The sequence below is a fragment of the Paenibacillus sp. GbtcB18 genome (assembly GCF_019091125.1).
Classification (GTDB): Bacteria; Bacillota; Bacilli; order Paenibacillales; family NBRC-103111; genus Paenibacillus_F; species Paenibacillus_F chitinolyticus.
Genome location: NZ_JAGXJX010000011.1, coordinates 114,315 through 171,985, shown reverse-complemented (window position 1 = coordinate 171,985; position 57,671 = coordinate 114,315). Strand labels below are relative to the sequence as shown.

Sequence of the window (57,671 nt, the reverse complement as noted above, 5' to 3'; positions counted from 1 at the left end):
ACCTGGGGTCCCGCTGACGAAGCCTCCCGCACACGGAAATTCGAGGCTATGCCCCCAGCCCCGTCAAGGCGCCGCCGCCTGTTCCTCAGCATGTCCGCGTGTCTCACACAAGCCGGCGGCCGGCCTTTTTTTACCTAAAAAAAAGAGCACCGGGTTATCTCTCCCGATACTCTCGCGGCGTGCGGCCGGTGTACTTTTTAAACACTTTGGAAAAATATGTCCGGTCCGAATAACCGAGCTTGGCGGCGATCAGTTCCACCGGGTCTTCCGACATCTGAAGCGCTTTGCAGGCGATCTTCACCTTGTACCGGTGCGCGTAATCGGTGAAGCTCTCCCCCGTCAGGCGTTTGAAGTACCGGGAGAAATAGCTCGGATTCATGAACAGGTGCTCCGCCACGTCGATCGAGCTCACATTCTCTCCCAGGTGCCGGTAGATGTAATCGTCGATCACCTGCAGCTTCGGTTCTTTCACGGCCGGGGCGGCTCCCGTATCGGTTCCGATCATAAGCCGCTGAATCATCCAGCCGAAGACGGCGAGCGCATCATCGACGTGCATAGCCGTCTGCAAATACGGAATCCATTCGTCTTCTTCCGTGTCCGCGCCCGGCCGGGCCTGCTGAATAAACAGCTGACGGACCTTCCGGACGCACAACCGGTTCAGCTCCTCGGGATCGGCCAGCTTGCCGCACGCCGTCCGGCGGATGCGCTCGATCGCCTCCTCCAGCAGCGCATGGTCCCGATGGGCCGCGGCCGCCCCGATGTCTTCCAGCTCCTGCCCGAACAGCCCTTCCGCGGGCAAATAGTACACCTCCGACCCGTCGTCGAACTTCGGCGCCGCATACCCCGAGTCCGCGTAATAGAAACGGTACCGGTTCTTCGCCATGCTCCGGAAAGTCGGGCCGGCCGAAGACAGCTCAAGCCTCGCGGGGCTGGACAAAAACCGCAGGCCCACATGCAGAAACCGTTCGCACTTGTCCCGCAGATCGGCCGTGTAATCGTGCAGATACTGCTTTTCGTTAAACGTCAGCCCGGGCCGGTAATTGAGCAGAATGACGAGAAAATCGCCCGTGTTGAAAACCGTGACGCCTTCATACGTCTGGGCCACCTCGCACGCGATGTTGTACACGCCGTAGCGCAGAAGCGGCATGTCCCGGCTCGCGTATTTTTCGGGAAGCCCGGTGAGAGACAAGTGCCCCAGCAGCAGCGCATAAGCCGGATGCTTCCATTCCACTCCGAGACGCTCGGCGTATCCGAGCAGGCCGTCCGCCTCCGTTCCCTTGATCAGCCGCTGAAACAGGGATTCCTTCAGCAGATCCCGGTTGCGGTTCACGTCCTCCCGGTAGGACACCTGCTCCAGACTGACGACGGACTGCTGAATCCGTCCCACAGACTGCTTCAGGCTTCGGAGAAGCTGATCTTCCGTCAGCTCGTCCTTGATGAGATAATCGTCGGCGTTCAGCAGCAGCGCTTGTTTGGCATAATGAAAATCTTCGTGGCAGGTCAGAAAAATAATCCGGACTCCCGGCTTGATGCTCGAGAACTGGGCGGCAAGCTCCAGCCCGTTCATCTGCGGAAGGCCGATATCGGTCACGACAATGTCGGGCAGCAGCTCCTTGAACATCTGCAGCGCACGCACGCTGGAGTAAGTTTCCCCGGCTACGTGAAGACCGCACGCTTCCCAGTCAATCAGCTTGTGCAAATATTTCAGCATCGGCACATCGTCGTCGATCAGCATGACGTTATACATGGCTCTCCCCCTCCATAGGTTGAATCGGGAATGACAGCCGCACTGTCACGCCCCCGTTTTCACTGTGCTCCATTCCCATCTCCGCCGACATGCCGTAGGTCAGCCGCATACGCTGCAGCACGTTAAGCAGGCCGACACGGCGGTACGAGGACTGCTGGTCCGGGTCTTGGTTCAGCACGGCCTGCAGCTCGCGGAGCTGCCCGTCCGTCATCCCTCTGCCGTTGTCGGAGATGCGGATCACGACCCGGTCTTCCGCGCGCTCTGCCGTGAGCTCAAGGAGACCGCCCTCCTCCTTGTCGACGAAACCGTGCACCACCGCATTCTCGACGATCGGCTGGAGCAGCAGCATCGGCATCGGCTGCCTCTCAAGTTCGGCCGGAATTCGGACGGAAAGCTCAAGCGCGAGATCGTTTCTCATGTTCATGATCTCCAGGTAATGCTTCAAGAGCGCGCTCTCGCTGCGCAGCGTGGACGGCTCGTTCACTCGCATATAAGCGCGGAGCAGACTGCTCAGCGAATCGATCATCCGCCCGTGCAGTTTATCCTCCGACACGTACAGACTGCATTTGATCGAATTCAGCGTATTGAGAAGAAAATGCGGCCGGATCTGGGCAAACAAGGCCTGCAGCTCCAGCACGCGCTTCTGCTCCTGCTCGGTTTCGATGCCGGCGATAAGCCCGTTGATCTCGTCGAGCATCGAGTTAAAGGAGCGGCCGAGATCGCTGATTTCGTCCCTGCCTTTATCCGGGAAGCGGATGCTGCGGTTCCCTTCCCCGAACTGGTGGGCAATCCGCTGAAGCTTGCGGATCGGGCGGTGGAGGCTGCGCGCCAGGAAGAAGGACAGCATCAGGAACATGATGATAAACACCGCTAGAGCCATGCCGCTGACAAAGAATGTTTTCGTAATTTGTCCCGTTGCCGTTTTCTCCGGCGTCTCGTACACCAGCTTCCAGTTGCCTTGGGCGATAATCGCCTCGCTGCGGATATTCCGCTCTCCCTGTTTCTGCGGGAGCTCCGGCTCCGTAAAAGCGATGGAGGCATTGCCCGCGATGCGCTGCCCGTTTTTCTCGAAAAGCGTAAACTGGCCGGAAGTCGACGACGAAAAGTACGGATCGAAGTACGTGCTGGAAATGCCGATCATCAGCGTTCCGAGCAGGCCTCCGGTATCCGTGTCCCGGATGACCCGCGACAAGTAATAGTACGTGTCCTTGTCCGGACCCGATCCCGCGACCGTTCCGAGCCATTGGATACTGGTCGGGTTGTCCAGCACAATCCGCGGCTTGACCGTCTTCCAGTCGTTCTCCATCTGCGGCAGCGTCTGCCCGCTCCCCACGTCCATATATGGCACGATAAAGCCCGTATCGTTAACCAGGAACAGCCGCACATACTTGTTCAGGGCGTTAATCGACACCTGATCGTAGCTGTTGCGGATTTTGGTGTACTTGTTGAAATCGTCAAAGGTATGAATACCGGTCATGCCTTGAATTTCGCGGAGATTGTCCCGGATCTCCTCGTTTTGCACGTAGAAATGCGAAGCGAATGAGATGTCGTCCAGCAGCTTCTCGATATCCTTGGTCATGAGCTGCAAAATCGACTGGTTCGCCGCTTCCATTTTATCCATGGTGGTCCGTTTGATCGTGATGTAGGCAAGCGAGGACACGGTCACGATCGGCAGCAGGATGAAGATCAGGAACGAGAATTGAATTTTGCGGTAAAACGAGCTCTGAAGCATGACGTTCCTCCTCTGTCCGGACCTTCGCAAACGCTTTCGAACCGGTTGTTTTCTCACTATACCAAGAATGGCCGAAAACGAGCTACGGCAAAAACCCCCAGTTCAGGAGGCCTTTGCCGCAGAATCGTCCTTCAATTACTTTTTATTCTTCTCGATGACCTTGTTCGCTTCGTCTACCATCCATTTCTGAACATCTTCCACTTTCTTGTTGTCCAGAATGAACATGCTGAATCCGTCGGTCAGGATTTTGTCCAAAGCAGCCGCGTAAGAGATGCTGTTCTTGGATGGCGGCAGGGCCTTAATGCCTGCATCGAATAGCGTGTAATTCAGGGAATCCACATCGTACAGGTTCTTGTTCTGGCCGATCAGGCGTTCCACAAGCGGCTTGGCATCGCCTTTCTTCCAGCCCGGAAGCTCGGCGCGTGCGTCTGTCAGGTTCGTGGACATGAAGCGCATGAATTGGTAAGCTTCCTGTTTATGCTCGGAGCTTGCACCTACGGACATGTAGTTGCCTCCCATGAACATATCGGTCGGATCGCCTTTCTTTTGAACCGGCACCGGCGCGATGGCCGTTTTGAACGTGTGCGGGAATTTTTGAGTATCCCCGATTTCGCTGATCATCCAGGAACCGGACAGCAGCATAGCCGCTTTCTGGTTAAAGAATTCCGCGCGGTAGTTCAGCTTCGCGCCGATTACGTCCGCGTAAGGCTTGGCCGTCTTGTCTTCCTTCTCCATCGCGCGGCGGAGATTGAAGAAGTACGTGTAGGTCGGGCTGTCGAAGTTCGTTTTGCCTTCTTCCGTCAGGAACGGATGCTGCATGTAAATTTGCGCGTCCGGGTTAGCGTACATCGGCCAGTTGTGGAAGTAGGCGCCGTAGCGTTTTTCCGTGCCTTCGCCTTTGTTCAGCTTCTTGGCGTATTCGCGGAACTCGTCCCACGTCCAGCCCAGTTTCGGAACCGGCAGACCCGCTTCGTCCAGAGCGTCTTTATTCAGAAGCACGAAGTTAGTCGTGATGTTGTTTTGAATGCCGTAATATTTGCCTTCAAACTTCGGATTGACGAAGTATTCTTCTTCGGGTTTAACGTTGTCTTTGGCGTAAAACTCATCCAGCGGAGCCAGCACCTTGTTGGCTACACGCGTATCCAGTTCGCTGATGCTCGGGAACATGACGACATCGACTTTCTCACCGGATGTCAGCAGGACGTCGAGCTTTTTAAGAGACTCCAGCGAGTTCCCCGGTACCAGAGAAATATGCTGAACTTTGATGTTCGGATATTTTTCCTGGAATTGGTCGATATATTTCTTGGTCGATTGCGCCTGGGTTTCGTTATCCCAGTTGTAATACTTGATGGTGACCTGTTTGCCGGAGCTGTCTTTGCCTGCGGAACCCTCTTCGGACTTGCCGCAGCCGCTGAGAACCGTAATGGCCAACATGACGCAGACGAGTACCCATGCCGTCGCCTTTTTCATTGTGTTGTTCCCCCTCAACCTGTATGTGTTTTCCTTTACAATCGGTATTATAGCCCCCGTGCGGGACAAACGTTGTGCAACAATTTGACTACTTTTGTGAACAATTTTGACTCTGTGCACGATTTTGCGTGTCCTGGCATTACCCTTTCACACCGCCGAGGGCGATGCCCTTGATCACTTGTTTTTGCAGGGCGATAAAAATAACCAGCAGCGGGATAATGGCAGATAAAGAAGCCATCATAAGCACCGCGAAGTTGTCCGCATAGTCGTCCTTGAAGAGCTGAATACCGAGCGTGATCGGATAAAGGTCTTTGTCCAGCAGGAAAATAAGCGGCATCTGGTAGTCGTTCCATGTCCAGATGAATTTGATGATCGCGACCGTGGCGAGAATCGGCTTACAGAGCGGCAGCATAATCTGCCAGTAAATGCGGAAGTAACCCGCGCCGTCGATTTTGGCGGCTTCGATGAAGTCGCTGTGTATGCTCATCATAAACTGTCGCAGCAAGAATGTGAAATAGATCGAGAACATCATCATCAGGATCAGCGCCAGATGCGTATCATACAGACCGAGCCAGCGGATCAGCAGGAAGCGCGGAATCAGCGTCGCCTGCTCCGGCACGATCATAAACGTCAGAAGCAGCGTAAACGCGATGTTGCGTCCGCGGAAGTTCAGCTTCGTGAACGAGAACGCGGCCATCGAGGAGATGATCAGCGTCAGAGCCGTAACGATTACGGACAGTTTGATCGAGTTAAAATAAAACAGGTGAAACGGGACATTGCCGGCCCAGACGGCTTTGAAGTTCCCAACCGCGTTCCATGCCTTCGGAATCCACTCGATCGGGAAGACCATGACGTCCTTCTCGTATTTCATGGCAGCCGAGGTCATCCACAGGAGCGGAATCAGAAAGCACAGGGAGAACAGGCCGATAATCACGGTGTTAAACAATTTCCAGAAGTCGAATTTGCGCAGACTCATAGGTGCTTCCTCCTATCCGTAGTGAACCTGGCGTTTCTGAATCTGCCAGGAAATCAGAGTGATAAGGCCGACAATGGCGAATAGCAGCCACGAAATCGAAGAAGCGTAGCCCATCCGGAAATTGCGGAAGCCTTCTTCGTAAATCCGGTACACCAGCACCGTGGAGGCGTTATTGGGACCGCCGCTCGTCAGGAAGGCGATCAGATCGAACACCTTGAACGAACCCATCAGCAGCGTGATAAACAAGAACGTATTCGTCGGGCCGAGCATCGGCATCGTGATTTTGTAAAACTTCTGCAGAGAGCTCGCGCCGTCAATGCTGGCGGCTTCGTACATATCGTCCGGAATTCCCGACAGGCCCGCCATATAAATAATGATCTGATAGCCCAGTCCCGCCCAGATGGCGATAATCGCGATGGACAGCAGGGCATATTTCGGATCTGCCAGCCACATCGGCGGATTGTCGATCCCCATGCTTTTCAGAAAGCCGTTAATCGGCCCCAGCGAAGGGTGGTACAAAGCGCTCCAGACCGCGCCGACCGCGATGATCGACGAAATGTACGGAATAAAAAACGCCACTTTAAAATAGCTCTGCGCATACACTTTCGTGTGAATCAGCACCGCAAGCACCAGGGACAGCGCCATGCCGACCGGTACCGTAAGGACGGTGTAGATCAAGTTGTTTTTGATCGCGGCAAGAACCTTATCGTCTTGGAACATTTCTACATAGTTTTGCAGACCGACGAATTTGACGGAAGACATCCCGCCCAGCAGGTTCCAGTCGCACAAGCTCATATAAAGGGAAAATAAGACCGGGAATAAATACAGCAGCACAATGCCGATCAGCTCCGGGGACAGAAACAGCCAGCCTATCGTAGCCTCTTTCCTCCGGTGGTTCCAAAACGGCTTCTTGGGAGCCGACGCGGCTGCCCTGCTCACATTCGAGCTGTCCTGTTTCATACTCAAGCACCTCTCTACCTTGATGGTACCTTCACTATACGATGACCGGACGAACGGGACCGATTCGGATTCTGACCAAAATGTGCACTATTTTGACTTTGCTTTCGGGGAACGCCTGCAGGAACTCAAGGAGAAAAATGTCTGCCGGACGATGACCGGAAGGAGATTGAGAAGAAGGCCCTGGAGCAGGTGACCGGCTCAAATTGGGCCGCAAAGCCCGTCTTGTCATCCTGACGGGTGAATTCCAAATCCACAGTAAATAACCACGGTCGCGGCGACCGTGGTTACTCCGGTTTATTACCTATCCTTGAGACAACTGCTCTGTCACACGGATGTTTGCTTGTCCGTGGGGAATACAAGCCCGATTTGCCTGCGGGCTTCGTCCATAATTTCCATCGCGGTCAGCGAAACCTCGTGGGAATTGACGGCGGATTCCGTCTTGCCTTCCCGGATCAGGTCGATAAATTCCTGAACCTCGTAATACATGTTCCGCGCGATCTGAGGCTGCGTAAGATCCTCCACGGAGCCGTCCCTGTAGCGGATTTCGACTTGTTCCGGCTGGCTGATCTTGTCGATCACCATCGTGCCGTTCTCGCCCTGAATCTCCGAGGACTGATAGGAATGCGTAATTTTCGAATGCATAATAACGGCGTCCATCTCCCCGTACTTGAGCAGCACGCTGCCCTCTCCGTCCACGCCCGATTCCAGCAGCATGCCGCCCGCCTTTACGGCGTCCGGTTTGCCGAACAGCTGAACGGCCGGATGCACGCAGTATACCCCGAGATCCATCATGGACCCGTTGGAAAAAACGGGGTTGAACGCGTTCAGGACGGTGCCCTGCTTGTACGCGTCATAGCGCGAAGAATACTGGCAGTAGCTGCCGAAATACCGGCGTACCGGACCGATTTTGTGAAGATTGTCCCGGATGGCCTTGAAGTTCGGAAGCAGCGTGGATTTCAAAGCTTCCATCAGCAGCACTTTGTTTTCCTTCGCCGCCTCGATCATCGCGCGGAGTTCCCGCGTATTGGAAGCGATAGGCTTCTCGCACAGCACGTGCTTGCCGCCCTTCATCAGCGCAATGGCCTGCTCGGCATGAAAAGAATTGGGGCTGGCGATATACACCGCGTCGAATTCGTCGCTCTGAGCCATGGCTTCCAGGTCCGTATATATGTGCGGGATATCGAATTTGTCCGCAAATTGCCGCGCCCGCTCCGCCGTGCGGGAATAAACCCCGGTGAGCCGGAAGTCTTTCGACTCCTTGCCGGCATGAATGAGCTCTTCCGTAATCCAATTCGTTCCTACGACTGCAAATCTGGTCATCCTCGTCTTCCTTTCTTTTCAACCGTTATGTATGAGTTCTAGTTTATCATGCCCGGTACTATCGGCAAAATAACGGCGGCATCGGGTAAATGCGGTCCTGGTCTTATGCGACTGGTGCCGTTGTGAGGCTTCACTGCCGCCGAACCAGGAAGAACGGACCGCCTCCCTCTACAGCTTTTTCGCGTCCTGCACCCTCAGCCGCCCGTCCTCCGTAAACCACAGAGGCGCGCTCAGCAAACCGAGCAGCATGGCGGTCAGCGCCGCGGCCGAGGACAGCACGAACATAATCAGAATCTGATAGCGCACCGCCTCCACCGGATCGGCTCCCGCCGCGATCATGCCGGTCATCATGCCCGGAAGCTGAACGAGTCCCGTCGTCTTCATGCCGTCGAGTGTCGGAATCATGCCGGAGCGGACCGACCGCTTGATCGACGCGTGAATCGCCTGCTTCGCCGTGGCGCCCAAAGCAAGCAGAGCTTCGATCTCTCCGCGGGCCGCCTCCATTTCCCTTTTCATCGCATTCAGAAAAAGACCCGCCACGATCATCGAACTTCCGATGGTAATCCCGCTGATCGGGATAATGAACTGCGGAATCGCTTCGATGATGCCGAACCCGAGCAGCAGCGCCATCGTCACGGCCTCGGTGCAAGCCAGAGCGAGGGCGATTCGGGCCTTGATGCCGGGAATCTCCTTAGCCCGTTTGCCCACGTTCCAGGTGGCGACCGCGATCATAGCCGCCACGATCAAGACCATAAACAACGGGTGCTTGGCATCGAACACCATATGCAGCACATACCCGACAAACAGGAGCTGTACGGCGGAACGTATCGTGCCGACGATAATTTCTTTCTCCAGTCCCAGCTTCTGTCTCATGGACAGCAAAATCGTCACGGCTACGAACACCAGCGTGCTGGCCAGCGCAAGATTGGACATCAGTACTCCTCCCTTTCCCGGTCCGGACGCGAGATAAAACGGCGCGCCTGCTCGGTCGAAGGCTCCCGGAAAAATTCCGCGGTCAGCGCCGATTCCATCAGCCGCCCTTCGTCCATAAACCATACGGAATCGCTCGTTTGAGCCGCCTGCTCCAGATCATGCGTAATCCAGACAAGCGACGCGCCGCCGCTTTGCGACCAATCGACGAGCAGACGCTCGGCCGCCCTCTTGCTGCCGGGATCGAGCGACGCCGTCACTTCGTCGAGCAGCATCACGTCCGGCTGAAGGAGCATGGCCCGGACGAGAGCCGTCCGCTGCTTTTCCCCGCCGGACAAATCTCCGCCCTGCTTCGACCAGTCCAGACCGTCCAGACCTAGCGCGGCCATATACCGTTCTGCGAGCCCGCGGTCGAACGGAGTTCCGTGCAGCCTGCTCACCGTCTGCAAATTTTCTTCCACGCTGCCCGGCAGCATAACCGGCTGCTGGGCGACGTAGCAGATTTTTTTGCGCCACTCCTGCGGTTTCCAACCGTCTGCGCTTTTGCCATATAGCCTGAGTTCCCCTTCATCCGGCCGGTCGAGACGAGCCAGTATGCGGAGCAGCGTCGTTTTCCCCTGCCCCGACGTCCCGATCACCGCAACGCGCTCACCCTCCCCAACCTCAGCCGAGATGTCCCGGAACAAGTAATCGGAGGGGCGGTCGTGCCTTTTTTTTGAAATGCCGTTCAGAATCAGCCTCGTACCCACTATGTAACACTCCCTGCCGCAAACGCCTCAAGCATCCGCTAGTCGTTATCCCCCATTATAGCCCGGGACGGACCCGACGAAAATACACGACGAGTACGGAATCGTTCCGGTGAAATCGCCGGAGGCGAGTTGAACTTGATTATCCGCCTCAATAAACATACGCTGTTAATGATGAAGTTCATCAACCAACGTTCGCGAAAGGAGCCAGAGCATGATCCTTTTACACTACAGGTTGCGTAACATCTCCCCTCTACGAGATCAGAGATGAATAAGATTAAGGAACTAGACCGCCTTTTCAGAGAGCGCCGGTTACCTCTTTCCTATTCCCTGGAAGCCGTGGAGCGTTTTCTTAAAGAAACTTACAGAGCCGTTCGGGTTAGCCGGGAGGAACGTGAAGCAAGCTTTATGAGCTTGCCGGGCGAGCCCGATCGAATCCTGGATCTGTACAAAATCGACGACCCAGATGTCCTGTCGGGATTGACAGACGAAGAAGAGAAGTCTCATCACCGGGAGTTTCAGACTTTGTATGAAACAATTCCCATGCACCCCGATGAAAATAAAAAAAGAGCGCAGGTTCAAAGAAGCATTCAGCAGGGTTCTCTCCTTTTTGTTTCTATCGAAGGCGACGACAACGGAAACTTGAAATCTTTCACCATCCATGGCGAGAGCCGAAAGCTGGTTACTCACCTCAGCATGTTTCTGGGGATAAAATCCGGTGAATGCAGCCTGGAGAACGAAGTATACACCAAATATCTGCTGCTCCTGGCGGAGTGCGGCATGTTGTAGACACGAGTATCTTTTTTTAAACAAATAAGCCCCATCCTATTGGACGGGGCTTTTATTTAGTACCTGATGTATGGAGCGCTGATCTAATTCTCTTCCGTTCCTCCAGCCGCCCAATACCCAGCCGGATAAGCAACCAAGAGTGTAGCAATAAATTGATAAGTCATGTCTGAATCATAATAAAGGTCAAGTCTTGTTGCAATCGTAATGACTGCAAGGACAAAAGGGACAGTCAGAATTATTCTCTGGGTGCGGGTTTTCACAGCATCACCACCCTTTTTTTAAAATCGTAGTAATTTTTCGCAGTTATCACCGTTAAATTTTACCAATAATTTACATGTTAGTCAAAGGTAAAAATATAGCTTCATTCGCAAAAAAACTACAAACAACGTGACAACTATTTTCATGAGTTGCTCGGTGAATCCATGAAAACGACCTTTCACCCCGAAGTAAATCCCGCGCAAAACAAAAGCTGCGGATCTTTCCGGTATTCCCGGAAAAGAGCGCAGCTCTTTACTTTTTCGATAACCTTTTCTCCGGTTGAGCGAAAGCCAGGCAGTCACCGCTAGCTATCGCCGCCCAATCTGCCGCCTCCGCTCACTCCGGCCGCTCCAGCGAGAAAATCTCGCCAAGCTTGCTGTAGCTGCTGCCGGCGAGCCGGCTGACCGGACGGAGCGCGATCGGATCGATGCGCCCTCCGCTGTACAGCTCGTCGGCGATGTGGAAGCGGACCACGCGGCCGATCAGCAGATCGCACGCCGGCGCGGATTCGATGCCGCCGAGCGGGATCGACCGCTCCAGCACGCATTCCATGCGGATCTTCGCTTCCGCTACGCCGGGCACGGCGATTTTGCCGCTCTCGACGAGCGTCAGTCCCGCAAGCTCGATCTCGCTCTCATCCGGCGGCAGGCCTGCCGCCGTGGCGTTGATCGCGTCGATGTACGACTCGTCGCTGATGTGAACGACGAACGCGCCCAGGTCCCGTGCGTTGCGAGCCGTATCCTTCGGCTCTCCGTTCTTCCGCTGGACGGAGACGGAAATCAACGGCGGGTTCGCCGTCACAATGTTGAAGTAACTGAACGGCGCCGCATTGACGACACCTTCTTTGGACAGCGTCGTCACGAACGCGACAGGCCGGGGAATGATACTCCCGATCAGCAGCTTATACGTTTCGCGTTCGCTCTGGCTTTCCGGGTCAATCTCAATCATATGTCTCTCCCCTTTCCCCTTCCCGTCTCCGCTTCCGCGGAACGGGGGATTGTGACGCCGGCGAGGCAGCTCCATCAGGCGGCGCTTCCTGTCCTGCAGGGTTACGCCGCGGCTCTGATTCCGTGCTTCGCACGCAGCCTCAGCCTCAGCCCTTAAAACGCTCCGCAAACCAGCGGGCCGCGGCGTCAACTTCCGAACCCGTCAGCTGGTGCCCGTAGTTCTCCCAGTGAAGGTCCACTTCGGCGCCCGCCGCTTCCAGCAGGCTCTTAAGCTCCTCCGTCTCCTCCGGCGTGCAGAGCGGATCGTTCTTGCCGGCGCCGATAAAGACGGGGAGACCCGCGGAATCAGGCAGCTCAATACCTCTACGGGGCACCATCGGATGATGAAGGATCGCCCCTTTCAACGCCTGCTTATAGTGGAAAAGCAGGCTTCCCGCAATGTTCGCTCCGTTTGAGTAGCCGACGGCAACGAGATTACCGCGGTCGAACCCGTACTTTTCCGCCGCCTCGTTCAGAAACCCGCCCAGCTCCTCCGTGCGGAATACGAGATCTTCCTCGTCGAATATGCCCTCCGCCAGTCTGCGGAAAAAGCGCGGCATCCCGTTTTCGAGCACATTGCCCCGAACGCTCAGCACCGAGGATTCCGGCGAGATACGCTCGGCCAGCGGAAGCAAATCGTGCTCGGTTCCTCCCGTCCCGTGAAAAAGAACCAGAACAGGCGCGGCCGGATTGCTTCCCTCACGGTATACATGCTTCATCGTCATTGTTTATCCGCCTCCAATACACGGACTTCGATAGGAGGAAGTCCTTTCTGGATCGTCGCCCGGTGAGGTTCGTACCACTCCGGCAGCACAAGCTCTTCGCCAAGCGCTTCGAACGGCTCGTCACGCGTGAAGCCCGGAGGATCCGTAGCGATTTCGAACAAGATTCCGCCCGCCTCGCGGAAGTAAATCGCGTTAAAATACTGACGGTCGATAACCGGCGTCGGCTCGAATCCGTTCGTCTGGACATGATCTCTCCAGTCCTCGTGGTCTTCGAAGTCTTTGGCCCTCCAAGCGATATGATGGACCGTACCCGATCCGCCCGAGCCGTGAGGCACTTCGTCTTTTTTGATATCCACCACATTGCCGATGTCGCCTTCCGATACGAAACGGACCAATCCGTTCTCCTCGGAGGTTCTTGTCAGCCCCATAACATGCTCAACGGTATGCATCGTGCTTTCCGGGTTCACGCTGTAGAGCACCGCGCCCCCGAAGCCCTTGATCGCTTTGTCCGCGGGCACGCCGCCGAACGACCATTTGCTGTCCGCGCCTTCCGCGCGTTCCACCAGCTCAAGCTCCAAGCCGTCGATATCCTGGAACTGGATGTACGTTTCCGAGAAACGCTCCGTCTCACGGTACGAAACATCCAGTTTCCGCAGCCGCTCTTTCCAGAAAGGCAGCGCTCCCTGCGGAACCGCAAAGGTGATAATGCCGACCTGCCCGCCGCCGATACGGCCTTTGCGCGACGTCGCCCAAGGGAAGAACGTGATGGCCGTGCCCGGGCTTCCCGATTCATTGCCGAAATACAGGTGATACACTTCCGGCGCGTCGAAGTTGATCGTTTTTTTCACGAGTCTCAGACCGAGCACACCGGCGTAAAAATCAACGTTCGCCTGCGCGTCTTTCACAAAAGCGGTAATATGATGAATGCCTGCAGTTTTTTTCGTCATGGTTTAGCACCTCTTCGGTTTTATTATAGGTTGGCTTAATAGGAGAAAATTAGTCGGGAGCCCTTCAGAAAGAGTCCCTGCTTACGAACTCGCCGACCGGCTTGCGGTAACCGCGCGGCCTTTGGCCGGATACGTCTTCCTTACCTATCGTAATGAGCAGGGCCGGCACATACCGGTCCGGGATGTTCAGCGCTTCGCGCATGGCATCCGAATCGAAACCGATCATCGGGCAGGTGTCCCACCCTCTGTCTTTGGCGGCCAGCATGAAGGTCATCGCCGACAAGCTTGCGTTGCGGATCGCTTCGTCGCGTTTGAACGCTTCGCCTCTGTCCTCGTAAAACGCCGTGACCGCTTCGATCGTCTGATCATACTCCTGCTTGTTGATTACGCCCAGATTCAGCAGCCCTTCGTTGATCTTGCCGGCATCGTAATGGGCGTCCGTATGACCGAGCACCAGAATCGCGGCCGAGGCCATTTTTACCTTGTACTGCTTGTTAGCGGCCTCATATATCCGCTCCTTCACCGCGGGATCTTTCACGACCACGTAATGCGCGTGCTGCAAATTAAAAGCCGACGGCGCATATTTGACCAGGCTGAAAATCGCATCCAGTTCCTGATCCGGCAGCTCGACACCTTGCACGAATTTGGTGGCGGACCTGCGTTCTTTTAATACCGTTTCGAAATCTTTCATGATCATCTCTCCTATTTCGGCAGTGGTAGGGGTTTGCGTCTATATCAACCGTCAAGCGCGAAGCTTGCGGGAAATGTGTTTCGGTCGTGCGGACTTGTTACGGGAACATGCCGGACAAAAAGCCGCTTACGCTTACGGCAGATCGATCAGCATGAGACGGGCTCCCGTCTCCGTATGCAGTTCGAGCAGCTCCTGCTCCGTAATGCGCGCCGCGTCCCTGCGGGAGAGCTTGTAAGCGCCGTCCGCCGTGGCGGAGCCTTCGATGACGAAGACGTACATCCGTCTTCCCGGCTTCTGACTGAACGCAAGCGCTTGTCCCGGCTCAAGCTCGGCCAGGTAGAGCGTCAGATCCTGATGGATGCGGGCCGGCTTCATTCCGTCATCGCCGTCTTCGGCGCCGGTTTCCCGCGGCCGTCCCGTTACGACGGGCACCCACTCGTTTTTGCGGCTGTCCAGGTCGTAGGCCGCCTGCTCGTAGGAAGGGGTCAGCCCTTCTTCATCCGGGGTAAACCAGAGCTGAAGCAGCTCCACTTCTTCCGAAGTCGAAGGATTCGTCTCGGAATGCTCGATGCCGGTCCCCGCGGTCATCCGCTGGACTTCTCCCGCACGAGTCACCGTTTTGTTGCCCAGCGTGTCTTCGTGCTGAAGCTCTCCCCGGAGCACAACCGTCACAATCTCCATTTCCTCGTGCTTATGGAAATCGAAACCTTTTAGCGGCTGCACTCGGTCATCGTTGAACACCCTCAGCGGCCCGAACTCCGTATTGCCCGGATCGAAATATCCGCCGAATGAAAAGCTGTGGCTCGTATACAGCCAGCCAAAATTTCTCGTAATGCGCGCCAGCGCTCCATGTACTTTGATCATGAGAACCGCTCCCTTCATCCGAATGAACTCCACACGAAATCTTAAATTTAGTTATCTTAATTTTAAGATATGTGTTAAAAAAATTTTCAGCTCTGCTTCTGAGCCGCCCTACCCAGCTTTTTTATCATCTCGATCGCCAGCTTCTTCTCTTCGGCCGTCAATCCGCTCATGCTCGCCCTCACAACCTCGGCATGTTCGGGAAATATATCGTTAAACAGCTCCGTACCCCGATCCGTAATCTCCGCATAAGTCACCCGGCGGTCACTCGGACACGAGATGCGTCTCAGAAGCTCTTTCTTCTCCAGTTTGTCGATATTATAGGTGATGCTTCCGCTGGTCACGAGAATCTTGTCTCCGATCTGTTGAAGGGGAAACTTTCCTTTATGGTACAAAAGCTCCAGTATGGCGAACTCCGAAGGAGACAAGCCGTGTCTTTTCATATCCTTGACCGAGCGGTCCATAATGACCTTCTGGGCTTTCGAAAGGACGACAAACAATTTCAGCGATAAGTCGATGTCTTCATTCACTAAGGTGCTGTCCTGCTCTTGCATGCGGTTCACCACCGTTTCGTTTATATCTCAAATTTGAATATCTTTAATTTAAGATAAATATACACCTCTTTGAAAGAGGTGTCAAGTTGATTTTCCAATGTTTATCCTTCTTAACATCAAACTTTCCAAAAAAACAAACCGACCATAAAGGATCGGTTCACTTTTGATTATTTTCATCTTGGCTTCCCGGAAGACGTAGAACTTTCCAACCATCCTTAGTTTGGATCATTGTAAAAGTGTGGTCTTGTACGGTCTCACCACTTGTATTCTCAACTAATTTAACTGTGGTTTTAATTTTCACTTTTTCATTTGATTCTTGCTGAACCTCTCGTATAGAAACATCCAGAGACTTAATATTTTGAATTTCACGTTGATAGAACTCTTTTTGCAATTTTTTATCCGTATAGTCTTGGTCATCTAATAACTGAGTGACAGTATCAATATCCTTTTTGTTCATGGCTTCAACGTATTTTTGCAAAGTGATTTTCGCTTCCTCTTTGATGCTAGAACTTTTAGTAATTGGAGACTTAAATGCTGTCAATAAAACAGCAAGAAAAATAACTGCCGAGATAATTACTATAAATTCTATTTTTTTCAAAAATTATCCCCTCCACTCAGAGCGTACTTATACATGGATAAATATACCATAAAAAATAGATGAGTGGAAATTTCAAAAACAGTGCCACAGAAATTTATCTCTTTCTTTACTCAGTGTATCAGCTATTCCAGTAATGGCCGCAGATCACCTGACACCAAGCGACAACCCTGCTAAACCAGAACACAGAGCTAATGCACAAGCGGACATTCTCAATGGAAATGCTCTCCCTGCTAAACAGTTTATTCCTAAAAGTTCCGCAAATGAGCTCGTTCCTGCTGGTGATCCAGACCACACACAAATTTATGAATTCACATTCAGTGGTGTATCTGGAACTGGTATTGATTCAAAGAAATTTTATAGCAGCGGTGTAAAACTCGAAATTGATTCATACGCAACACGTTCATCTGGTTCAGATGGCAACTACCAAATCACCTTGTACAAAAAAGGTCTGATTTTTGAACGTGGGGTTCAGGTGTTTGGTCAGGCGATGGCTCTGGTGATTATTTCTTTTGGATTGGCTCAGAAGTTTATCAGCAACTTATCTCTGGAAATGGTGTAGTTTACGACCTTAATAATTAGTTCAAAAGAGGGGGGACGCGGAATGCGTGCCCTTTTCTTTTTAATTTCCTCTTCCCGTTATCCTCTTAGGAAAGCTAAGGGTATGCACACGCCGTATTAAAGAGTACGAAAAACAAGGATGATACAAATTTACCATCTATATAGTTATGGAAAAAGAGAACAAAAACACATGCAACGACTAATTTAATGGGAATATGAGGTGATATCTCGTTAATGTTTGTCGTAACGTTTGTTCTTCGTTTTCTACTCTTAATCCTTATCCAGCAAGCGATCGTGTTACTTATCTCTATTTAACTGATGTATTGCCCTTTACTCCGTATCGTATCGTGACTAGGTGTATAGGCCAACAGTCACCTAAATGTTTTAAAAAGCCGTTTTTTTGTGCCACTTAGCTCAATTTTTTCTCGATTAGTTCCCTCACCTTTTTATTCATTGGGTATAAACAATGATCCAACCCAAAAATACCCTTGCATATGTAAGGGCATTTTAAGAAACTACTTCTCATTCCGGCGAAGGCCCCAGCGGGATGCGGTACTGCGAGCATTCTTCCACGATATGCTCCCCTTGCGAATAAATCCAGCGGAAGCGGAAGTGACTGCCGCCATAGCCCGTTTTCTCGCGGATATCGGGTACAACCACCGTCTCCATATTGTCCATCAGCGTCCGCTGCATATCCGTCAGCCTCTGTTCGTTTGCCTTCCGGCGCTCCTCCGCTTCCTCTTCGGACGGCGAAGTCTGGAGGTAATACTCGCGGCCGATCTCTTCGGCGCTCCAATCCTGCGGCAAAGGCGCTCCCGAACCTCGGAATATTTCCTTTACCGTTTCAATCCAATCGTTGTAAAGATCCATTTCTACTTTCAAAATCAGGTCCCCCGTTCTTCCGGCTAACCGGTTGTCTCTCTGATTTTACCCTATTCCGGGGCGTTTTGGACAGGATATGAGGATTTGTCCGGAGAGGTAATTGACTTAAACTCCAAATCCCGAGAAAAATGAGAAGATTATCAGATTATTTTAAATACACCATTTCTATAGTTTGAATATTACTTGGATCTGTAAATACAATTAAAGGAGATTTCGTTGCCAAATTGTTAGTCCGCAGTGGGGATTGCAATAAGCACATTATGAAGGTGATCCTATATGTTTAAACTAGAATTTAAAAAAGCTGTTTTTAATAAACGCATGCTAGGGGTAATCGTTTTATCTAGGCTTTTAATGTTTGTTTCCGCGTATAATTCTCTATTGAGTTCGTTGATACGAGTGCGGATGATCTAACCGGGGAAGGTATTGAAAAAATTTATGAGATAGGCAGAAATAAGTATCTGTACCGTGGTCGCTTTGGCATTCAGATATAATCCAGACTCGTCTAGAACAAACGAGCAGCCCCTTCTACAAGGGGCTACTCCTTAATTAGCATTACTTTATCGATTCTAACAATATCTTATTCTCTTCCGTTGTTAGCAACCTTGCCCGATTGCCAACTAATAATTGCATGATTTCTTTTTGTATTTGATCCAATTTTTCACTTGGAATCCCGTAATCAACTTGCTCTCTCTCATCCGCATTGGCAAAAAGTTCACTGAAAAACTCATTATTTTCGGGAATTAATAAGGTGACGGGAATTTGAGCCGTTTGTTTGTCTTTATAGAGTTCATACACTGTATTTATACGATAAGAACCCTCACTCTGTTTCTCCCCGTGTTGATAAGTAATGTCCATTTTTATATTCCTAAATGTCGGATAAGGATCGTTTTCACTCAATGGCAGTACTTTTTCTTTATATAAATTCTTCAGTAATTTAAAATCGGGTTGCTTCTCTATTTTTGTTTTAAAGGCCTTTTTGCTCTCTTCTGAAGTATGCCAGGTGATGCTGGCGTAAGTTTCAAATAGTGCCTCTTCATCCTTTTGCCAAAAGAGTTGGGGATAAAAGTCAGTCAAAAACTCGGTTGCAGTGGATAAAGATCCTATTCGCTCAACCGGGGCTAATTTTTTAGCTATTTCAAGTTGGCGATTTGCCAGTTCTATTTTAGTCTGTGCCTTATCATCGGATGTAGAATTTTGAGCTTGCGGCTTATCCTCCTGTTTTTTTAGTTCACAGCCTGTAAAAATGACTAAGGTCATGATTAGTAATGGAACCATAAACTTATGTTGTTTCATTACATTTCAACCCTTTCTGTTAACCTAGATGAGTAATAAACATAACAGCAACACCAGAAAACCATTGCTTTCTGGTGTCAGAGTACTAAATTCCATAATAATTTAATTTAAGTTCTCGTTCCTTTTCGTTTGAAATTTCAAAGTATTCTTTGAAATTAGAAACTTTTACTTCATCTTCCTCAATTGTTTTCTTCCAATTTTCAAATTTGTCTCTTCCAACAAAGTCTATCAATGCATTATCAAAGAATAATTCTTCATCATTTTCATCGACTTCATATGTTCCTACATTTTCTGCGGAGAATAAGCCATTGAGATAGGTAAAAGTAATGCGAGGGTAGGGATAAAAAATCTTTGGATCAATCATATCTGCTTGAGTTAAACCAGTATATTTACCAGCATTATTTACATCAAAGTGAAGATGTGGGTCTACCCCGCCAGAATTCCCCGATACTCCTATTATTTGATCTTTGGTTACTCTCCCACTTTTAACATTTTGTTCGCTTAAATGAAGATATCTTGCAATAATTTTTTTACCTGAATCAGGATCAGTATTATCAGTTTGTAAGATTATATACAATCCACCATTGCTACCCCAGTTACCCGCTCCCAATATGGTTCCATTTTGTGCAGCGTAAACATTAATGAATTTAGCTCTTAAATCAATTCCCTTATGAAACTCGCCTGGCCTGTTGCCGTAATCCGAGGTAATCGTATGTTGGCTGCCAGCCAAAGGAAAACCCCACCAAAAATTTGAATAGGGGTTACTAGGATCAAACTGTGGTTTTACAAATCCACTGTGACTTTCTGAAGAAGCATTTGTTGCTAATGCGGTAGTTTCCAAAGCTCCTGTGAACAGTAAAGCAGCAGATGAAGCTAATAAAAGTATCTTTTTCATATTCGCCTCCAGATCAGTTTATTACATCTAATTACAATTGTACCGTAAAATACAATTTTGTCGAGATTATTTAGATACGTTTCCAATACGTTTTGAGCCTTATTAGCTAAAATTTTCCTAAAGATTAAACGGCAGCGTCCAGCAAAGACGCGAGCCCCCTCTTCTTACCGGAACTGATCCGGCGGACTATAGCCGCAAACAAACGGTAACATCCGTACCCGAGCAGAACGCCGATAAAATTCAGCAGCACATCGTTCACATCTACAGTCCGGTATCCGGCACGGATAAGCAGGGAAAGAACCAACTGGGCGCCCTCGATTGCCACGCCGAACATGACTCCAGCCAGAAGCATCCGTTTTAAACTCACCTTCCGGAGAAAAGGCAGCCCGAACCCGAACGGAACGGAAAGCAAAATATTGTTGTAAATTTGGGCGTCGTCCCAGCGGATGAAGCCGGTCGGATTAAGGTCATAAGAAAGCCGGAACAGGTTATCCTCTCGAACAAACAAGGGCACCGGAAAAAGGGTGTAGCGGATTACGTTGACGACGTAAATATAGAAAATAACATAAAGAACCAAATATAAAAGGCTCCGGTTATGCTTGGTTTTCAGCCGAACGAGTAAAACGATCAGCACAAGGAGAGCCAGCACTGCAGTCGAAGCGTCAAAATCCCAAAGCATACGAACTTCCTCCCAAACTATTCCCGATCTTCGATAACAACCTCAATATCCTTATGGAGGCTATTGTCATAGAGTGTTACATTCCAAACGTTCTTTTCGTTGTCTAGAGAGAGTTTCTTCACAGTCGGGATACGGATCTCTTCCTGATGAAAGGCCCTTCGCAGCACCTCCTCAGGCTCCAAAACCGCGCCTTCAGGCTTCTCCGGTTTCTCTTTAGAGAGGAAGGTTCCGCTTGTTTGTCCCGGATAGGACGTCATGATCATCCCTGTAATCTCAACCGTAACTTTTTCCCCCACCTTAACTTGATCCGCAATTCCCGATATCCAATCCGCATCATAAATTTTTTCGTTACCCATTAAGCTGCTTTCGGAATTGCTCACAAGCAGCGCCCGATTCGCCTTCGTGTCCTTTTTCGCCACATATCCGGTAAAAGTGCTTTTTGACTGTTCCCGACTTTTTGAACTTTCCGGACTCTCTATACATCCCGGCAAGCAGACAAGCACGAAAATAACTAGAAGGATGTTTCGGATCATACACGGCCCCCTGATCTATCCATATATTTCCACACCTTTATAGACTCTATTTCTTCAAAAAAAGTTTCTTTTTCGTCGGTTATACTTCTCTTCCGAAAAAAACGAACAAAAAAAAGATGCCCGGGATGGGCATCTTACTTGGATCGATTACGGCGTCCACCAGTTGCCGGACACCATAATCATGCTGAGCACGCGGATGCTGTTGTCGTAATAGTAGCTGTCGGAGGTCGGCGAGTTCACGATGTCGCTCCACACCTTGTTCAGCCACGTCTGGTTGGACGAATCCACCATCGCGCTGACGGCAAAAGGCGCGGTGAACGCGATCGCGTGACCCGTTTCCATCACCTTGCCGTTCAGTTCATACCCCGAAGCGATCTTGGCCGGGTTGCCTCCGGTTGCGGACTGGATCCAGCTGTTCATTTTGCGGAGCTGGCTCAGCGCCCGGGTATCCCCGCTTATGAGGTAATCCGTCGCGATCCGCCAAGGCGTCCGGCAGGAGTTCCAGCTGTAGTCGTTATCGGTCGCTTCTTCCAGATAACCTTCCGGTGCCGGCGCGTAAGTGCCGTCCGATTTGCGCACGATGAAGTCCGGAAGCAGCCCCGTATTCGGGGAGTTATTTTTGAACACCGTATTGATCACGTTGTAAGTCGTGTCCGTCACTTTATCCCAGTTCGCATTGCCCGTGGCGGCCTTGAACGCCTTGAGATGATTCAGCATAAAATCGGACGCGCGTGTGCCCGGACCGAATTCGGGATCGCTGTCGGAGGCCCAATCGCCTATCTTCAGATGGAAATATTTCGCGTGCACTTCACGCTTCATAATGGCGTTGATGATTTTCACGGCTTCGCTCTTGTAGTTGACCGTTCCCGAGCTGCCCCACTGCTTGTCGGCAAGAAGCAGCGCATACGCGATATCCATATCGCCGTCCGTAGCCGCATCGGCCCCCGAAGTGTCCACGATATTGCCGGACGAATCCTTCGCCTGCTGCCACGCCATCAGAGCCGGATCAATCGAGCTCGGGTGGGCCTTATAGAAGCGGTAAAGCCCGTCGAAATATGTCTGGGCGTCGGCATCGTGACCCGCCATATAAGCGGTGATCAGCATGCCGTATCCGTGGCCTTCCGAGCAGGACACGACGTCCTTCGGTTTCGTTACGATTTTTTCTTTATTATAAAATACGTAATACTGGTTTGAAATCTTCGGATGCTTGACGAGGTATCTCGATTTCCATTCGTCATATTTCGTTTTGACCTGCTGATCGAGCTGGGCTTGGGTATAATTGTTCGGTTTGATCGTGCCGGACGTATACGAGACATGCTGAGGGAACGGTTTTAGAGCGGCTGCCGCGACTGCGTTAACAGCCTGACTTTGTACCAGGGTATCTTCCGAAGCGGATGCGGCCGGTACACCTTGAGCGCCCGCCATAACCGGAGCGGCCACCAGGCTGCATAACAAACAAGCGGATGCGGTGAATCCCAGTAATGTTTTCTTCATCGTTCATTCTCCTCTCTGATTGGCACTGCGTATGAATGAGACCAGCAAAATCCCCGCCCTTTCGCGCGGGCCATCACCTCCCGGAACGCAACGGCCAGACCACACTCCACAGTCCGGTACATAAAGTTAAAGCGTTTTAACTTTTGGCCGTAAAAAAAACAGCTGTCCTTACCTGACCCAACAAAATCGTGAACGAAATTGCGTTTTTCAGAGTAATTCGGCAGCTGCTGCGTTTTGATCCTAACTAAAACTATAAGCGCTTTCAATTTCCTTGTCAACCATAAATTGGGTTTTGCTTTCTGATTTTTTTGTTAGACGAATTATCAAGCTAAGTGCGACAGTTCTTCCAAAGGTACAGAAAGCGTCCTTTGAAGAGGGCCTTTTTTGATAAAAGTATTCCAGCTCCGATACATCCTATACCTGGTCAATTCCATCAAAAAAGAACCCTTCCTTCAAGGAAAGGTTCTTTTCAATCAGCGTGCGCGCTTATAAGGCCACGTCCATCAAAGACGCGAATCCAGTGTCTTTATGTCAGAGGTCTGTTGTTAACCACTAAATGGAAGAATATAAGGCAGCACGATATTAGATTTCTGGTTAATCACGCAGTCCTGCTTTCATCATTATTTTATTCTAAAATATTTATTGATCTCCTTCTCATCTGCAGCTTTCTTAATAAGAGACTTTATAATTTGATTATCTTCTTTATGAAGATCTTTCCATTGCTCAGCTGTTAAATTCATGGATTGTCCTGTACGAGAATCATTTTGGCTAGATAATGTCACTTTTTGCAAAGCTGGCACTAGTTCATTACCTCCACTATCTATAACCTCCAATATATAGGGAATTGCAGGTGCCCCTAGCTCGACAAGCTTATTATTCTTCCACTCTGAAGATTCATTAGCATTTAAAATTTGTTGCACTTTACCGGGAACTGATTGCAAATGAAGTTTCCACGAGCGTACAAACTCTTCGGCATCCGACCATCTATATTCCCCTTTCTTTAAATTAACTTTAGCGATTTCTTCAGCTGCTATAGCCAGAATATATTTATCGAGCCCAAATTTATTACCTTCCGTTATACGTTCCTCAATAATCGGTAGTGCTGAATATCCTAACTGGACAATGCGAGCGTATTCTTTGTTGTTTTTTATATAAGAATAAGGATTTGAGCTCAGGCCTAGCTCCGGATCTTCCTGAAGAAGTCTGCTGATTTCTTTATTCATCTCATCGAGATTAATATATACTTTTGATGATATTGACGCTGTGCTAGGTTGATTAAAAATTAAAAAAGTGAATATTCCCATCAACAACCCTAATACTGCACTTAACAATCCAATCTTTCTCATCAGACCTCTCCTTAGTAATAATATTGAACTGCCGGACCATAACCAGGCGAACTATTATAAGGACTTAAAGAATAGGTGTCTATGATCTCCAACGGGCCCCATTTTGATACAGTGGATGTGCTACTCGTTACCTTAGCGATATGACCAACATTATTTAGAGTTCCATATACAATTAACTTAGGCAGATTACTAGGCGAACCGTTATTCGTACTGCTATATCCGAATTGGTTTAAAACATTAGTCATTTCGGAAGCACTCGGGTCATTAACTCCCCAAGGCCATATCGTAGTGGTTGTCACTCCAAGCACGTAGGCTAAACAATTATATTTTGTGTCATTTGACCCTTTTGTATATAAAGGCCAACATTACTTCTCAAGTGCTCCTGATAATATTCGATGGGCTTGACATACGGGCCATTATTAGCTAAAGCAGATGCAGATATATAAGTTGTACATGCAACTAACAGGACTATAATTGGATACTTAATGTGTTTTAACATACTCATCATCCTTCCTGCTTCGAATACAGACTGGCGTTTCCTTTTAGTTCGGGATGTAAAAACTCAACTAACATGATAAGATCATTTCTTAGCGAACTCACTGAACCGAATAAAATCGGTAATTCCAACACTTGTTTTTGTTTTACTGCATTTAAATTATTCCATTCGGGCCGTTCTTGTATTTTTTTGTACAGACCGTCAATTTGTTTCTCTAAATGCCCTGATATTAAGATATGGCTAGGATTTGCCATAATTATATCATCCAGCTTAATAGAAATATTATAAGGATTCATCATTGAATCGTTATGAGTAATATTATTTCCACCCGCTAGCTTAAGCATTTCATCTTCAAGAGTTATTGGTCCTAGTGCATAATATTGCTTAATTTCTCCAAATTCTATAAAGATATTATTTTCCCAATAAACTGTTTTTCTTTGTAATGGAGCTACTGCCTTCTCAACTAACTCAACCGTAGACCGTAACTGCTCGGATGCCCTGGATGCTTCTGACTGATGATTTAATATATTTCCGATAGTAATCATTTCGTCGGCAATTTTCTTAATTGTCGATTGATCGGAAACATAAGTATGGATGCCTAGGCTAAGCAGATATCGGGCATTTTTACAGTCCCCCTCTAATAGGTATGCCTGGGACATTATAATTACAAGATCTGGTTTAAGTTCGGTTGCTATTCTTCTCTCTGTTTCATGATCAGCCCCTCCTATGCCTTTACCTTCAAACAGGGTATACTCACCAGTCCCTCCAATCTCCTCGATGAATTCCTTTTCCCATTGACTCTGAATAACAATCCGATCCGGCTTTTTGGCGAGATTAATCTCTAAACCGCAAGCATCCGACACTTTTATTGGATAATGGGACTTAGGTGAAGGGGGATCTGAACTGACCGCACTATCGTACGTTGAACACCCCGCCAATAAGCAAATAAGCAGCAATGTAATTAAATATCTTAAGCAGTTAAGAAACCTTTCTGAAATCTGTAAAAATTCGAAAGCTACACTCTCCTTTCCTACTGTAAATACAAAGAAAATTTCTTCATCATTATACTGTATATGTAAAATTAATTAAATATTAACTTTAATGCTTTATATTTATATTCAAAAAAATTCCGTATGCCGTTTGAAATAAAGCGTTTTCAATTTTCCTGTCAATCATAAATCAGTTTTTTCGAAAGAGGGGACCTCGAAGACGACAATCAAGCTCACACAAGATTTGTATAGTTATTTCTATACAAAATAACCGGAGGAGAGCCGACATAGGCTCATCCTTCATGGAATTCATAAAGCTCCTCCATATGGCAGTCAAGAGTGAACGCGACTGTGGCGCACGCATCGAAAGACATCTTCTCCCGATCGTTGACCCAGTTGGAGATTTGATGCCTCGAATAGCCCGTCCTCCGTGCCAATTCAGCCTGTTTCATCCCGGCCCTTTGAAGCAGCAGCCTAAGTCGGCAGCTCCCGCGGGTGTATGCCAACCTTATTTCTCCCCTCAGTAATTCATGATGTTGGGTTCATTGTATCATTCACGTCATTAATAAGTAAGCGTACCGACGGCATTTCGGTAAAGATAGCCGGTAACGAATCGCTGCGGAAATAAAAGAAAAACCCTTCCGTTAAGCGAAGGGTTTCAAATTGCAAACGGCCTTATCTGTCCCCGAGCAGCCGCTCATGGAGAAAGTCGACGACATGCATGACCTTCATGCTGCCGTCCCCGTGCCGCTCGTTGCCCAGCTTCATTTGAAGCAGACAGCCGGGATTGCTCGTCAGCAGATATCTGGCTTCCGTGGCGTTGGCGTGGACCATTTTGTGATCCAATATCTGATTGGCCATTTCCGGCTGGGTCAGATTATAGATGCCCGCCGAACCGCAGCAGCGGTCGGCCTCGAACATCTCCACGTACTCGACGCCCGCCACCTGCCGCATAAGCTTACGCGGAGCGTCGGAGGAGCGCATCACATTGCGCAGATGGCAGGAATCTTGGTACGTGATGCGCACGGAAGGCGCGGGGGCCGAGGCGGCGTCGGCGCACGCGGCAGACGCCTGCGCGGACGCGTCATCGATCGCCGCAAGCTCGGCGCCGATGTCCGCGGGAGCGGCTGCCGTGCTACCGGCGGCCGCTGCCGTTGCAGAGGCTTCCGCCTGTGCCGCAGGGGCCGCCGCCTGTGCCGCGCTCGCTCCGGCGGCGCGGGCACGCGCAACGGCGGCACCCGGACCGCCTGCCGTGAGAGCCCGGCCCCGCTCGGCGAATTTCGGCACCCGGCCGAAATTGACGAGCAGGTCGCTGACGTCCTTGACGCGGGCGGCAAACCACGCCGCGTCGTCCTTCCACTGCGCGTCCTCATGCAGCAGATGGTCGTACTCCGTCAGGATGGCTCCGCAGCCGCCCGCGTTGGAGACGATATAATCCACGCCGGCTTCCCGGAACGCGCGGATATTGCCGCGGGCCAGCGAGCGTGCCCCGTCCGCCTCCCCGCTGTGCGCGTGAAGCGCACCGCAGCAGTTCTGCGTGTCGGGGATGACCACTTCGAAGCCCGCTTGGGTGAGCAGCTCGACCGTATGGACATTCGTTTCCGTGAACATAACGTCCATCAGGCAGCCGCGGAAAAGTCCCACAGTCGCCACCTTCGCCCCGACAGCCGGATGGCGGCTCCCGATCCGCTCGATTACGCCCCGCGAGGACGACTCCGGCAAAATCTGTTCCATTTCCCTCATATGGTCAGGGAAAAGCTTCATGATGCCGCTGGCCCGCGTGATTTTCTGCAGCCCCGAACGCTGATAAAATCCAAGCGCGCCGCCCAGCAGCTTCATCCGGTTCTGCTTCGGGAAGACCGCCTTAAACGCCGTCCGGCGGGCAAGCTTAACCCAGCCTCGGTGACTGTCCGTGTGATCCTCGATCGCATCGCGCGCCTGCTCGATAAGCTGCCCGTACTTCACGTCGGCGGGGCAAGCCGGCTCGCAGGCCCGGCAGCCGAGGCAGTGGTTCATCTGCTCCTCGAATGCGGCGTCCGGCGCCATAATCCCGTCCGCGACCGCCTTCATGAGCGCGATGCGGCCGCGCGGCGACTCCGCCTCGATGCCCGTTTCGCGGAACGTCGGGCAGGCCGGCAGGCAGAAGCCGCAGCGCATACAGTTCGTCAACTGGTCCTCGTCCAGGCGGAGCTTCAGCTTCTGTGCCAGCGGATTGCTCGTGGTGCATGCTGCTTTCTCAGCCACGGTCGATCACCACCCTTTTGCGTGATTCTTTGGCGAAAACTTTGCCGGGATTGAGCAGATTAAGCGGATCGAAAGCCTGCTTGATCCCTTTCATGACCTCAATGCCCGCCGCGCCTACTTTCCACTCCAGGAAAGGGGCTTTGACGAGGCCGACTCCGTGTTCCCCGGTAATCGTACCCCCGAGCCGGATCGCCGCTTCGAAAATTTCCTCGAAAGCGGCCTCGACCCGGTGAACCTCCTCCGGATCGCGGGCGTCCGTCGTTGCCGTCGGGTGAAGGTTTCCGTCGCCCGCATGGCCGAACGTGCAGATGGTAACGTCATGCTTCTTGGCGATCCGGTTAATCTCCATCACCATATCGGCGATTTTGGAGCGGGGAACGGTCGCATCCTCCAATATCGTCGTCGGACGTAGCCTTGCAAGCGCGGTAAACGCACTGCGCCTTGCCGTCAGCAGCTTCAGCGCTTCCTCTTCGTCCGCCGCCACGGCGATGCGGTCCGCGTTTTCGCCGCGGCAGATGTTCTCGATCATCGCGATATCCCGCTCCACCGTGGCGGGGTCGCCATCCTGCTCGATCAGCAGAATCGCTTCCATATCGAGAGGCAGCCCCAGCTTGGCGAAATCATCGACCACCCGGATCGTCGGGTTATCGAGAAATTCAAGCGTGGCCGGGATGATCCGGTTCTCGATAATTTTCGAAACGGTGCGAGCCGCGCCGTACAAATCTTTGTACATCGCCAGCATCGTCTTTTTCGCCTTCGGCGGCGGAATGAGCTTCAAGGTCGCCTCCGTTATAACAGCCAGCGTTCCTTCCGATCCGACAAGCAGCTTCGTAAGGTCATACCCCGCCACGTCTTTCATCAGCTTGCCGCCGGTGCGGATAATTTCCCCGTTCGGAAGCACGGCCTCCAGGCCGATAACGTAATCCTTCGTCGTCCCGTATTTCAGCCCGCGCAAACCTCCGGAGCACTCCGCAATATTGCCGCCGATCGTGGAGATCGACATGGAACTCGGGTCCGGCGGGTAAAAAAGCCCCAAAGACTCCACATGGGTAATAAACTGTTTCGTATTCAAGCCCGGCTGCACGACCGCCGTCAAATTTTCCAGATCGACCTCCAGAATGCGGTTCATCCGGTGCATCACCATCACGACCCCGCCCTGCACAGGCACGGTTCCCCCGCACAAATTCGTACCCGATCCGCGGCTGATAAGCGGTACCCGGTGTTCGCTCAGCACCTTCATAATGGCCGACACCTGCGCGGTATCTGCCGGATAAATTACGCCGTCGGGCAGCGACTGGAGCATCGGCGTCCCGTCGTAGGAATGGGTCACGAGCGACTGCGGATCGTCTTTAAACCCTTCCTCGCCCGCAATGGCGATCAATTTTTGTCTGACTTGTTCGTTCAGCAAATTCAGCACCCCTTTTATAAAATCGGTCCGCCCCTGAAACCGTCTTCATTTCCATTCGATTGCTCTTTGATAAAATCATTTAAGCATTGAACTAAATTTTGATAATAGATCAGGTCATCTGATGACTTTCTTTACAATTAAGTATACACTAAAATAAATCAACCGGAAGCCGGAAAATAAAATTTTTAACACGGGGGCTTAACAATGGATGTAAATACGAACGGACGGCCGCTTAAAAGTCATGAATGGGTGTTAAACGATCTCCGGAAGCAGCTGGAGGAAGGACGGCTCGCCGTCGGCGACCGCCTCTCTTCCGTCGTGGACCTTGCCGCGCAGTACGGCGTGGGCCGTTCCACGATCCGCGAAGCGCTGAGCGTCCTGAAGGCCATGGGCCTGCTCGATATCCGGCAGGGCGGCGGCACCTTCGTCAAGGCGCTTCCTTCCGAGCCCCCGCACCCGGGCCTGCTGCGCCCGGAATGGGTCGGCCGTGCCGAATCGCTGCGGCACATCCTCGAGGTCCGGCGGGTGCTGGAGACCGGCTGCGCCTCTCTTGCCGCCCTCAGCCGGACGGAGGATGATCTCGCCGCGCTCGCGGAGACCCTCCGCAGCATGGAGGAGCATCTCGGCGACGAAGCGCTGAGCGAGCAGGCGGATGTCCGCTTCCATGAACAGATCGCCGCCGCCACGCACAATCCCGTGCTGGCCGATCTGATGGCGTCGCTTTCGCAGAAGCTGCACGACAGCATGAAAGACACGCGGGCGCTCTGGTTTTACGCCGAGCGTTCATCGGCGGAGCGTCTGCTGCGCGAGCATCAGGCCATTTTCGACGCCATCCGTTCCCGGCAGCCCCAGGAGGCCTCGGCGCGTATGGAGCAGCATATCACCAAAGTGGAGCAGGTACTCGGGGAAAAAGGCGCCGATGTTCCGTCCCGGTAAACTTCTCCGCCGGACGACGCCCATGCGGCGCATTCTATTGAGGCATGCAGACACACGCCTGCAAGGCAAGCCCTTTGGCGGGTCGCCACGCGATTGCGGCTGAGTCAGGCTGCCGGTCCGTTTCGTCCAGTCTTTTAACTGCACGACGACCGACCTTGGCCGCAATCCACGATTTTTCGTTGGATTGTTTAGTACCGGCCGGCAGTCCGTCACGCTCCTGGCCCGAAGGCCCTAGGTTCAAGTCCCGTCCGCAGCCTGTCACGGCTCAATCCGCATCCGCGGGCTTAATTCGCATCCCGGGTTCTCTCCGCTTTGACGGCAGCGCATGGCCCGGCAGGCGGACAGCCCGTCACACCCTTCCGCAAGCTGAATAGGATGCTACAAGCAACCTTCGGGAGGGATTGTCGTGCCTACCATCAGCCTTTGCATGATCGTGAAGAACGAAGAAGATCATATCGGGCGCTGTCTTGCGTCCGTAGCGGATCTCGTGGACGAGATCGTCATCGTGGATACGGGGTCCACGGACCGGACGGTCTCCATCGTGCGGGAGTTTACGGACCGCGTCCATCATTTCCGGTGGATCGACGATTTTGCCGCCGCCCGCAATTATTCGTTCAGTCTGGCCGAAAAAGAGTACATTCTCTGGCTGGACGCGGACGACGTATTCGAGGAGCCCGACCGCATCAAGCTCGCCTCGCTCAAGAAAACCCTGGAACCTTCCGTGGACGCGGTTAATATGGTTTACAACCTCGCTTTTGACGAATTCGGCCAAGTATCCGCCAGTATCCGGCGCAACCGCCTCGTCAAGAGAAGCTGCGGCTTTCTCTGGCACGGGCCCGTGCATGAATATCTGGAAGTCCACGGAAATGTCCGGACGACGGATATCGCCGTCACCCACCGGGCTCTGCACCACGACAGCGGCCGCAATTTGCGCATTTACGAAAACCGGCTGGCCCAGGGAGAAACCTTCTCCCCGAGGGACTTGTTTTATTTCGCCAACGAATTGAAAGACCACCGGATGTACAACCGGGCCATCCATTATTACGAGGAGTTTCTCGGAACCGGGAACGGCTGGATCGAGGACAACATCTCCGCATGCGGCAGGCTGGCGGACTGTTTTCACGCGCTCGGGGACGAGAAACGGGAGCTGGACAGCGTATTCCGCTCGTTCCTCTACGCAAGCCCCCGCGCTGAATTTTGCTGCCGGCTGGGCTACGTCTTTTTACGGAAAAAGGAGTACCGCACCGCCGCGTACTGGTATGAGGCCGCTTTACAGGCGGGTAAGCATACGGATTCGTGGGCGCTGACCCATGTCGCCTGCTCGACCTGGCTCCCGCATCTGCAGCTGTGCGTCTGCTATGACCGTCTAGGCGAACACGAGCTGGCGCACCGGTACAACGAGACGGTGCTGGAGTACCGCCCCGGTGACCGCCAGGCTTTGGCCAACAAGACTTATCTCGAAGACGTGCTGGCCGGAAAACAAGAAACCCCCGCGGATTAACCCGCGGGGGTTTTGTTTGCAGCCTGAGGCAAGGGCCTGATTTGTTTGCAGAATGGACAGAAGCTTGAAGTCCCGGACAATGTTTCTGCGCGGTGTCTCTGCATATCTTCTCTGCGCCGTGTCTCTGCCCAGCGCCTATGCGTGGTGCATCTTCATGCTGTCCCTGCGTGGTGTCTCTGCTCGGTGTCACGGCGTGGCGTCTCTGCTCGGTGTCACGGCGTGGCGTCTCTGCTCGGTGTCTCTGTGTCGTGTCCCTGCCAATCGCCTCTGCCCAGCGCCTCTGCCGGCGTCGTTCCCTCCGCTGACGCTAACCCAGCACCGGCGGCTTCCTGCGCGGGCGAAGCTGCTCGAAGGCGTAAGCCAGCTTGATGAGCACGGTTTCCGCGAAGGCTCCACCCGTGAACATCACGCCGAAAGGCATCCCGCTCCGCAAGTACCCGCCCGGCACCGCGATCGACGGATAACCGGCCTTCGCCGCGATCTCGTCGCCCGCCGTGTTGGGGAACAGCAGCGCATCGAGCTGATGCTCCCGCATCGCGAAGTCGATCCCCTCCGTCCGGGACAAGCGAAGGTCGGCCAGCCGGTGAAGCAGATATTCGGGTTCGGTCAGCTTGCCCGAAGTGGCTTCCGACCGGATCAGCACCTGCTGCCCGTACTTCAGCGCTTCGTCCGCATGGGCCTCGTTAAAGGCGATCAGCTCCGCTAGCGTATGCACCGGCAGTCCGTCAGGAAGCCTGCTCAGATACGCATTGATACCCGCCTTAAACTCGTAGTAGAACACCTTCGAATGGTGACCGGACAGCTCTTCCAGCGAAGGAATCTCCACCGGATCGACGATAACCGCGCCCGCCTCCCGGATTTCTTCCAGCAGGCCTTCGAAAAGCTCCCGCTCCTCATCGGTGAGCGGGTCCAGGTGCTCGCTGCGCGGAACGCCGATCCGCGCGCCTTTCAAGCCGTCCTTGTCCAGATGGACGGTAAAGTCCGGCTCTTCCAAGCCTGCCGCGCTGCCTGTCGCCGCATCCTGCGGGTCGTACCCGCAGAGCACGCTAAGCAGCGCGGCGGCGTCCGCCACCGTCCGGGCCATCGGTCCGGCGGTGTCTTGGCTGTGCGCGAGCGGAATGATGCCGCTTCGCGAAATGCGCCCCAGCGTCGGCTTGATGCCGACGACGGAGTTGTGGATCGCCGGGCTGAGAATGGAGCCCGACGTCTCGGTTCCGACGGCAACCGTCGTGACGTCGATGGCGACGGAGGCGCCGCTTCCCGTGCTCGATCCGCCGGCGAACAGGTCCGCCCCGTACGGGTTCAGCACCTGGCCTCCGCGGGAGCTGTAGCCGGAAACCATATCATCAGCCATGAAATTGGCCCACTCCGTCATGTTCGCTTTGCCGAGGATAATCGCCCCGGCTTCTCTCAGCTTTTTGACAAGGAAGGCGTCTTCCCCGGCGTAATGATCCTTGAGCGCAAGGGAACCCGCGCTTGTATGCATGTTATCCGCCGTCTGAATGTTGTCCTTGAGCAGGACGGGAATGCCGTGGAGCGGTCCGCGTACTTGTCCGATCCGCCTCTCTGCATCTGCCGCCTCCGCCAGATGCAGAGCGTCCGGATTCAGCTCCAGGACTGAATTAATGCCGGGCCCCTGCTGATCGAACGCCGCGATCCGTTCCATATAATACCGGACCAGTTGGAACGACGTGCATTCTCCCTTTTCCATGGCATGCTGCAGCCCGGCAATGGTTGCTTCCGCAAATAAAACCATTATGCGGTTCCCCTCTCTTTTTCATCGCTAAAATAAGTTCCGTCTGTTTCCCGGTTCTCGTTACACCCCCATTATCCCAGAGGGCGGACCGTTCCTACAAGAGTACGAATGATTATAGAAAAAAAGGCCTCCGTGCCGGCAGCTTGTCCTCGGCGCAGAAACCTTGTTAATGCGGATGTTCTGTTCGTATCATCCTTCCAAAAATGCGGCTATCTCCTCCTGAAGCCCGCCCAGCCTCTCCCGGAGGTCTTGGAGGATTCTTTCGTCAGAGATCAGGGAGTAGAGATGGAACGCCCGCTTGTATTGTCCGGCCGCCATAAATATCTCCCCGATCAGACACGTGACGTGATCGCTTCTGGGGTGCAGCAGAGAATACGGATGCTCCAGCTGTTTCAACCGGTTCAGACCTGATTCGGCCCGGGTCACCAGATTCCCCGTGCCATCCGTATACTCATGCAGAAGCAGATAGTACAGCCCGTCGGTGCAATCGGGATAGATCGCATTGATTTCCTCCGCCAGGGCATTCAGCGGCTCGTTGTATTGAGGCTGTCTATCCAGAATACCGGCCAGAAGCAGCAGGCTGCGCAGATGGAAATGGTCCGGCTCCGTACGCGTTCCCCTTAGCCGGAGCCCCTCGCGGATTCCCTCCACGACTTCATGGTCGGGATATCCCGCTTCTTGCTTTTCCCGCGCCAGAAAATAGTGCCACCGGATGTTATCCGGCTCTCTGGACACCATCTGCTCTTCCAGCCGGATGTTCCGCTCGTGCTTGTTCTTCGCTTTGATCACCTTCGGCTCGTACCCGTCGTGGGACAGCGTGAAATTCGTCATAAGATGCCGCAGATCCGCGCCTCTTTCGTCCATCTCCCTCCGGAGATCCTCATGAATGACGCCGTAGTAGCGAAGCCCGTCTTCCCGGCGGTATATTCTGCGGGTCAGCGTCAATTCCGAGCCGTCATGGTTGACGATTTTGGGCGAGACGACCAGCGCTTCGGCCGGACAATCGTAGAACAGCCGCAAAAAAGCTCTAAGCTCCGCCCCGTCGCCGATCAAGGCTTCGTCCGCATCCAACTGGAAGATCCAGTCTCCGGAAGCCAGGTCATTCAGCCGGTTGCGGATTTCGGCAAAATCGTCCTGCCATTCCGCAAATTCGATCCGGACATGCGGGTAGCCGCCGCGAATTATGTCGACCGTGCCGTCCGTCGATCCCGTATCGAGAACGATGATCTCGTCAGCCAGCCCATGCACACTGTCGAGACAGCGCGCGATACACCGTTCTTCGTTGAAGACGGGAATGACGACCGATATCGACGCCCGGCCCGGCCGGAGCAGATCCTCAAGCAGCTCTGCGTATTCGCTGCCGCTCAGCGCCGCTAATTCTTCCCTCATGTGAGGCGGTTCTTCTCCGATGAGGGAGGCAAGCTCATCCGAGCATTCCCTCACCTTTTCCAGCAGGGTAATCCGCTCTTCAACCCGGCGGAGCAGGTTCTCCGCACGCCCGTCCGCGCCGGACGGTTGTGCCGGATGGACAGGCCCGGTGAGCGGGAGCGGCATCCCCGGCTCCGCTTGAGCCCGTGGCTCTTCGAAAGCTTGCTCCGGCCCCGGGTTCCGGGACTCTTCCGCGGAATGAAGCAGCTCCTTATGTAGGTTTTCAAAGAAAGGGAGATTGTATCGGTACGCGTTCAGCCAATCCCGGTCCATCGTAGTCATACGCTCACTCCTCCGCCTCTTGAATCTTTATACCGGGATTTTTACCCGGGTTAGCGATATGAAAAAACAGGGCCGGTTAACCGGCCCCGCCCCGTTTCCTGATTAGCAGTTGCTGTTCTTCGCCGGATAAGGCGAGCAGCCCTTCGCCGGTTTGCTGTTGCCTCCGGTCACATCCCCGAGTCCGCAGCCGAGGGGATTCGAGAAGAGGCCCCGTATGAAGTCAGCCGTCCAGCGCGCATGGTCTCTCCAGTCGCCGCCGTTGACGTTCATCATTTCGGTTCCATCCAGCTTGGTGAAAGAGTGGTTACTTTTGAGTGTTTTCATTGTAAGTTCTCCTTTCCGAAGTAGGTTGAATAACCTCGTCTCTATTTAACCCGGAGTTCCAAAATTTAATCGTTATTTGGATATATTATCCAATTATTTAACGGTTTTAGTTATTATAAAACATGTTATTAATCTCTCTTTAACGGGTTATGTAAAAGTAAGAACCTGCTGTAGGAAGGCGTGATTATGTTGAGGTTAAGCCGAAAACCGGTTTGTGTCCGGCAGCACGACCGGAAAGATTGCGCCCCCGCCTGCCTGGCCGCCGTGGCCCGTTATTACGGTCTGAAAATGCCGCTATCCCTAATCCGCGAAGCCTGCGGTACGGATCATACGGGGACGAACGCGTACGGCATCGTGCAGGGGGCCGGAAAGCTCGGCTTCACTGCCGAAGCGGTAAAAGGCGATGCCCCGGCTCTGTTCGCCGGGTTCGAGCTTCCGGCTATCGCGCATGTGATCGACAGGGAAGTCCAGCATTATATCGTGATCTACAAGATTACGCCCGATAAAGTCCTTGCAGCCGATCCGGCCGAAGGAATGCGGACCTACAAAACGGAAGAATTCCTGAGCCTGTGGACCGGCGTGCTTATTCTGCTGACACCCGGCGAAAGCTTCAAACCCGGCAGCCGGTTGACGGGCGCTGCGAAGCGTTTCTTCCCCCTGCTCCGCCGCAACCGGAAGCTTCTCCTGCCGATTCTTGCGGCCTCGCTTCTCGTAACGGCGATTGGCATGGCCGGCGCTTTTTATTTTCAAATACTGCTCGACACGATTATGGCCGAAAAGCTGCAAGGCACGCTCACGCTCGTTTCGGTCGGCATCATTGTCCTCTATGCGGTCCAGACCCTTCTTGACTTCGCGAGAAATCATCTGTTCCTGTATCTCGTCCAGCGGATCGACCGCAGTCTTGTGCTGGACTATTACAATCACGTCATTTCGCTCCCGATGAGCTTTTTCAGTTCGCGCAAAACGGGTGAAATCACCTCAAGGCTGACCGACGCCTCGAACGTCCGGGACGCGCTCTCCGAAGCCTCTCTTCATATCGCGGTCGATTCCCTGACGCTGCTGATAGCGGCTGCAGTCCTCTATATTCAAAACCCGCTCCTCTTCGGCCTTACGCTGCTGCTCGTCCCGGTGTATGTGCTGATTATGGCGGGCTTTCGCGGATTTTTCGACCGGTATAACCGGAAGATGATGAGAGAAAATGCCGAGCTGACTTCCTATGTGATCGAATCCATTAAAGGGATCGAGACCGTTAAAGCCTCCACGGCACAAAGAGAGGTAAAAGAAGCCGCAAGGGCGAAATACGAAGCTTTTCTGGCTACGGCGTTTAAGTACGGTCTGATGAACAACGTCCAGTCGGCGTTGAAAACGGCCCTCCAGCTTATCAGCGGAATCGTCCTACTATGGATAGGCGCCCGTCAGGTGCTGGAAGGGCAAATCACGGCCGGCCAGCTCATTACCTTTAACATGCTCCTGGCCTATTTTCTAAGCCCGCTGCAGCGGCTGATCGACCTTCAGCCCGTTCTCCAGTCGGCCTATGTCGCCGCCTCCAGGCTGGGTGAATACATGGATCTGGCGCCGGAAAAAGAACTTTCGCCGGATGAATCCCCCGTCTCCGGGAACGCCTTGGACCTGCGGGGAGATGTGCTGATCCGCAATCTCTCTTACCGCTACGGAAGCAGGCCCCTTACCTTAGACGATGTAACCCTCACGATACGCGAGGGTTCCTCGACGGCTCTGGTCGGACCGAGCGGCTCCGGCAAAACGAGTCTGCTGAAGCTGCTGATGAAATTTTTCGAAGCCGAGCAGGGAAGCATCGAGATTGGCGGACACGATCTGCGCGAAATCCCCGCCGGTATCCTTCGCAGCCGGATCGCGTATGTGCCGCAGGAAACGTTTTTCTACCACGGCACGGTTTACGACAACTTGTGTCTGGGACTCGATCCCAAGCCTTCCCTGGAAGAAGTCGCGGAAGTCTGCAAGCAGGCGCAGATTCACGACTTCATCGCCTCGCTTCCCCAGCATTACGAGACGGTGCTGGAAGAGAACGGCTCCAACCTGTCGGGAGGGCAGCGCCAGAGACTTTCGATAGCGAGGGCGCTCATGAAGAAGCCCCACCTGCTTCTGATGGACGAAGCGACCAGCAGCCTGGACGCCGTCACCGAGAAAGCCGTTTCCTCGCTGGCGGCCGGCCTCGGCATCACGACAGTGATGATCTCTCACCGGCTGAGCGGAGTGCGGCACTGCGATAGGATCTGCGTCATGGACAAAGGCCGTATCGTCGAGACCGGCAGCCATGACGAGCTTATGCGGCGGGGCGGCGCTTACAGCGCTCTGTGGAACAGCCAGTTTGCGGAAGCGCAGGCCGCTTTGTAAAGGGCGGCGCGGGAGACCCGGTTTTGCTGCCGGGTCTTTTCGGCCTGCTCTTTCATGCGGCGGCCTCTTTCCGGTCAAACTAACCGGACGGTGACTTGTTCCTCTCCTTCCTCCGCAATCTCGCGACTCGTACACCGGTTCCGGCAAGAGAGCTAAGGGGAAGCTCCCGGTCCGCTCCGGAATGGCCGCAGTATGGCTCTCGGGCCCGGAACAACCTCCCTGGTTTTCCCGGGCCCGAGAGCCCCGAAACCGAAACTTCCAGACCCGGCAGCTCCGTCGTGCCGGAAAATAAACCTGTTTATTTTCATGCGGACACCGCGATTTTTCATAAAAAAAGTTTGAAAACGAAATCAAATGCGTATATATTCTTACATAACGAAACTTTTATAATCATTCATCATTCAATATGTCGAATAAACGAAAAGAAGGGAGACGATCCGAAAATGAACACCCAAGATCCGCCGGAAACCAAATCCGCGGGAATCGACGAAACCGACCGCAAAATTATCCGGGCCTTGAACGCCAACGGCCGCATCTCCTATACCGACCTGGCCAAAGATATCGGGTTATCGCGCGTTGCCGTCCAAGGACGGATACAAGCTCTGATGGAAACGGGAGTAATCGAAAGATTTACCGCGGTCATCAATCCCGAGAAAATCGGGATCGGGGTCTCCGCTTTTTTTAACGTGGAGGTAGAGCCCCAGTTTCTGTACCAAGTGGCCGACGAGCTGGCGGAAGAGCCTTCGGTGACGAGTCTCTATCATATGACGGGTCCGAGTAAGCTGCATATGCACGGGCTTTTTACGAACCACCATGAGATGGAGCTGTTCCTGAAGGAAAAGCTGTACCCGCTGCCTGGCATTACGAGTGTGGACTGCCAAGTGCTGATTACCCGGTTCAAAAGCCGCATGGGAATGAGGTTGTAAGATGGAACAAGCTTCCCGCGTGCGAAAGCCCTACTACGAACTGACCACGGCCATGGTCAAAACCGGCATTCTCGGCTACGGCGGAGGGCCGTCCGTCATTCCGCTGATCCGCTACGAGGCCGTCAATCATTACGGCTGGATGGAGGACGAAGAATTCGGCGAAATACTGGCCCTCGCCAACGCCCTCCCGGGTCCGATCGCGACGAAGATCGCCGCCTACCTCGGCTACCGGCAGAAAGGCACTTCCGGCGCTATCGTCGCCGTTGTCGCGCATATTCTGCCTTCGTCGCTGGCGATGATCGCGCTGCTTTCCGTGGTTGGCTACTTGAGCAGCTCCGCCGTCGTGCAGGGGATGATCGCCGCCGTCATCCCGGTCGTGGCCGTGATGATCGGCCTGATGGCCTACGAGTTCGCCGAACGGGCCGTCAAAGGGCTCGGCAAGCCGGCGGGCTTCGGATTTTTCGCGCTGTCGCTGCTGATGCTCGAAATTATTCAAATCCACGCGGCGATTGTGATCATCGTTTTCCTGGCCTACGGGGCGTTTCATTTTAAGGCCATCCGCTGGCTGCGCGGCAGGCTGGGCAAACGCGGGACACCGGATGACGGAAAAGAGGACGGCTCATGATGGAGGACTGGCTGAACCTGCTGATCGGTTTTTTCGTCTCCAACGTCCTCGGTTACGGAGGAGGCCCCTCCTCCATTCCCCTTGTGTATCAGGAGGTTGTCACGCATTATCACTGGGCGGACGACCGCCAGTTCTCCAACATCCTGGCGCTGGGCAACACGCTGCCCGGGCCGATCGCGACGAAGATCGCCGCATACGTGGGCTACGACGTCGCCGGCTGGTTCGGGCTGACCGTCGCCATAGCCGCGACGGTCGTTCCTTCGGCGATCGCGCTGATCGTGCTTCTGAAGCTGCTTCAGAAGCACCGGCAGTCCTCCGTCGTGAAAGGCATGACGCTGCTCGTCCAGCCGGTCATCGCCGTCATGATGGTCGTGCTGACCTGGCAGATGGCCGAGGGCTCCGTCCAATCCATCGGTATCTGGCAGTCGCTCGGCATTGCCGCCGTCGCCTATTGGGCCATGCAGAGGCGCAAAATCCATCCGGCGTTCGTAATCATTGCCGCGTTCATTTACGGCGGCGTGGCGATCGGATATTTCGGGATCTGAGGGAGCCGGAAGACCCATTGTGGTTGACCACCGTCATGTGATGCCGAGCACCGCGCGCCGGGAGCTTCGCACGGTGCGGAAAACTCCACCGCCATCGGCGCCGGCATGCTCAAACCGCGTAACCCCCGGTATTCCCTATACCGGGGGTTACGTTTATGCCTGCATGACTGGCGGGCCGAGAGCCGGGTCCGGCTGCGGATACAGCTAAAGTTACACGCGGCTTGTAACTTCGGCCCTCTTCCTAGGAAGGCTTCTTATCCACGAAGCTTCCTCCCTGGAAAGGAGTTTCATCCTCCTTGATGGTCTCGCGCCGCTGCCTGGCTTCCTCCATCAGCACGGCGGAATCGTCCTGCGGAGCGTAGCCGATCAGTTCTTTTAAATAGCCGATATCGTAATAATTGCCTGTGTTCGCCGACGTTCCGTAGAGAACGAGGTACTTCATCGACGCATCCGCTTCTATACAGCGCTCGGCAAGCTGCACCATGTCCCGGGACGAGATCCAGATGTGAGCCGAACGCTCGGAATGAGGGCGGTCATCGCCGGGAAAATTGCCGATCCGCATATTGAAGGACGAAATGCCGTACTTATCCGCATATAAGCGTCCGAGCAGCTCGATATAACATTTGCTGAGTCCGTAAAAACTGTCCGGCCGGTAAGGATCCGTAACCTCCACATCCTCCCCGACCTTGTAAAACCCCGTCGCATGATTGGAGCTGGCAAAGATGACCCGCTTCACTCCGTTCTTGCGTGCGGCTTCATAGAGCCGGTAAGCGCCCGTCACGTTGACCGGCAGCACTTTCCCCAGGAAATCCTCGTCGTCCTCGGCCCAGGCGATGTGCAGAATCGTATCCGCGCCTTTCGTCAGTTCCTCCAGCCGGTCCGCATCCGTCACATCCAACCGTACGATCCCGGCCTCTTCATCGGCTTCCAGATCGGCCCCCGTGATGTCGTAACGGTCCAGGCTCCCCAGCCCGTCCAGCAGCGTGCTGCCGATTTTTCCGGACGCTCCCGTGATGAGAATTTTTCTTCTCACTGCCCTCTCCCCTTCCGAAAAAAATTTACGGGGCGGCTCCCCCGGCAGAAAGCGCCATTCACGGAAGTTTTCCCGCCCGTTATGTGTACAACTTACCCCTGCTGCCCGCACGATAATCCCCTTAAGGCCGTTAACTTTTAACTTGTGCCGGTGTTTCGGGACGTGAATGGTTTACGGCATCAACGCTTTTTTCCGTACAAAAAAAGACATACCCGTCGAGGTATGCCTTCTTTCTATCGTGCCCTGCCGCAAGGCTCAAGTTTCTTTTCTGAAATGCTTCATCAGAAATTTCACGAACGCGTCATCGCGGACCAGCCACGCGGCATAGTGCCGTTTAATAAAACGCTCGGCTTCCTCGTACGTTTCGTACGAAGCGTCGACTTCTTCGCCGTTAATCTCCATCTTCCACTTTCCGTCAAAGGGATAAAGGAAAAACCGCGTGTCGCTGCGGCCTTCATACAGCGTTCCGAAGCTGCTGTTTTTCACGTTGTAATAGTTACGGAAAGCGTCCGTGCGGATCGGCTCGACGGAGAACGGCTTGGCCACATAAGCCGGATACACCTCGTCGGTCAGCGAGCAGCCCGAAGCCTTCGCATGACCGCCGCCGCCGTAGCGACCCGCCACCTGGGAAACATCCACGTGATCGTGGATGGTCCGGAAGCTGACGCGTTTGCCGCCCATATTCAGAATCGCGATGTAGTCCAGATGCGGGTATTCCTTGCCCAGCTCGTTGCCCAGCTCGGAATGATACGATTCCGCGTGGACGATGCCTACGCAGTAATCGTGAATGAAGGTCTGGACGATTTCCCGGCGTTTTCTCCGGATATAGCGCTCGATTTTACTCTCTTCCATATCCAGAATTTTTTCTTCGAAATCATCAAAAGCGAACGGTTCGCTTCCCAGAAGGCGGGGCACCATTTTCTCCTCGAATTCGTCAATGGACACGAGGTAGAACAAATCGTTCAGCCGCTTGGCCTGCGCGTTGCCGTTCGCCTCCCATTCCCAAGTGTCGTACTGGCGGACCAGCTCGACGAATTCATCCAGCGCCGGAGTCGCTTTCAAAAACCCGTTCCGGAGCAGATGCTCGTAAAACAGAGACGTCGCGGAAGCGAGCCTGCCGTCGGGATATGCCACGGTAACCGCCGCCCATGGATACGCATTGAAGTGCAGCGCCGTCTTATGGTGGTCGATCATGTTGATTTTGCCGCCGGATTGCGCGTATTCGTTCAGCTCCTGCTCGTTCTGCTCGTTAACAGACAAGTCTGTAATGTAGAGGTACTCGTGCTTGGCCTTTCCCTGCCGGACAAGTTCCAGAAACTTCTGGACCTGGACGTTCAGTCCTTCCACGGAGTTGTACCGAACCTCCGCTTCTTCCCCGAACGCGCATTTGGCGAGAATGCCGCAGCCCACTCCGTCCAGATCGTTATGTGTATACAAATGAATCATCGGACTCCGTCTCCTTGCCGTTAATTTCCCGTCCTTCGCCAGGCGGGCTTTAATCCCTGCTAATTTTTCCACAGAACGGCCGGACTATGCAACCCTCTTTCTTTCGCTTCAACAAAAAAAGCATTTCCGCCGGGAGATACCCGCGCCTCGCGCGAGTACCTGGACCGGGAAAATGCCCTGCCGGAACGGCTTTATTCGTTCAGATGTTATTCGTTCGGTTGACCGGTTCTTTGCCGGATAAATCCCGCCATTTCACGACGAACTCGCTGTGAAACGCTTCGCCCTTGTATTCGCTGTGCTCCTCCAGAGCGTTCCCGCATTCGCAAGAAATCTGATCGGCGCCGTAATTGTCCGTGCCGAACACGATGCGCTCATCCCGGTAAGCACGCTGGCCGGGCACCACTTTATGTTCTTCTCCGCAGTTCAGACAGCGGATGACAAATCCTGCAGTCATGCTTTTCATCCCCCTGCTCTTATGATTCGTCCAGAAAATCCTTCAACCGTTTGCTGCGACTCGGATGTCTAAGCTTGCGCAGAGCCTTCGCCTCGATCTGGCGGATTCTTTCGCGGGTAACGCCGAATACCTGACCGACCTCTTCCAGCGTGCGGGTACGCCCGTCGTCGAGCCCGAAGCGCAGGCGCAGCACGTTCTCCTCCCGCTCGCTCAACGTGTCGAGCACGTCCTCCAGCTGCACCTTCAGCAGCTCGAACGCGGCGGCGTCGGCCGGAGCCATCGCGTCCTGGTCCTCGATGAAATCTCCCAGGTTCGTGTCGCTTTCTTCGCCGACAGGGGTTTCAAGCGACACCGGCTCCTGGGCGATCTTCATAATTTCGCGGACCTTCTCTACGCTGAGCTCCATCTCTTTGGCGATTTCCTCGGGAGAGGGCTCCCGTCCGAGATCCTGAAGAAGCTCGCGCGATACGCGGCTCAGCTTGTTGATCGTTTCCACCATATGAACGGGAATACGGATCGTGCGCGCCTGGTCGGCGATGGAGCGGGTGATGGCCTGACGGATCCACCAGGTCGCATAGGTGCTGAATTTATATCCTTTGGTATAGTCGAACTTCTCGACGGCCTTCATCAGTCCCATATTGCCTTCCTGGATCAGATCAAGGAAAAGCATCCCGCGGCCCGCGTATCTTCTGGCGATGCTGACGACCAGACGGAGATTCGCTTCCGCGAGAATACGCTTCGCTTCCTCGTCGCCCTGCTCGATCCGCTTGGCGATATTGACTTCCTCCTCAGCCGAAAGAAGCCCTACACGTCCGATTTCTTTCAGGTACATACGTACGGGATCATCCATACGGATGCCATGCGGCAAAGACAGGTCATCCTGCTGCCCGCCCTGCTCCGCCTCCCGGGAGTCGTCTTTCCCCGGTTTCATAAACGGATCTAGTACCGGTTGGAATTGTCCTGCTTCTGTTCCTGTGTGTTGATCTTTTGTCATATGCTCAGCCCCCTGCTTCCCGAAACCGGAATCACGTCCAGTGCATTGTCGTTCTCTTCGTCTGCACCCGCCAAAGCTCCGGGTAATGATCGCAACCGCAACTGCTATAATTATGAGTATTGACACCAAGATGAAATTATGATATATTCTAAATATCTAGCTAAAAAATAAGTACTTGTGATTTTATCACAGCTTCTCTTCAAATTCAAGCCCTTTTTCACTTTTAGTGGGAAAGGGTTTTTCTATTTTTTTCTTCTCGTAAATCCGCCGAAAAAAGAATCGGCCTTTCCGCTTTTTGTGATAAAATGATTCATATTGTATAGCAGATAAAGAAGGATGAGTACTTTGCGAGAATTGATCTTTCCCTCCAAACAGACCGGTGATTCGCTGCTGTTCGCCCAGTCCCATCACGGGCACTTGTTTCACCGGATCAAACTGGTTTCCATACTGCTGATTGCCGTCTATCCTTATTACTTCTACGCGGATTTTTTCCTTTACCTGGACGTTCCCGACGAGGCTTACAGATACGGCTCCATCGGCATACATTTGCTGAGTACGCTGCTATCGGTTCTGTTCCTCATCCTGTACCGTCTGCTCCGGAATCAGACAGCCTCTTCACGAAGAACCTGGCCGCGCCTCCTTGTAACTATCTACACGGCCCTCTATATATTTATCGGCATGCTGTCTTCGATCAACAGCCAAAGTCTGACCGGAAACGTTGACGCCTATATCATCATTCTGCTGAGTGCCGCCATAATCCTTCCCATACACCCTAAGAATTTTTTGGTTATTCTATTAATTAACCATCCGGTGTTCCTAGTCCTTCTTTCTATGGCAAACAAAGACAAATTTGATCTGCTGACCAAGCAAATCAATACGACGGGGACGGCGATCATCGCGTGCTTTATCGTCCTTACCTTGTATAACCTGAGAAAAAAAGATTTTATCAACACCCGTAAGCTTCAGGAGAACGAGATTCATTTCCGGAAGCTGTTCTCCGTCAATCCTTATCCGCTCGTGCTGTCCCGGATACGGGACAATACCGTCGTACAGTTGAATGCGGAAGCCGCGCATTTTTTTCAAATTCCGCTGGACAGCGGCACGCCTGCCGACGCCTCTTTTACGTATCCGAGCAGCACGGAGAAGGAAGAGATCATCCGAGAGCTGCTGCAAAAAGACAGCATCAAGAACCGTATCTGCCAGTTGTCCGTATCGCCTCAATCTCAGAAATGGGTCATGATCAACTATGAGCTCATTATATACGACAACGAAACGTGCGTACTCGCGGGGATTACGGATATTACGGAATTAAAAAAAGCCGAGGCCGAGCTGGCGCGCTACGCGTCCCTCGACGCCCTGACCGGTGCGCTGAACCGAGGGCACGGGATGGCGCTTCTCCAGCAGGAACTTGCCCAGTGCAGAGAGCAGGGCGGCGAGCTGGTCGTCTGCTTCGTCGACATCAACAATTTGAAGGAAGTCAACGACCGTTACGGTCACGCCGAAGGAGACTCGCTCATTAACAAAGCGTGCGAAGTGCTGCAGAGAAATCTGGAGCCGGAAGATTATCTGTTCCGCTACGGAGGAGATGAATTCGTCCTGGTGCTCCATACCCGACCGGACGCCGCCGACCTTATCTGGACCCGAATCCGCGAAGATCTGCTCGCTCTTAGCCGGGAACCGGACATTCCTTTTCCCGTTTCGGTCAGCCACGGTTTCTTCCATATAGGGTCCGGCTCGGACATGTCCGCCGCCGAAGTGATCGAAGCCGCGGATAAAGAAATGTATATCGAGAAGCACTCGTACAAAAAAAACACGTCTTCGCCTGCCGATACGCTGTAACCGTATCCGTCTCCGAACCTGTCTCCGTTCGCCCTGTCCGGCGCTTTCCCCACCGGCCGGGATCGGGGATTTATGACTGCTTTCATAATCCGATATCCTCCTCCAATTAATGTTCCAGGTCCGCAAACAAGCCGAGGCGCGCCGTATCTTCGGGGAATAATTTCATGCCCGCTATTTATACGGTCATCTGTGCGGAAGTCAGGTCCAACTGGAATTGTTCGCTTACATTGTACGGATGCAGCCACTTCTTATCGATCATCAGCTTGCTGATTTCCTCGTGAAGCTGTATGGCCTGCTCAAGCTGGCCCATCAGAATCGTGCGCACCTCAGGTGTGGCCGTCTCCGATAACGCGAAAGCGCAGTTTCTTACCCCGTTCTTGACCGTAAGCAGAAAGTCGTGCGCAAACATCGCATCCGCCTGGTTTGGCATTCCTCTGGAATTAACGGGGTCCAGATAATCATTATTCATGGTAAGCTCTCCATGCGCAGCCGCGTTAAATGGTTTGCTGCACAGGCGCTTTGGCATAAAGCCCCTGCAGTTGTTGAATGGCCTGGACGGATTGCTGGACGTCTTTTTCCATCACCGCTTTCAAATCCCTATCGAAAACGATTCCCTGCATAAATTTAGATTTAGTCAGGGCAACCGTTTTAAAATTTAGCATTTCGTGAATTTCCATCGTTTCATGTGGTGCCAGATGCTTTTGATCCATGTGATAGTCACCTCATTTCCCGGCTTGTCAACAAGACTGTTTTCATCCCGTTCCGGTCGCTTATACCAAACTCCTCCTTGAAATAAAAGGTAAAAACAAGCGCATATATTTAAACTATGTCGCTTACCCCTCACCCCGATGCCTCATCCAATTTCTGCTTTTAATTTTACCGATCCGACGCTATATCTCTTCCAATAATTCCGCTGCCTGTTTACTCTCATCATTTACACTCCCTAGAGCCGTAAGGCTTTCGCCCGGTGGCCTCGCCTACCCGCGCAGGCCGGCTTAACCGTTAAGCAAATGTTGTCAACAAGCCTCATGACGAAACCTGGTTTTCCTTTCGTTGTAGTTGAAAACGGTTTATTTTACGATTATTTCACTCCCCTTTGTCAGAAAATACAGGTGAAGGGAAATAGGTAAGGAGGACATCCGGATGAGTGAAATGACGAATCAGCAAAATGCTTCCGGCGGCCTGCGCGTATGGGTGCAGCGCTTCGGAAGGTTTTTAAGCGGCATGGTTATGCCGAATATCGGGGCATTCATTGCCTGGGGGTTAATCACAGCTTTATTTATTCCTACCGGCTGGATTCCAAGCGAATACATGGCCAAATTGGTAGACCCGATGATCAAGTACCTGCTTCCTCTCTTAATCGGGTATACCGGCGGACAGATGATTCACGGCGCCCGCGGAGGCGTAATCGGTGCGGTCGCTACCATGGGGGTCGTAGTCGGCTCGGACATTCCGATGTTCATCGGTGCCATGATCGTCGGCCCTCTGTCTGCATGGGTTCTGAAGAAATTCGACCAGGCGGTGCAAGGCAAAATCCGCTCCGGATTTGAAATGCTCGTGAATAATTTCTCTTCGGGCATTATCGGAGCCATCCTGGCTCTCGCGGCTTACACGGGCATCGGCCCCGTGGTAGAAGCCCTGAGCAAAATGCTTGCGGCCGGTGTGGAGGTACTCGTCAATGCCGGTCTGCTGCCGCTTGCGAACATTCTTATCGAGCCCGGCAAAGTGTTGTTCCTCAACAACGCGATCAACCATGGCGTGCTCAGCCCGATTGCTTTGGATCAGGCATCCCAGACGGGTAAATCCATCATCTTCATGCTGGAGTCGAACCCGGGTCCCGGTCTCGGCATCCTGCTGGCCTATTGGCTCGTAGGCAAAGGAACCGCGAAGCAGTCCGCTCCCGGCTCGGCCATTATCCACTTCTTCGGTGGAATTCATGAAATTTATTTCCCGTACATCCTGATGAATCCGCGGCTCATTCTGGCCGCAATCGCCGGCGGTGTAACCGGCACGTTCACCTTCTCGCTGTTCAATGCCGGTCTTGTCGCAACCGCTTCTCCGGGCAGTATATTCGCCTATATCGCCATGGCTCCGAAAGGCGGCCTGCTCGCTGTCTTGAGCGGTGTCCTTACGGCGACGATCGTCTCCTTCGCCGTGGCCGCGCTGCTTCTTAAAACGAGCCGCAAAGGGCAGGAAAACGATCTCGAAGAAGCCACCGAAAAAATGAAAGAAATGAAAAACGCGCCGGCTGCCGCGGCTGCAGCCAATCCCGGTTCCGTTTCGGCGGCGGCTGGCGCATCCGCGGCAGAAGCTACCGCCCCTTCCGATCGGAAAAGTAAATCGGAAGTTTCCAAAATCGTCTTCTCCTGCGACGCCGGAATGGGCTCCAGTGCGATGGGCGCTTCGATCCTCCGCAAAAAAATCAACGCGGCCGGCATTCCCGTCACCGTGACGAACACGGCGATCAGCGAAATTCCGGATGACGCGGACATTGTGATTACGCATAAAACGTTGACCGACCGGGCCAAGTTAAAGGCCCCCAAAGCGGAACATATTTCCATCGACAACTTTCTGAAAAGCCCCGAATATGAAGAGCTTGTCAAAAGACTGGGCGATTCGGAGTAAGGGTTCACGTAACGCTGACGGCTTCCGTCGGCGTTACGGCCATTTCTAATACAGGGATGATGCCATATGAAGGTATCGAAAAGACAACGGCAGATCATTGACTTTCTGCTGGGCAGACAGGACGAAGTGACTGCGGCGGAAATTGCCGGGGAAATTAACGTAAGCGCAAGAACCGTCCACCGGGAGCTGGCCGATGTAGAAGCCGTTCTGCGGCAAGCCGGAATCTCCTTGGTAAGAAGGTCGGGCTTCGGCATTCGATTGGAAGGCAGCCCGGAGAAACTGGAAGCATTAAAGCAGAGTCTGACACCTCCGGAAAAAGGCCACCATACCTCCGAGGAGCGTAAGGTCCTCATTCTCGGCTGGCTGTTGAGCGGCAGTGAGCCCGTCAAACTGTTTTCACTCGCCCATGACCTCCGAGTGGCCGTTCCGACCGTAACGGCGGACCTCGACGAACTCGTGGAGGGCTTGCGAGAGAAGGGCCTGAACCTGGAACGCCGCAGAGGCTTCGGCGTTCATATCGACGGCCCGGAGCCGGCGATTCGAAGAGCGATTGCCGAGTTGATCCGGGAGCATATGAGCGACTCCGAATTGTTCGGCAAGCGGGATTCCGCAGCCACCGATCCCGTCATCCGGCTGCTTCTTTCCCTTCTCGGCAAAGACGACGTCTTCTTCCGGGTGGAAAAAGCGCTCTGGCATCTGGAAACCCGATGGCCGAAAAAATTGCCCGAAGCGGAATACACGCTGCTTCTTATCCGCCTGTCCGTCGCTCTTACCCGAATCCGCGAGGGCAAGCTCATAAAGCCGCGGGAAGAGGCATCCGGCGAGGAGCCCGCAGACCCGGATGACAAAATCGGCTATTTCCTCGGCTTTCTGGAGATGCCGGTTCCCCCGGCCGAACGCGCCTTTCTCGCGCGTGAACTCGCCTGCTGGGACAATCCTTACCGGGAGCTCGATGACCGGCTGCTGCCGGGCGATCTCCAGCTGGCCGAGTCGGCCGTCCGGTTAATCCGCTTTATGGAAGAGTGGCTCGGAATCGGGCTGCTCCAGGACCGTTCGCTGATGAACGGGCTCGTCCACCATATGAGACACTCCCTGCAGCGGATCCGGGACGGAACCGTTATCCGGAATCCCCTGCTGACTCAGATCCGGAAGAAATACGAGAGTTTGTTCGATTTGGTTCGCCAGGCCATGACCCGCACTTACCCGGATTTGGCCGTTCCGGACGAGGAAATCGGCTTTCTGGTGCTTCACTTCGGAGTTTCACTGGAACGGGCCAAAGAATTTCCCCGCAACGTCCGGGCCCTTCTCGTGTGCACCAGCGGAATCGGATCGTCCAAAATGCTGGCGGTGCGGATCAATAAGGAGCTGCCTCAAATCGAGCTTATCGGACGCGCTTCCTGGTTTGAAGCGTCCCGCTATCCGGAAGATCAGTACGATCTGATCATCTCCACGGTCGATCTTCCCGTCGATCCCAGCCGGTACATCAAGCTCAGTCCCTTGCTTACGAAGGACGAAACCGAGAAGCTGCGTACTTTTATCCAGACTATCACACTGAAAGAAACGGCGCAGATTTCCCGGACAGGGGATGCCGCTCATGATTCCGATATGCTCCTCCGGCTGAGGAACGTAAAGAAATATGTGGAGGAAATTATCCATCTGATCGAGCATTTCGAGGTTTACGCCGAAGAAATCCCGCCCGGCGGAACCGATTTGAAAAGTGTTCTGTATAGACTGTGCGGGCGCGCGGAGCTTCAGGGAGGATTAACGGACGTTGAGCCGGTCGTGCAGCAGTTGATCGACAGGGAGGCTCAGGGGAGCCAGCTCCTATCGGATACGGAGCTTGCCCTTTTTCATACGAGAAGCACCGCCGTCCCCCATCCTTATTTGTCCTTGTTCCGGTTGAGCGAACCGCTCTACTTGAAATCGGACTCCGGGGAAGAACAGCCGGTTCACCACATTTTATTCATGCTGGCTCCACGCGAAATCTCGAAAGAGAGCCTGGAAATTTTAAGCGAAATCAGCGGATTGCTGCTTTCCCCCGAGTTGATCTCGCTGCTTCAAGCGGGCGACAAAGACCCGATTAAGCAGTTCTTTTCCCGGGAGCTGGAGCAATTTTTACAATTAAAAATGGAATGGAGAGTTTCATCATGAGTATTCTAGCCGCAGATAAAGTAAAACTGAACGTAAAGGTCACGGACAAATACGAAGCGATCCGCATCGTGGGGCAAATGCTGGTGGATGCCGGACATGTGCCTGCCGAATATATCGGAAAAATGATCGAACGCGAAGACGATCTGTCCACTTACCTCGGAGAAGGTCTGGCGCTTCCTCACGGAACGAGCGATTCCAAACATATGGTCCAATCGACGGGAATGTCCATCGCCATCGTCCCGGACGGAATCGACTTCGGAGCCGGGGAACCCGCTTATCTGGTCATCGGCATAGCCGCTTCGGGCCACGAGCATATGGAGATTTTGACGAATGTGGCGGAACTCGTTTCCGATGAAAATACGATGAAGCAAATTCTGGATGCCGATACGCCGGAAAAACTCATCGAAATCTTCGAACAAGGGATGCAGGCATGAAGGCGGTCCATTTCGGAGCAGGCAATATCGGCAGAGGCTTTATCGGCTTGCTTCTATCCCAGTCCGGTTTTGAAGTTTGCTTCGTTGACGTCAATTCGGACCTCGTCAACCTGCTGAACAAAAAGAAACAATATACCGTCACCCTGGCCAATGAACAACAAGATGCGACGGTGGTCAAGCAGGTATCCGCCGTTAACGGTACCGATCTTTCCAAGGTGGCGGAAGCCGTAGCCGAAGCTGACCTGGTCACTACCGCGGTCGGCGTGTCCGTTTTGAAGCATATCGCCGCGGGTATCGCGCAAGGCATCTCCAAGCGATTGCAGACCGACGCAACGTCTCCTCTTCATATCATCGCATGCGAAAATGCCATCGGAGGCAGTACCCGGCTCAAAGAGCATGTGTACAGCCATCTCTCGGCGGATATGCAGGAACTCGCGGACCGCTTCATCGCTTTCCCCGACGCGGCCGTAGACAGAATCGTCCCGATTCAGCGGCACGAGGACCCGCTCGCGGTAACGGTCGAGCCTTTCTATGAATGGGTAGTAGACCGTTCCGCCATGCTGAACGGCTTCCCGGAAATTGCCGGCATTCACGCGGCAGACAATTTGGAGCCCTACATTGAACGGAAGCTGTTCACCGTCAATACGGGACACTGCAGCGCGGCTTACCACGGCTACCTTCGGGGCTATGAAACCATACAGAAGGCGATGGCCGCCGAGGACGTTCTGGACGAAGTCCGCAGCGTGCTTCATGAAACCGGGGCCATGCTTGTGCGTAAATACGGCTTCGACGACGCGGAGCACCGCCGCTATATCGATAAAATTCTGGAACGGTTTGTAAATCCGTACCTCACGGATGAAGTGGTGCGGGTCGGACGATCCCCGATCCGCAAACTTTCCCCGGACGATCGCCTGGTACGTCCGGCACGGCTGGCTGACGAGCTTGGGCTTGAAACCGGCCGCTTGACCAAAGCGATGGCCGCTGCCCTGCGCTTCGACTATGCCGACGATCCGGAGGCGGTTGAGCTTCAAACATCCATTCGCGAGAATGGCGTGAGCAGAGCGGCGACGGACATAACCGGTCTTCCGGAAGATCATCCGCTTCACAAAGGTATCATGGACCATTACGATTCCCTCCGGAAATCTTAACGGCCTGTACAGAAAAAGGACCCGCTGCCGCGGGTCCTTTTTTTCATTCACTCGTTTAGTTGACCGTCACGTAGACTTTGGTCGATTTCTTCGCATACGTAACCGTAATCGTGGCTTTGCCTTTGCCGGTTGCCCGGATGATACCGTCCTTCACATCCGCTACACGGATGTTGGAAGATTTCCACAGCGCCTGGACCGTAGCGTCCTGCTCGGACAGATCCTCGAACGTTGCCGTGGCCTTCACTTTTGCCGTAGCTCCCGCTTTCAGCTCCACGGTAACTTTATCGGTTTGCAAGTATTTCAATTTGTCCACATCGACAGGAATCGAAATGCTCTTGCCGCCGAACGTGGCGGAAACCGTCGTGCTTCCCGCGCTGACGCCTGTCACTTTCCCTGCGCTCACGTCCGCAATTTTGTAGTTGCTGGACTTCCAGAGGACGCTCGAAGTGACGTCTTTCTTGCTTCCGTCCGAAAGGGTCGCCGTTACTTTGATTTGAACGCTCGATCCGGATTTGGTCGTCACGAAACGCTTGTCCACTTCAAGCGTAGAAACGACGCCGATTTCGACAGGAATCGTAACCGTCTTGCCGCCGTACTTCGCGGTGATCGTCGTTTTGCCGCGGGAAACCGGAGTCACGAGACCGTTATCCACCGTGGCGACTGCCGCGCTGCTGGAGCTCCACTCCGCTTCTTTCGTCACGTCTTTCGGCGTTCCGCTGCCGTCCGTGCTCGTAAGGGTGATCAGTTTGTTCTCGCCGAGATCGAAATTCAGGAACGTCGGATTCGCCGTCAGCTTGTCCGCCATGTCGACTTGAACCTTGAATGTAACCGTCTTGTTATTGAAAGTGGCTGTAATGGTGGACTCGCCGGAAGCGACACCCGTTACCAGACCGGCATCTACGGTCGCCGCTTTCTCATTGGAGCTCGTCCAGGCCGCTTCTTTCGTCACATCTTCTTTGGTGCCGTCCGAATACGTCGCCGTCAGATCCAGCACCTGAGTACCGGTCTTTTTCAATGAAATGGTCGTCTTGCTGCCGGTGGTCAACGTTTTCAGTACCCCTACGGACACTTGAACGACAGCCGTTCTCGTTCCGTATTTCGCCGTCACTGTCGCGGCACCTGTGCCTACGCCGGTGATCACGCCTTTGCGTACTTCCGCGATGTCCAAGGCGCTGGAGGTCCAGTCGGCCTTGTCCGTTACATCTTCCACCTTGCCGTCGCTGTAGATGGCGTTCAGCGTTACCTTCTCGTAGCTGCCCACTTGGAAGTTAACGGTCTTCGTGCTAGCTTTGATCGTGTTCGGAATATCGACCGACACTTTAACCGTGACGGTTTTGCCGCCGTAAGTCGCGGTTACGTTGGCTTCTCCGGCTTTACGCGCGGTTACTTTGCCGTCCGTCACGCTGACAACCGCTTCGTTGTCGACCGTCCATTTGGCTTCATCCGCCACGTCTTCCTTCGTATCGTCGGCAAAGGTCGCCCACAGGACGATTTGCTCCTCTTTGCCGGTTTGCAGGAACAACGGATCCTTCTCGGCTTCCAGACGCTTCGGAACATCCACGTCTACGACGACCGAAACGGTTTTCGTGCCGTACTTGGCCGTAACGGTCACTTCGCCCGTAGCATTCGCGAACAGCTTGCCTTTGACGACGCTGACGATATTCTCGTCGCTCGAAGACCAGTCCGCACGAGCCGTAATATCATCGGAGCTGCCGTCGGCATAAGTCGCTTTCAGGTTTAGCTGCTCCGTGCCGTTTTTCTTCAGCAGAACCGTTTCCTTGCCCAAGTCCAGCTTGATGGCATTGTCCACGTCTACCTTGATAGCCGCCGACTTCGTGCCGTAGCTTGCCTTGATCGTAGCTTTACCCGGTCCATACCCGGTGACTTTGCCTTTCAGCACATCCGCCACATTCGGGTTGTCGGATTCCCACTCGGCGATGTCCGAAACATCCTCGGAAGTACCGTCGGGATAAGTCGCGATTAGCGTGATCGCTTCCGAGTCTTTCAGCAGCATGGAGATCTGCGATTTATCGGGATCTACCCGCTTCGCGATTTCGATGCTGACCGGTACGGAAACGGTCTGGTTGTTATATTTCGCGGATACGATCGCCGTACCCGAGCTTTGACCTGTGACGAGACCGTTGACGACCGTAGCCACGGAACCGTTGTCGATGTTCCATTCGGCCTTCTTCGTTACGTCTTCGTTCGTACCGTCGTCATAGTAGGCCGTCAGTTTAATTTGTTCGGATTTGCCTTTGCGCAAATCAATCGTTTGTACGTCTTTAATGAGGGAACGGACATGCTTGTTTACCGTCACGTTGACGATAACCGTTTTCCCTTTATGGGTGGCCGTAATGACGGCTTTGCCTTCTTTCTTCGCCGTAACCGATCCCGCATACACGGATGCGATTTCCGGAGAACCGGAGGTCCAGTCCGTTTTAACCGTTACGTTCTCGGTCGCGCCGCTGTCGTAAACCGCGGTTGCCGTAAGGGAAGCGGTGCCGCCTACCTCCAGCGAAAGCTCGTTTTTGTTCAGCACCAGGCTGGTAACTTCCAACGCCATCGCGCTCATTGCGCCGAAGCTGCTCGATACCAGAGTTAAGGTAAGGAATAAAGCCAAAATCCTCATTGCCCGCATCATTTCATCTCCTAGTCTTTGTTCTTGTTGGACAGCCCTCGCGGAAACCTGCTTGGATAAGCATTTCTTCCGCAACTGTTCAAAAAGCTGACCTTCTTTTCGTGCCGAACCCGAACTGTAATTTCGACGTCCTTGTCGGTACCTGGAAAATGTAATCCCCCTTTTAGGTCAAAGGCGTTCGCCCGGCAGAAACGGTAACTTCCGATTAAGCGTTTCATTAACGCTTGACTGGCGGTTTACCCAATTGTTGGAATCCCCTCTTCTAATATCGACAAAAGGGAACAAAATGTTTAGCCTCAATCTCCATAAACAATCGTCCGTGCAGAAAAATTCCGTCCCTCCCCATTCAGCCAAAATAAAAAGAGATTCATGGAATGAATCTCTTCGGGTAACGTTCCGCTCTTATTTGTTTGTGTGCTTTTCGAACAAATCGTTCAGCTTGCGCGCCGCCTCGTTATACGGCCGGATACCGCCGTTATCGACGTGGAAATAGAAATTGCCGTCCGCGAAGCCCAGGTACGTGCTCTGATCCTTCACCATCAGGATTTCCTCCGACCCCTCCAGGTAATAATAAGTGGAGTCGAAGCCTTTGAAAACGGCCGCACCCGGAAGCTCGACATCGCCGGACTGAAGCTTTTCATCTACCGCTTTGTACATAATCCTCGATGCCTTGCCCTCATAGTAAGCGACATAGAAATTTTTATACTCTTCGGCAACATCCCCGTCCAGCTCATCCTGCCCTTTCAGGAACGGGGTTCCAAGAATAGCGGTGACTTCCTCCGCCTTCTGTCCCAGATGCAATCCGTTCAGGACAAATGACCCGCCTTCAACTGCGACAACAGGCTTGTCGAAACGTTTGCCGTACTTGCCCGTTTTCTCCATGACACGGTCGATCAGAACGGCCGCTTCCGCACGGGTAACGGGAGCCTCCAAGGCCAGATCACCTTCCGCACGCCCCTGCAGGATGCCTTCTTTTACGCAGAGCGCCACCGCGTCTTCATCCGGAACCGATTTAAACCTCCATTCCGGCTGAATCAGCTTGCTCACCACACGCACGATTTCGAGGCGGGAAGCGGGATTCAGCATCGTTTTCGGGAAAGCTTCGTCCACAAGACCTATCTCCGCCTGCGCTTTATTTAAATAAGCTCCATACCAAGCGGCATAGCTGCCCAGATCGGGTTCGTAAGAAGGGTCATTGGCCATCACGGCCATCTTGACGAACTGGATGCCCGTTACCTTCGCACCCGGATCGAACATTTTCTCGGACACCCCGTCAATTACGCGCATTTGAGACGTGCTGATTAAACTGTCCTGAGCCCAAGGAACCCCGTCAATATCCTCGTAAAGCCAGTGAGCGCTTGCAGGCGACGCAGCCATGACCAGCACGAACGCGGTTCCGGCAGTCAGTGCGCTTTTTTTCCAAAAAGACCGATTCATTCTTCTATACTCCCCCTCATTGTTTGGATATGTATTTTATCCCCACATGGTATGCAGTACTTTTCGCGATAGAAGAAACAAAATCCTCTCTTAAACGGAACTGAGGCACATCTGTCCTCACAAACACGCCTGCACCCCTCTTCAGGCTCCGTAGGTAACCTCTTACTGCATTTTCCGCCTATACACCACGCGGGACCACAGAAAAACGGCATTGCCTACAAGCAGAATCGTAAACTCCCACCCCGTCTTCCCCGTGCTGAAAAAATTATAAAGCCCCCAGACAAGCAGAGCCGCCGTATAAAAAATAAAAGCGATCTTCGCCGACTTGTCCGTCTGATATCGTTCCATTTCATCCGCTTTACGCAGTTTCAGTTTCATACCCTTTTCCTCCCGGTCTACGGTGTAAAAGCTCTCTAGCGATTTCATTTAAAAATGTCAAATATATTTTACATATGTTTATTATAAAAGAACGGACAACAATGTCAAATAGTTTTTACATTCTATAATTCGCTTCCTTAAAGAGAAGCATTGTTTCCACTCCATCTCGGTTATTCACGAGGCCCGTTAATATCTGGAAATGCCCGTAAGTTGTCCGAAATCCGTTTACCCGCGGAGCCTGCGGGGTAAGGATATGCTGTAACCGGAAGAAAACTAAGCAGGATGAAAAAATACGTACTAGACTCTTGAGGAGGTAATTCAAATGGATAAGAAAATTGTTGGTGTTTTCGATACAGAAAGAGAAGCTATTCAAGCAATCGACGGTCTTAAACAGCAAGGTTTCCATGCCGATGATATCTCCGTTATTGCCAAGGATAAACAAGATTCAGCCGATATTTTAGATGAAACCGGAACGAAGGCGCCTGAAGGCGTGGCCACCGGTGCAGCAACAGGCGGCGTTCTCGGCGGTGTGACCGGCTTGCTGGCCGGCATCGGCGCGCTCGCCATTCCGGGCGTAGGCCCCTTCATCGCGGCGGGACCGATCGCCGCTACATTGACGGGCGCCGCTGTCGGAGCGGGCGCAGGCGGTCTAGTGGGCGGCCTGGTAGGCATGGGCATCCCGGAGGATGAAGCTCAGCAATACGACAACTATGTCAATGACGGCAAAATCCTCGTCCTCGTCGATTCCGATGCCGAACGCGACGCTCACGTTTACGACACGTTCCGCACGAACCGTTCCCTGAACGCATCCACTTACGACGACCAGGTATTCCGCGATACGGACACCCCGGCATACGACGTCAATTCGGGTCTGCCTTACAATGCGCCGAATGATGACATTGACCGTTCTCGCCGTCTGTAAGCCAGCATCAAGCAAGTCGGACACATCCCCTATTAAAATAAAACCGAAAAGACCCGGTCCTCGTACAAGGACCGGGTCTTTCTTTTATAAATTTCCTATCCGGCTGACCAACGCCCATGCTAAGCCCTATTACATCCTTGAGCTTGCCGGGTGTTGACTGTTGACTGTTGACTGTTGACTGCGAACTACTGACTGCGTAACGTACAGGCAACGTTCGCGGGCACCTGATGCCAACCGCCCGGGTCGACTTCTAATGTGTCTTACACTCCGTCACCGGCACCGCAAATATATTCGGCCAGCGTACGCACCATAGCGCCGGTGCCGCCCTTCGGATCGATTCCTCGGTCCCCCCAAAGCCATGCCGTACCG

General features: G+C 53.2%; 54 protein-coding genes and 2 pseudogenes (1 of these 56 only partly in view). 14 read left to right on the top strand and 42 right to left on the bottom strand.

What is annotated here, in order from left to right; all coding sequences use genetic code 11:
- Positions 1 to 154 precede the first annotated feature (154 nt).
- From KVT34_RS25855 to KVT34_RS25820, 8 genes are all read right to left on the bottom strand, one after another.
- On the bottom strand, positions 155 to 1,747 hold the full coding sequence (locus KVT34_RS25855; protein ID WP_217562492.1) for a response regulator transcription factor: 1,593 nt from the start codon (positions 1,745 to 1,747) through the stop codon (positions 155 to 157).
- Positions 1,740 to 3,479, bottom strand: coding sequence for a sensor histidine kinase (locus KVT34_RS25850; RefSeq protein WP_217562490.1), 1,740 nt, complete (start codon positions 3,477 to 3,479; stop codon positions 1,740 to 1,742). Before KVT34_RS25850 ends, KVT34_RS25855 begins: the two co-directional genes overlap by 8 nt.
- A 135-nt stretch (positions 3,480 to 3,614) precedes the next feature.
- Complete coding sequence (locus tag KVT34_RS25845; protein WP_217562488.1) at positions 3,615 to 4,949, bottom strand: ABC transporter substrate-binding protein; 1,335 nt, start codon at positions 4,947 to 4,949, stop codon at positions 3,615 to 3,617.
- Between the two features lie 139 nt (positions 4,950 to 5,088).
- Positions 5,089 to 5,925, bottom strand: coding sequence for a carbohydrate ABC transporter permease (locus KVT34_RS25840; RefSeq protein ID WP_217562486.1), 837 nt, complete (start codon positions 5,923 to 5,925; stop codon positions 5,089 to 5,091).
- A gap of 12 nt (positions 5,926 to 5,937) precedes the next feature.
- Positions 5,938 to 6,885, bottom strand: a complete 948-nt coding sequence (locus tag KVT34_RS25835; RefSeq protein ID WP_217562484.1) for a carbohydrate ABC transporter permease — start codon at positions 6,883 to 6,885, stop codon at positions 5,938 to 5,940.
- A 324-nt stretch (positions 6,886 to 7,209) separates the two neighbouring features.
- On the bottom strand, positions 7,210 to 8,205 hold the full coding sequence (locus KVT34_RS25830; protein ID WP_217562482.1) for a Gfo/Idh/MocA family protein: 996 nt from the start codon (positions 8,203 to 8,205) through the stop codon (positions 7,210 to 7,212).
- Between the two features lie 168 nt (positions 8,206 to 8,373).
- A complete protein-coding gene (locus tag KVT34_RS25825; RefSeq protein WP_217562481.1) occupies positions 8,374 to 9,138 on the bottom strand; it encodes an ABC transporter permease in 765 nt (254 codons plus the stop codon).
- Entirely contained in the window at positions 9,138 to 9,884 is a 747-nt protein-coding gene (locus KVT34_RS25820) for an ABC transporter ATP-binding protein (RefSeq protein ID WP_217562478.1), read from the bottom strand. Before KVT34_RS25820 ends, KVT34_RS25825 begins: the two co-directional genes overlap by 1 nt.
- A 264-nt stretch (positions 9,885 to 10,148) precedes the next feature.
- Between KVT34_RS25820 and KVT34_RS25815 the strand changes: the two genes are divergently transcribed.
- Positions 10,149 to 10,670: a hypothetical protein gene (locus KVT34_RS25815; RefSeq protein WP_217562476.1), complete on the top strand. Its 522-nt coding sequence runs from the start codon at positions 10,149 to 10,151 to the stop codon at positions 10,668 to 10,670.
- Positions 10,671 to 10,753: 83 nt separating this feature from the next.
- Here KVT34_RS25815 and KVT34_RS25810 read toward each other — a convergent pair whose 3' ends face one another.
- From KVT34_RS25810 to KVT34_RS25775, 8 genes are all read right to left on the bottom strand, one after another.
- Complete coding sequence (locus KVT34_RS25810; RefSeq protein WP_217562474.1) at positions 10,754 to 10,930, bottom strand: hypothetical protein; 177 nt, start codon at positions 10,928 to 10,930, stop codon at positions 10,754 to 10,756.
- 334 nt (positions 10,931 to 11,264) lie between these two features.
- The gene (locus KVT34_RS25805) at positions 11,265 to 11,876 is read right to left on the bottom strand and encodes a flavin reductase family protein (protein ID WP_217562472.1); all 612 of its coding nucleotides are present in this window, start codon (positions 11,874 to 11,876) and stop codon (positions 11,265 to 11,267) included.
- Positions 11,877 to 12,021: 145 nt separating this feature from the next.
- Complete coding sequence (locus KVT34_RS25800) at positions 12,022 to 12,633, bottom strand: alpha/beta hydrolase (RefSeq protein ID WP_217562512.1); 612 nt, start codon at positions 12,631 to 12,633, stop codon at positions 12,022 to 12,024.
- A 2-nt stretch (positions 12,634 to 12,635) separates the two neighbouring features.
- Positions 12,636 to 13,586, bottom strand: a complete 951-nt coding sequence (locus KVT34_RS25795) for a ring-cleaving dioxygenase (protein WP_217562470.1) — start codon at positions 13,584 to 13,586, stop codon at positions 12,636 to 12,638.
- Between the two features lie 64 nt (positions 13,587 to 13,650).
- On the bottom strand, positions 13,651 to 14,277 hold the full coding sequence (locus KVT34_RS25790) for a nitroreductase family protein (protein WP_217562468.1): 627 nt from the start codon (positions 14,275 to 14,277) through the stop codon (positions 13,651 to 13,653).
- Positions 14,278 to 14,409: 132 nt separating this feature from the next.
- A complete protein-coding gene (locus tag KVT34_RS25785; protein WP_217562466.1) occupies positions 14,410 to 15,141 on the bottom strand; it encodes a pirin family protein in 732 nt (243 codons plus the stop codon).
- A gap of 86 nt (positions 15,142 to 15,227) precedes the next feature.
- On the bottom strand, positions 15,228 to 15,692 hold the full coding sequence (locus KVT34_RS25780) for a MarR family winged helix-turn-helix transcriptional regulator (RefSeq protein ID WP_217562464.1): 465 nt from the start codon (positions 15,690 to 15,692) through the stop codon (positions 15,228 to 15,230).
- Between the two features lie 157 nt (positions 15,693 to 15,849).
- A complete protein-coding gene (locus KVT34_RS25775; protein WP_217562462.1) occupies positions 15,850 to 16,290 on the bottom strand; it encodes an NTF2-like N-terminal transpeptidase domain-containing protein in 441 nt (146 codons plus the stop codon).
- Between the two features lie 133 nt (positions 16,291 to 16,423).
- Between KVT34_RS25775 and KVT34_RS25770 the strand changes: the two genes are divergently transcribed.
- Positions 16,424 to 16,849, top strand: coding sequence for a hypothetical protein (locus KVT34_RS25770; RefSeq protein ID WP_217562460.1), 426 nt, complete (start codon positions 16,424 to 16,426; stop codon positions 16,847 to 16,849).
- 521 nt (positions 16,850 to 17,370) lie between these two features.
- Here KVT34_RS25770 and KVT34_RS25765 read toward each other — a convergent pair.
- From KVT34_RS25765 to KVT34_RS25715, 12 genes and pseudogenes are all read right to left on the bottom strand, one after another.
- Positions 17,371 to 17,730, bottom strand: a complete 360-nt coding sequence (locus tag KVT34_RS25765; protein WP_217562458.1) for a hypothetical protein — start codon at positions 17,728 to 17,730, stop codon at positions 17,371 to 17,373.
- Between the two features lie 552 nt (positions 17,731 to 18,282).
- Complete coding sequence (locus KVT34_RS25760) at positions 18,283 to 19,023, bottom strand: hypothetical protein (protein WP_217562456.1); 741 nt, start codon at positions 19,021 to 19,023, stop codon at positions 18,283 to 18,285.
- Between the two features lie 85 nt (positions 19,024 to 19,108).
- Positions 19,109 to 19,918 (bottom strand): M23 family metallopeptidase, encoded by an 810-nt coding sequence (locus tag KVT34_RS25755; protein ID WP_217562454.1) that lies wholly within the window; start codon positions 19,916 to 19,918, stop codon positions 19,109 to 19,111.
- Between the two features lie 124 nt (positions 19,919 to 20,042).
- Positions 20,043 to 20,597: a VanZ family protein gene (locus KVT34_RS25750; protein WP_217562452.1), complete on the bottom strand. Its 555-nt coding sequence runs from the start codon at positions 20,595 to 20,597 to the stop codon at positions 20,043 to 20,045.
- A gap of 17 nt (positions 20,598 to 20,614) precedes the next feature.
- Positions 20,615 to 21,130, bottom strand: a complete 516-nt coding sequence (locus KVT34_RS25745; protein ID WP_217562450.1) for a DUF3221 domain-containing protein — start codon at positions 21,128 to 21,130, stop codon at positions 20,615 to 20,617.
- A 147-nt stretch (positions 21,131 to 21,277) separates the two neighbouring features.
- Positions 21,278 to 22,624 (bottom strand): family 8 glycosyl hydrolase, encoded by a 1,347-nt coding sequence (locus KVT34_RS25740; RefSeq protein WP_217562447.1) that lies wholly within the window; start codon positions 22,622 to 22,624, stop codon positions 21,278 to 21,280.
- Between the two features lie 620 nt (positions 22,625 to 23,244).
- Entirely contained in the window at positions 23,245 to 23,970 is a 726-nt protein-coding gene (locus KVT34_RS25735) for a hypothetical protein (protein ID WP_217562445.1), read from the bottom strand.
- Positions 23,971 to 23,981: 11 nt separating this feature from the next.
- Positions 23,982 to 24,302, bottom strand: a pseudogene (locus tag KVT34_RS33020) (DUF7689 domain-containing protein); the annotation flags it as partial.
- A 172-nt stretch (positions 24,303 to 24,474) separates the two neighbouring features.
- On the bottom strand, positions 24,475 to 25,422 hold the full coding sequence (locus tag KVT34_RS25730; RefSeq protein WP_217562443.1) for an ABC transporter substrate-binding protein: 948 nt from the start codon (positions 25,420 to 25,422) through the stop codon (positions 24,475 to 24,477).
- Between the two features lie 326 nt (positions 25,423 to 25,748).
- Positions 25,749 to 25,961, bottom strand: coding sequence for a helix-turn-helix domain-containing protein (locus tag KVT34_RS25725; RefSeq protein ID WP_217562441.1), 213 nt, complete (start codon positions 25,959 to 25,961; stop codon positions 25,749 to 25,751).
- A gap of 169 nt (positions 25,962 to 26,130) precedes the next feature.
- The gene (locus KVT34_RS25720) at positions 26,131 to 27,699 is read right to left on the bottom strand and encodes a (Fe-S)-binding protein (RefSeq protein WP_217562439.1); all 1,569 of its coding nucleotides are present in this window, start codon (positions 27,697 to 27,699) and stop codon (positions 26,131 to 26,133) included.
- Complete coding sequence (locus KVT34_RS25715; protein WP_217562437.1) at positions 27,692 to 29,107, bottom strand: FAD-linked oxidase C-terminal domain-containing protein; 1,416 nt, start codon at positions 29,105 to 29,107, stop codon at positions 27,692 to 27,694. The genes KVT34_RS25720 and KVT34_RS25715 overlap by 8 nt, the downstream gene beginning before the upstream one ends.
- A gap of 204 nt (positions 29,108 to 29,311) precedes the next feature.
- On the opposite strand from KVT34_RS25715, the gene KVT34_RS25710 reads away from it, so the two are divergent.
- On the top strand, positions 29,312 to 30,043 hold the full coding sequence (locus tag KVT34_RS25710; RefSeq protein ID WP_217562435.1) for a FadR/GntR family transcriptional regulator: 732 nt from the start codon (positions 29,312 to 29,314) through the stop codon (positions 30,041 to 30,043).
- Between the two features lie 34 nt (positions 30,044 to 30,077).
- Here the strand turns inward: KVT34_RS25710 and KVT34_RS25705 are convergent, their stop codons facing one another.
- Positions 30,078 to 30,305 carry a hypothetical protein gene (locus KVT34_RS25705; RefSeq protein ID WP_217562433.1) on the bottom strand — a complete coding sequence of 76 codons (228 nt, stop codon included), beginning with the start codon at positions 30,303 to 30,305 and terminating at the stop codon, positions 30,078 to 30,080.
- 144 nt (positions 30,306 to 30,449) lie between these two features.
- On the opposite strand from KVT34_RS25705, the gene KVT34_RS25700 reads away from it, so the two are divergent.
- Positions 30,450 to 31,544: a tetratricopeptide repeat-containing glycosyltransferase family 2 protein gene (locus KVT34_RS25700; RefSeq protein ID WP_217562431.1), complete on the top strand. Its 1,095-nt coding sequence runs from the start codon at positions 30,450 to 30,452 to the stop codon at positions 31,542 to 31,544.
- Positions 31,545 to 31,851: 307 nt separating this feature from the next.
- Here the strand turns inward: KVT34_RS25700 and KVT34_RS25695 are convergent, their stop codons facing one another.
- The 3 genes from KVT34_RS25695 to KVT34_RS25685 all read right to left on the bottom strand — a co-directional run bounded on the left by KVT34_RS25695 (position 31,852) and on the right by KVT34_RS25685 (position 35,334).
- Positions 31,852 to 33,300, bottom strand: a complete 1,449-nt coding sequence (locus KVT34_RS25695; RefSeq protein ID WP_217562429.1) for an amidase — start codon at positions 33,298 to 33,300, stop codon at positions 31,852 to 31,854.
- 189 nt (positions 33,301 to 33,489) lie between these two features.
- A complete protein-coding gene (locus KVT34_RS25690; protein ID WP_217562427.1) occupies positions 33,490 to 35,010 on the bottom strand; it encodes a glycosyltransferase family 2 protein in 1,521 nt (506 codons plus the stop codon).
- A 102-nt stretch (positions 35,011 to 35,112) separates the two neighbouring features.
- Positions 35,113 to 35,334, bottom strand: coding sequence for a bacteriocin-type signal sequence (locus KVT34_RS25685; protein WP_217562425.1), 222 nt, complete (start codon positions 35,332 to 35,334; stop codon positions 35,113 to 35,115).
- Positions 35,335 to 35,520: 186 nt separating this feature from the next.
- On the opposite strand from KVT34_RS25685, the gene KVT34_RS25680 reads away from it, so the two are divergent.
- From KVT34_RS25680 to chrA, 4 genes are all read left to right on the top strand, one after another.
- On the top strand, positions 35,521 to 37,707 hold the full coding sequence (locus KVT34_RS25680; protein ID WP_217562423.1) for a peptidase domain-containing ABC transporter: 2,187 nt from the start codon (positions 35,521 to 35,523) through the stop codon (positions 37,705 to 37,707).
- 443 nt (positions 37,708 to 38,150) lie between these two features.
- Positions 38,151 to 38,633, top strand: a complete 483-nt coding sequence (gene chrS / locus KVT34_RS25675) for a chromate efflux transcriptional regulator ChrS (RefSeq protein ID WP_217562421.1) — start codon at positions 38,151 to 38,153, stop codon at positions 38,631 to 38,633.
- 1 nt (position 38,634) lies between these two features.
- Positions 38,635 to 39,258, top strand: a complete 624-nt coding sequence (gene chrB / locus KVT34_RS25670) for a chromate efflux transporter ChrB (RefSeq protein ID WP_217562419.1) — start codon at positions 38,635 to 38,637, stop codon at positions 39,256 to 39,258.
- Complete coding sequence (chrA, locus tag KVT34_RS25665; RefSeq protein WP_302695561.1) at positions 39,258 to 39,803, top strand: chromate efflux transporter ChrA; 546 nt, start codon at positions 39,258 to 39,260, stop codon at positions 39,801 to 39,803. Before chrB ends, chrA begins: the two co-directional genes overlap by 1 nt.
- A 241-nt stretch (positions 39,804 to 40,044) precedes the next feature.
- On the opposite strand, the gene KVT34_RS25660 is transcribed toward chrA, so the two are convergent.
- From KVT34_RS25660 to rpoD, 4 genes are all read right to left on the bottom strand, one after another.
- Complete coding sequence (locus KVT34_RS25660) at positions 40,045 to 40,836, bottom strand: NAD-dependent epimerase/dehydratase family protein (protein WP_217562415.1); 792 nt, start codon at positions 40,834 to 40,836, stop codon at positions 40,045 to 40,047.
- 255 nt (positions 40,837 to 41,091) lie between these two features.
- Positions 41,092 to 42,282 (bottom strand): DHH family phosphoesterase, encoded by a 1,191-nt coding sequence (locus KVT34_RS25655; protein ID WP_217562413.1) that lies wholly within the window; start codon positions 42,280 to 42,282, stop codon positions 41,092 to 41,094.
- 199 nt (positions 42,283 to 42,481) lie between these two features.
- A complete protein-coding gene (locus KVT34_RS25650; RefSeq protein ID WP_254635141.1) occupies positions 42,482 to 42,736 on the bottom strand; it encodes a hypothetical protein in 255 nt (84 codons plus the stop codon).
- A 19-nt stretch (positions 42,737 to 42,755) separates the two neighbouring features.
- A complete protein-coding gene (rpoD, locus tag KVT34_RS25645; protein WP_217562510.1) occupies positions 42,756 to 43,667 on the bottom strand; it encodes an RNA polymerase sigma factor RpoD in 912 nt (303 codons plus the stop codon).
- Positions 43,668 to 44,066: 399 nt separating this feature from the next.
- On the opposite strand from rpoD, the gene KVT34_RS25640 reads away from it, so the two are divergent.
- Positions 44,067 to 45,569 carry a sensor domain-containing diguanylate cyclase gene (locus tag KVT34_RS25640; RefSeq protein ID WP_254635140.1) on the top strand — a complete coding sequence of 501 codons (1,503 nt, stop codon included), beginning with the start codon at positions 44,067 to 44,069 and terminating at the stop codon, positions 45,567 to 45,569.
- Positions 45,570 to 45,747: 178 nt separating this feature from the next.
- Here KVT34_RS25640 and KVT34_RS25635 read toward each other — a convergent pair.
- Positions 45,748 to 46,038, bottom strand: a pseudogene (locus KVT34_RS25635) (spore coat protein); the annotation flags it as partial.
- Positions 46,039 to 46,063: 25 nt separating this feature from the next.
- On the bottom strand, positions 46,064 to 46,279 hold the full coding sequence (locus KVT34_RS25630; RefSeq protein ID WP_217562409.1) for a spore coat protein: 216 nt from the start codon (positions 46,277 to 46,279) through the stop codon (positions 46,064 to 46,066).
- A 442-nt stretch (positions 46,280 to 46,721) separates the two neighbouring features.
- On the opposite strand from KVT34_RS25630, the gene KVT34_RS25625 reads away from it, so the two are divergent.
- The 4 genes from KVT34_RS25625 (at position 46,722) to KVT34_RS25610 (ending at position 51,927) form a co-directional block, all read left to right on the top strand.
- Entirely contained in the window at positions 46,722 to 48,194 is a 1,473-nt protein-coding gene (locus KVT34_RS25625; RefSeq protein WP_483311456.1) for a PTS mannitol transporter subunit IIBC, read from the top strand.
- 66 nt (positions 48,195 to 48,260) lie between these two features.
- On the top strand, positions 48,261 to 50,345 hold the full coding sequence (locus KVT34_RS25620; protein WP_217562405.1) for a BglG family transcription antiterminator: 2,085 nt from the start codon (positions 48,261 to 48,263) through the stop codon (positions 50,343 to 50,345).
- The gene (locus tag KVT34_RS25615; protein WP_217562403.1) at positions 50,342 to 50,779 is read left to right on the top strand and encodes a PTS mannitol transporter subunit IIA; all 438 of its coding nucleotides are present in this window, start codon (positions 50,342 to 50,344) and stop codon (positions 50,777 to 50,779) included. Before KVT34_RS25620 ends, KVT34_RS25615 begins: the two co-directional genes overlap by 4 nt.
- The gene (locus KVT34_RS25610; RefSeq protein WP_217562401.1) at positions 50,776 to 51,927 is read left to right on the top strand and encodes a mannitol-1-phosphate 5-dehydrogenase; all 1,152 of its coding nucleotides are present in this window, start codon (positions 50,776 to 50,778) and stop codon (positions 51,925 to 51,927) included. The genes KVT34_RS25615 and KVT34_RS25610 overlap by 4 nt, the downstream gene beginning before the upstream one ends.
- Positions 51,928 to 51,982: 55 nt before the next feature.
- On the opposite strand, the gene KVT34_RS25605 is transcribed toward KVT34_RS25610, so the two are convergent.
- The 3 genes from KVT34_RS25605 to KVT34_RS25595 all read right to left on the bottom strand — a co-directional run bounded on the left by KVT34_RS25605 (position 51,983) and on the right by KVT34_RS25595 (position 56,380).
- Entirely contained in the window at positions 51,983 to 54,568 is a 2,586-nt protein-coding gene (locus KVT34_RS25605) for an Ig-like domain-containing protein (protein WP_217562399.1), read from the bottom strand.
- 399 nt (positions 54,569 to 54,967) lie between these two features.
- Entirely contained in the window at positions 54,968 to 56,002 is a 1,035-nt protein-coding gene (locus KVT34_RS25600) for an S-layer homology domain-containing protein (protein WP_217562397.1), read from the bottom strand.
- A 162-nt stretch (positions 56,003 to 56,164) separates the two neighbouring features.
- Complete coding sequence (locus KVT34_RS25595) at positions 56,165 to 56,380, bottom strand: hypothetical protein (RefSeq protein WP_217562395.1); 216 nt, start codon at positions 56,378 to 56,380, stop codon at positions 56,165 to 56,167.
- A 322-nt stretch (positions 56,381 to 56,702) separates the two neighbouring features.
- Between KVT34_RS25595 and KVT34_RS25590 the strand changes: the two genes are divergently transcribed.
- The gene (locus KVT34_RS25590) at positions 56,703 to 57,302 is read left to right on the top strand and encodes a general stress protein (RefSeq protein WP_217562393.1); all 600 of its coding nucleotides are present in this window, start codon (positions 56,703 to 56,705) and stop codon (positions 57,300 to 57,302) included.
- Between the two features lie 260 nt (positions 57,303 to 57,562).
- Here KVT34_RS25590 and KVT34_RS25585 read toward each other — a convergent pair whose 3' ends face one another.
- Positions 57,563 to 57,671, bottom strand: the end of a protein-coding gene (locus KVT34_RS25585) for a leucyl aminopeptidase (RefSeq protein WP_217562391.1). 1,634 nt of this gene lie beyond the right edge of the window; the window shows 109 of its 1,743 coding nt (coding positions 1,635-1,743); its start codon lies beyond the right edge, outside the window — the gene reads right to left on this strand; it ends in the stop codon at positions 57,563 to 57,565.

Excerpts from the sequence above, each read along its gene's own strand:
- rpoD (WP_217562510.1), bottom strand. The coding sequence starts at position 43,667 with ATGAAACCGGGGAAAGACGACTCCCGGGAGGCGGAGCAGGGCGGGCAG.
- KVT34_RS25620 (WP_217562405.1), top strand. The coding sequence starts at position 48,261 with ATGAAGGTATCGAAAAGACAACGGCAGATCATTGACTTTCTGCTGGGC.
- KVT34_RS25595 (WP_217562395.1), bottom strand. The coding sequence starts at position 56,380 with ATGAAACTGAAACTGCGTAAAGCGGATGAAATGGAACGATATCAGACG.
- KVT34_RS25840 (WP_217562486.1), bottom strand. The coding sequence starts at position 5,925 with ATGAGTCTGCGCAAATTCGACTTCTGGAAATTGTTTAACACCGTGATT.
- KVT34_RS25855 (WP_217562492.1), bottom strand. The coding sequence starts at position 1,747 with ATGTATAACGTCATGCTGATCGACGACGATGTGCCGATGCTGAAATAT.
- KVT34_RS25825 (WP_217562481.1), bottom strand. The coding sequence starts at position 9,138 with ATGTCCAATCTTGCGCTGGCCAGCACGCTGGTGTTCGTAGCCGTGACG.
- KVT34_RS25610 (WP_217562401.1), top strand. The coding sequence starts at position 50,776 with ATGAAGGCGGTCCATTTCGGAGCAGGCAATATCGGCAGAGGCTTTATC.
- KVT34_RS25600 (WP_217562397.1), bottom strand. The coding sequence starts at position 56,002 with ATGAATCGGTCTTTTTGGAAAAAAAGCGCACTGACTGCCGGAACCGCG.
- chrS (WP_217562421.1), top strand. The coding sequence starts at position 38,151 with ATGAACACCCAAGATCCGCCGGAAACCAAATCCGCGGGAATCGACGAA.
- KVT34_RS25845 (WP_217562488.1), bottom strand. The coding sequence starts at position 4,949 with ATGAAAAAGGCGACGGCATGGGTACTCGTCTGCGTCATGTTGGCCATT.
- chrB (WP_217562419.1), top strand. The coding sequence starts at position 38,635 with ATGGAACAAGCTTCCCGCGTGCGAAAGCCCTACTACGAACTGACCACG.
- KVT34_RS25590 (WP_217562393.1), top strand. The coding sequence starts at position 56,703 with ATGGATAAGAAAATTGTTGGTGTTTTCGATACAGAAAGAGAAGCTATT.
- KVT34_RS25780 (WP_217562464.1), bottom strand. The coding sequence starts at position 15,692 with ATGCAAGAGCAGGACAGCACCTTAGTGAATGAAGACATCGACTTATCG.
- KVT34_RS25615 (WP_217562403.1), top strand. The coding sequence starts at position 50,342 with ATGAGTATTCTAGCCGCAGATAAAGTAAAACTGAACGTAAAGGTCACG.
- KVT34_RS25695 (WP_217562429.1), bottom strand. The coding sequence starts at position 33,300 with ATGGTTTTATTTGCGGAAGCAACCATTGCCGGGCTGCAGCATGCCATG.
- KVT34_RS25830 (WP_217562482.1), bottom strand. The coding sequence starts at position 8,205 with ATGACCAGATTTGCAGTCGTAGGAACGAATTGGATTACGGAAGAGCTC.
- KVT34_RS25805 (WP_217562472.1), bottom strand. The coding sequence starts at position 11,876 with ATGATTGAGATTGACCCGGAAAGCCAGAGCGAACGCGAAACGTATAAG.
- KVT34_RS25760 (WP_217562456.1), bottom strand. The coding sequence starts at position 19,023 with ATGAAACAACATAAGTTTATGGTTCCATTACTAATCATGACCTTAGTC.
- KVT34_RS25770 (WP_217562460.1), top strand. The coding sequence starts at position 16,424 with ATGGCCGCAGATCACCTGACACCAAGCGACAACCCTGCTAAACCAGAA.
- KVT34_RS25735 (WP_217562445.1), bottom strand. The coding sequence starts at position 23,970 with ATGAGAAAGATTGGATTGTTAAGTGCAGTATTAGGGTTGTTGATGGGA.
- KVT34_RS25745 (WP_217562450.1), bottom strand. The coding sequence starts at position 21,130 with ATGATCCGAAACATCCTTCTAGTTATTTTCGTGCTTGTCTGCTTGCCG.
- KVT34_RS25850 (WP_217562490.1), bottom strand. The coding sequence starts at position 3,479 with ATGCTTCAGAGCTCGTTTTACCGCAAAATTCAATTCTCGTTCCTGATC.
- KVT34_RS25790 (WP_217562468.1), bottom strand. The coding sequence starts at position 14,277 with ATGAAAGATTTCGAAACGGTATTAAAAGAACGCAGGTCCGCCACCAAA.
- KVT34_RS25755 (WP_217562454.1), bottom strand. The coding sequence starts at position 19,918 with ATGAAAAAGATACTTTTATTAGCTTCATCTGCTGCTTTACTGTTCACA.
- KVT34_RS25680 (WP_217562423.1), top strand. The coding sequence starts at position 35,521 with ATGTTGAGGTTAAGCCGAAAACCGGTTTGTGTCCGGCAGCACGACCGG.
- KVT34_RS25800 (WP_217562512.1), bottom strand. The coding sequence starts at position 12,633 with ATGAAGCATGTATACCGTGAGGGAAGCAATCCGGCCGCGCCTGTTCTG.
- KVT34_RS25815 (WP_217562476.1), top strand. The coding sequence starts at position 10,149 with ATGAATAAGATTAAGGAACTAGACCGCCTTTTCAGAGAGCGCCGGTTA.
- KVT34_RS25710 (WP_217562435.1), top strand. The coding sequence starts at position 29,312 with ATGGATGTAAATACGAACGGACGGCCGCTTAAAAGTCATGAATGGGTG.
- KVT34_RS25750 (WP_217562452.1), bottom strand. The coding sequence starts at position 20,597 with ATGCTTTGGGATTTTGACGCTTCGACTGCAGTGCTGGCTCTCCTTGTG.
- KVT34_RS25640 (WP_254635140.1), top strand. The coding sequence starts at position 44,067 with ATGAGTACTTTGCGAGAATTGATCTTTCCCTCCAAACAGACCGGTGAT.
- KVT34_RS25835 (WP_217562484.1), bottom strand. The coding sequence starts at position 6,885 with ATGAAACAGGACAGCTCGAATGTGAGCAGGGCAGCCGCGTCGGCTCCC.
- KVT34_RS25690 (WP_217562427.1), bottom strand. The coding sequence starts at position 35,010 with ATGACTACGATGGACCGGGATTGGCTGAACGCGTACCGATACAATCTC.
- KVT34_RS25740 (WP_217562447.1), bottom strand. The coding sequence starts at position 22,624 with ATGAAGAAAACATTACTGGGATTCACCGCATCCGCTTGTTTGTTATGC.
- KVT34_RS25625 (WP_483311456.1), top strand. The coding sequence starts at position 46,722 with ATGACGAATCAGCAAAATGCTTCCGGCGGCCTGCGCGTATGGGTGCAG.
- KVT34_RS25630 (WP_217562409.1), bottom strand. The coding sequence starts at position 46,279 with ATGGATCAAAAGCATCTGGCACCACATGAAACGATGGAAATTCACGAA.
- KVT34_RS25785 (WP_217562466.1), bottom strand. The coding sequence starts at position 15,141 with ATGATCAAAGTACATGGAGCGCTGGCGCGCATTACGAGAAATTTTGGC.
- chrA (WP_302695561.1), top strand. The coding sequence starts at position 39,258 with ATGGAGGACTGGCTGAACCTGCTGATCGGTTTTTTCGTCTCCAACGTC.
- KVT34_RS25795 (WP_217562470.1), bottom strand. The coding sequence starts at position 13,586 with ATGACGAAAAAAACTGCAGGCATTCATCATATTACCGCTTTTGTGAAA.
- KVT34_RS25650 (WP_254635141.1), bottom strand. The coding sequence starts at position 42,736 with ATGACTGCAGGATTTGTCATCCGCTGTCTGAACTGCGGAGAAGAACAT.
- KVT34_RS25655 (WP_217562413.1), bottom strand. The coding sequence starts at position 42,282 with ATGATTCATTTGTATACACATAACGATCTGGACGGAGTGGGCTGCGGC.
- KVT34_RS25685 (WP_217562425.1), bottom strand. The coding sequence starts at position 35,334 with ATGAAAACACTCAAAAGTAACCACTCTTTCACCAAGCTGGATGGAACC.
- KVT34_RS25605 (WP_217562399.1), bottom strand. The coding sequence starts at position 54,568 with ATGATGCGGGCAATGAGGATTTTGGCTTTATTCCTTACCTTAACTCTG.